52 protein-coding genes, 1 tRNA gene, 2 rRNA genes and 1 other annotated feature (2 of these 56 only partly in view) are annotated in these 57671 nt (G+C 31.9%); of the genes, 13 read left to right on the top strand and 42 right to left on the bottom strand.

Annotated elements, in window-relative coordinates:
* The 3 genes from SYNTR_RS05445 to yunB form a co-directional block, all read right to left on the bottom strand.
* A 23S ribosomal RNA gene (locus tag SYNTR_RS05445) occupies positions 1 to 433 on the bottom strand; it reaches 2551 nt to the left of the window's first position.
* Positions 434 to 761: 328 nt separating this feature from the next.
* Positions 762 to 2339, bottom strand: a 16S ribosomal RNA gene (locus SYNTR_RS05450).
* Together the 16S and 23S rRNA genes form the textbook arrangement of a ribosomal RNA operon.
* 209 nt (positions 2340 to 2548) lie before the next feature.
* Positions 2549 to 3211, bottom strand: coding sequence for a sporulation protein YunB (gene yunB, locus SYNTR_RS05455; protein ID WP_156203578.1), 663 nt, complete (start codon positions 3209 to 3211; stop codon positions 2549 to 2551).
* Between the two features lie 262 nt (positions 3212 to 3473).
* On the opposite strand from yunB, the gene SYNTR_RS05460 reads away from it, so the two are divergent.
* On the top strand, positions 3474 to 3713 hold the full coding sequence (locus SYNTR_RS05460; protein WP_156203579.1) for a hypothetical protein: 240 nt from the start codon (positions 3474 to 3476) through the stop codon (positions 3711 to 3713).
* Positions 3714 to 3819: 106 nt separating this feature from the next.
* Here the strand turns inward: SYNTR_RS05460 and tyrS are convergent, their stop codons facing one another.
* A complete protein-coding gene (gene tyrS / locus SYNTR_RS05465; RefSeq protein WP_156204705.1) occupies positions 3820 to 4998 on the bottom strand; it encodes a tyrosine--tRNA ligase in 1179 nt (392 codons plus the stop codon).
* A 201-nt stretch (positions 4999 to 5199) separates the two neighbouring features.
* Here tyrS and SYNTR_RS05470 point away from each other — a divergent pair, with 201 nt between their 5' ends.
* On the top strand, positions 5200 to 7599 hold the full coding sequence (locus SYNTR_RS05470) for a transglycosylase domain-containing protein (protein ID WP_156203580.1): 2400 nt from the start codon (positions 5200 to 5202) through the stop codon (positions 7597 to 7599).
* Positions 7600 to 7692: 93 nt separating this feature from the next.
* Here SYNTR_RS05470 and SYNTR_RS05475 read toward each other — a convergent pair whose 3' ends face one another.
* From SYNTR_RS05475 to ytxC, 15 genes are all read right to left on the bottom strand, one after another.
* Positions 7693 to 10011: an endonuclease MutS2 gene (locus SYNTR_RS05475; protein ID WP_243140243.1), complete on the bottom strand. Its 2319-nt coding sequence runs from the start codon at positions 10009 to 10011 to the stop codon at positions 7693 to 7695.
* Positions 10012 to 10156: 145 nt separating this feature from the next.
* Entirely contained in the window at positions 10157 to 11125 is a 969-nt protein-coding gene (locus tag SYNTR_RS05480) for a Nif3-like dinuclear metal center hexameric protein (protein ID WP_156204706.1), read from the bottom strand.
* A 186-nt stretch (positions 11126 to 11311) separates the two neighbouring features.
* A complete protein-coding gene (locus SYNTR_RS05485) occupies positions 11312 to 12007 on the bottom strand; it encodes a DUF421 domain-containing protein (RefSeq protein WP_156203582.1) in 696 nt (231 codons plus the stop codon).
* A gap of 57 nt (positions 12008 to 12064) precedes the next feature.
* Positions 12065 to 13735, bottom strand: a complete 1671-nt coding sequence (polX, locus tag SYNTR_RS05490; RefSeq protein WP_156203583.1) for a DNA polymerase/3'-5' exonuclease PolX — start codon at positions 13733 to 13735, stop codon at positions 12065 to 12067.
* Between the two features lie 4 nt (positions 13736 to 13739).
* Entirely contained in the window at positions 13740 to 14018 is a 279-nt protein-coding gene (locus SYNTR_RS05495; RefSeq protein WP_156203584.1) for a cell division protein ZapA, read from the bottom strand.
* Between the two features lie 195 nt (positions 14019 to 14213).
* Positions 14214 to 15884, bottom strand: a complete 1671-nt coding sequence (locus SYNTR_RS05500; RefSeq protein WP_156203585.1) for a nucleoside kinase — start codon at positions 15882 to 15884, stop codon at positions 14214 to 14216.
* 310 nt (positions 15885 to 16194) lie between these two features.
* Complete coding sequence (pheT, locus tag SYNTR_RS05505) at positions 16195 to 18249, bottom strand: phenylalanine--tRNA ligase subunit beta (protein ID WP_156203586.1); 2055 nt, start codon at positions 18247 to 18249, stop codon at positions 16195 to 16197.
* Positions 18250 to 18260: 11 nt separating this feature from the next.
* Positions 18261 to 19283, bottom strand: a complete 1023-nt coding sequence (gene pheS, locus SYNTR_RS05510; RefSeq protein ID WP_156203587.1) for a phenylalanine--tRNA ligase subunit alpha — start codon at positions 19281 to 19283, stop codon at positions 18261 to 18263.
* Positions 19284 to 19325: 42 nt separating this feature from the next.
* Positions 19326 to 19554, bottom strand: a binding site (T-box leader).
* Between the two features lie 175 nt (positions 19555 to 19729).
* Complete coding sequence (locus SYNTR_RS05515; protein WP_156203588.1) at positions 19730 to 20515, bottom strand: TrmH family RNA methyltransferase; 786 nt, start codon at positions 20513 to 20515, stop codon at positions 19730 to 19732.
* Positions 20516 to 20586: 71 nt separating this feature from the next.
* The gene (rplT, locus tag SYNTR_RS05520) at positions 20587 to 20943 is read right to left on the bottom strand and encodes a 50S ribosomal protein L20 (protein ID WP_156203589.1); all 357 of its coding nucleotides are present in this window, start codon (positions 20941 to 20943) and stop codon (positions 20587 to 20589) included.
* An 18-nt stretch (positions 20944 to 20961) separates the two neighbouring features.
* Complete coding sequence (gene rpmI, locus SYNTR_RS05525; RefSeq protein ID WP_156203590.1) at positions 20962 to 21159, bottom strand: 50S ribosomal protein L35; 198 nt, start codon at positions 21157 to 21159, stop codon at positions 20962 to 20964.
* The gene (gene infC, locus SYNTR_RS05530; RefSeq protein WP_243140265.1) at positions 21160 to 21693 is read right to left on the bottom strand and encodes a translation initiation factor IF-3; all 534 of its coding nucleotides are present in this window, start codon (positions 21691 to 21693) and stop codon (positions 21160 to 21162) included.
* A gap of 246 nt (positions 21694 to 21939) precedes the next feature.
* Positions 21940 to 23847 (bottom strand): threonine--tRNA ligase, encoded by a 1908-nt coding sequence (thrS, locus tag SYNTR_RS05535; protein WP_156203592.1) that lies wholly within the window; start codon positions 23845 to 23847, stop codon positions 21940 to 21942.
* A gap of 21 nt (positions 23848 to 23868) precedes the next feature.
* On the bottom strand, positions 23869 to 24471 hold the full coding sequence (locus SYNTR_RS05540; RefSeq protein ID WP_156203593.1) for a DUF445 domain-containing protein: 603 nt from the start codon (positions 24469 to 24471) through the stop codon (positions 23869 to 23871).
* A 164-nt stretch (positions 24472 to 24635) separates the two neighbouring features.
* Complete coding sequence (gene ytxC / locus SYNTR_RS05545) at positions 24636 to 25547, bottom strand: putative sporulation protein YtxC (protein ID WP_156203594.1); 912 nt, start codon at positions 25545 to 25547, stop codon at positions 24636 to 24638.
* Positions 25548 to 25798: 251 nt separating this feature from the next.
* On the opposite strand from ytxC, the gene SYNTR_RS05550 reads away from it, so the two are divergent.
* Entirely contained in the window at positions 25799 to 27019 is a 1221-nt protein-coding gene (locus SYNTR_RS05550; protein WP_156203595.1) for a PAS domain-containing protein, read from the top strand.
* An 85-nt stretch (positions 27020 to 27104) separates the two neighbouring features.
* On the opposite strand, the gene SYNTR_RS05555 is transcribed toward SYNTR_RS05550, so the two are convergent.
* From SYNTR_RS05555 to SYNTR_RS05595, 9 genes are all read right to left on the bottom strand, one after another.
* Positions 27105 to 27857, bottom strand: coding sequence for a DUF6125 family protein (locus tag SYNTR_RS05555; protein WP_156203596.1), 753 nt, complete (start codon positions 27855 to 27857; stop codon positions 27105 to 27107).
* Positions 27858 to 28439: 582 nt separating this feature from the next.
* The gene (locus tag SYNTR_RS05560; protein ID WP_156203597.1) at positions 28440 to 29597 is read right to left on the bottom strand and encodes a glycoside hydrolase family 130 protein; all 1158 of its coding nucleotides are present in this window, start codon (positions 29595 to 29597) and stop codon (positions 28440 to 28442) included.
* A gap of 316 nt (positions 29598 to 29913) precedes the next feature.
* Entirely contained in the window at positions 29914 to 30432 is a 519-nt protein-coding gene (locus tag SYNTR_RS05565; RefSeq protein WP_197079208.1) for a class I SAM-dependent methyltransferase, read from the bottom strand.
* A gap of 483 nt (positions 30433 to 30915) precedes the next feature.
* Complete coding sequence (locus tag SYNTR_RS05570) at positions 30916 to 31722, bottom strand: VanW family protein (RefSeq protein WP_156203599.1); 807 nt, start codon at positions 31720 to 31722, stop codon at positions 30916 to 30918.
* Between the two features lie 411 nt (positions 31723 to 32133).
* Positions 32134 to 32844 carry a TetR/AcrR family transcriptional regulator gene (locus SYNTR_RS05575; RefSeq protein ID WP_156203600.1) on the bottom strand — a complete coding sequence of 237 codons (711 nt, stop codon included), beginning with the start codon at positions 32842 to 32844 and terminating at the stop codon, positions 32134 to 32136.
* 19 nt (positions 32845 to 32863) lie between these two features.
* On the bottom strand, positions 32864 to 34384 hold the full coding sequence (locus tag SYNTR_RS05580) for a BCCT family transporter (RefSeq protein ID WP_197079209.1): 1521 nt from the start codon (positions 34382 to 34384) through the stop codon (positions 32864 to 32866).
* Positions 34385 to 34402: 18 nt separating this feature from the next.
* Positions 34403 to 35560, bottom strand: coding sequence for a M24 family metallopeptidase (locus SYNTR_RS05585; RefSeq protein WP_156203602.1), 1158 nt, complete (start codon positions 35558 to 35560; stop codon positions 34403 to 34405).
* 409 nt (positions 35561 to 35969) lie between these two features.
* Positions 35970 to 36170, bottom strand: coding sequence for a hypothetical protein (locus tag SYNTR_RS05590; protein ID WP_156203603.1), 201 nt, complete (start codon positions 36168 to 36170; stop codon positions 35970 to 35972).
* Positions 36171 to 36339: 169 nt separating this feature from the next.
* Positions 36340 to 37812 (bottom strand): bifunctional diguanylate cyclase/phosphohydrolase, encoded by a 1473-nt coding sequence (locus tag SYNTR_RS05595; protein WP_156203604.1) that lies wholly within the window; start codon positions 37810 to 37812, stop codon positions 36340 to 36342.
* Between the two features lie 662 nt (positions 37813 to 38474).
* On the opposite strand from SYNTR_RS05595, the gene SYNTR_RS05600 reads away from it, so the two are divergent.
* Entirely contained in the window at positions 38475 to 38945 is a 471-nt protein-coding gene (locus SYNTR_RS05600) for a chemotaxis protein CheW (protein WP_156203456.1), read from the top strand.
* A 53-nt stretch (positions 38946 to 38998) separates the two neighbouring features.
* Complete coding sequence (locus SYNTR_RS05605) at positions 38999 to 40990, top strand: methyl-accepting chemotaxis protein (RefSeq protein WP_156203605.1); 1992 nt, start codon at positions 38999 to 39001, stop codon at positions 40988 to 40990.
* Positions 40991 to 41260: 270 nt separating this feature from the next.
* Here the strand turns inward: SYNTR_RS05605 and SYNTR_RS05610 are convergent, their stop codons facing one another.
* A complete protein-coding gene (locus SYNTR_RS05610; protein WP_156203606.1) occupies positions 41261 to 41878 on the bottom strand; it encodes a site-specific integrase in 618 nt (205 codons plus the stop codon).
* Positions 41879 to 41948: 70 nt separating this feature from the next.
* Between SYNTR_RS05610 and SYNTR_RS05615 the strand changes: the two genes are divergently transcribed.
* Together SYNTR_RS05615 and SYNTR_RS05620 are read left to right on the top strand one after the other, a co-directional pair.
* On the top strand, positions 41949 to 42149 hold the full coding sequence (locus SYNTR_RS05615) for a type II toxin-antitoxin system HicA family toxin (RefSeq protein WP_156203607.1): 201 nt from the start codon (positions 41949 to 41951) through the stop codon (positions 42147 to 42149).
* Between the two features lie 15 nt (positions 42150 to 42164).
* Positions 42165 to 42575: a type II toxin-antitoxin system HicB family antitoxin gene (locus SYNTR_RS05620; protein ID WP_156203608.1), complete on the top strand. Its 411-nt coding sequence runs from the start codon at positions 42165 to 42167 to the stop codon at positions 42573 to 42575.
* Positions 42576 to 42589: 14 nt separating this feature from the next.
* On the opposite strand, the gene SYNTR_RS05625 is transcribed toward SYNTR_RS05620, so the two are convergent.
* Both SYNTR_RS05625 and SYNTR_RS05630 read right to left on the bottom strand, forming a co-directional pair.
* On the bottom strand, positions 42590 to 42931 hold the full coding sequence (locus tag SYNTR_RS05625) for a hypothetical protein (protein WP_156203609.1): 342 nt from the start codon (positions 42929 to 42931) through the stop codon (positions 42590 to 42592).
* A 123-nt stretch (positions 42932 to 43054) separates the two neighbouring features.
* A tRNA-Val gene (locus SYNTR_RS05630) sits at positions 43055 to 43129 on the bottom strand.
* 165 nt (positions 43130 to 43294) lie between these two features.
* Here SYNTR_RS05630 and SYNTR_RS05635 point away from each other — a divergent pair.
* Both SYNTR_RS05635 and pdaB read left to right on the top strand, forming a co-directional pair.
* Positions 43295 to 44035, top strand: coding sequence for a polysaccharide deacetylase family protein (locus SYNTR_RS05635; RefSeq protein ID WP_156203610.1), 741 nt, complete (start codon positions 43295 to 43297; stop codon positions 44033 to 44035).
* 52 nt (positions 44036 to 44087) lie between these two features.
* The gene (pdaB, locus tag SYNTR_RS05640; protein WP_243140244.1) at positions 44088 to 44828 is read left to right on the top strand and encodes a polysaccharide deacetylase family sporulation protein PdaB; all 741 of its coding nucleotides are present in this window, start codon (positions 44088 to 44090) and stop codon (positions 44826 to 44828) included.
* A gap of 81 nt (positions 44829 to 44909) precedes the next feature.
* On the opposite strand, the gene SYNTR_RS05645 is transcribed toward pdaB, so the two are convergent.
* The gene (locus SYNTR_RS05645) at positions 44910 to 46442 is read right to left on the bottom strand and encodes a DNA recombination protein RmuC (RefSeq protein ID WP_197079210.1); all 1533 of its coding nucleotides are present in this window, start codon (positions 46440 to 46442) and stop codon (positions 44910 to 44912) included.
* A gap of 469 nt (positions 46443 to 46911) precedes the next feature.
* On the opposite strand from SYNTR_RS05645, the gene SYNTR_RS05650 reads away from it, so the two are divergent.
* Complete coding sequence (locus SYNTR_RS05650; protein WP_156203611.1) at positions 46912 to 47127, top strand: YgaP-like transmembrane domain; 216 nt, start codon at positions 46912 to 46914, stop codon at positions 47125 to 47127.
* Between the two features lie 30 nt (positions 47128 to 47157).
* Here the strand turns inward: SYNTR_RS05650 and SYNTR_RS05655 are convergent, their stop codons facing one another.
* Positions 47158 to 48078, bottom strand: a complete 921-nt coding sequence (locus SYNTR_RS05655; RefSeq protein WP_197079211.1) for an MBL fold metallo-hydrolase — start codon at positions 48076 to 48078, stop codon at positions 47158 to 47160.
* An 89-nt stretch (positions 48079 to 48167) separates the two neighbouring features.
* A complete protein-coding gene (locus SYNTR_RS05660) occupies positions 48168 to 48569 on the bottom strand; it encodes a hypothetical protein (RefSeq protein WP_156203613.1) in 402 nt (133 codons plus the stop codon).
* Positions 48570 to 48877: 308 nt separating this feature from the next.
* Between SYNTR_RS05660 and SYNTR_RS05665 the strand changes: the two genes are divergently transcribed.
* Both SYNTR_RS05665 and SYNTR_RS05670 read left to right on the top strand, forming a co-directional pair.
* Entirely contained in the window at positions 48878 to 49054 is a 177-nt protein-coding gene (locus SYNTR_RS05665) for a hypothetical protein (RefSeq protein WP_156203614.1), read from the top strand.
* A gap of 206 nt (positions 49055 to 49260) precedes the next feature.
* A complete protein-coding gene (locus tag SYNTR_RS05670) occupies positions 49261 to 50178 on the top strand; it encodes an EamA family transporter (RefSeq protein WP_156203615.1) in 918 nt (305 codons plus the stop codon).
* A 48-nt stretch (positions 50179 to 50226) separates the two neighbouring features.
* Here SYNTR_RS05670 and SYNTR_RS05675 read toward each other — a convergent pair whose 3' ends face one another.
* The 3 genes from SYNTR_RS05675 to SYNTR_RS05685 all read right to left on the bottom strand — a co-directional run bounded on the left by SYNTR_RS05675 (position 50227) and on the right by SYNTR_RS05685 (position 50901).
* Complete coding sequence (locus tag SYNTR_RS05675; RefSeq protein ID WP_156203616.1) at positions 50227 to 50439, bottom strand: hypothetical protein; 213 nt, start codon at positions 50437 to 50439, stop codon at positions 50227 to 50229.
* A gap of 18 nt (positions 50440 to 50457) precedes the next feature.
* Positions 50458 to 50730 (bottom strand): hypothetical protein, encoded by a 273-nt coding sequence (locus SYNTR_RS05680; protein WP_156203617.1) that lies wholly within the window; start codon positions 50728 to 50730, stop codon positions 50458 to 50460.
* Between the two features lie 78 nt (positions 50731 to 50808).
* On the bottom strand, positions 50809 to 50901 hold the full coding sequence (locus SYNTR_RS05685; protein ID WP_243140266.1) for a hypothetical protein: 93 nt from the start codon (positions 50899 to 50901) through the stop codon (positions 50809 to 50811).
* A gap of 285 nt (positions 50902 to 51186) precedes the next feature.
* On the opposite strand from SYNTR_RS05685, the gene SYNTR_RS11700 reads away from it, so the two are divergent.
* Positions 51187 to 51321, top strand: a complete 135-nt coding sequence (locus tag SYNTR_RS11700) for a hypothetical protein (protein WP_279285958.1) — start codon at positions 51187 to 51189, stop codon at positions 51319 to 51321.
* Between the two features lie 95 nt (positions 51322 to 51416).
* On the opposite strand, the gene SYNTR_RS05690 is transcribed toward SYNTR_RS11700, so the two are convergent.
* From SYNTR_RS05690 to SYNTR_RS05710, 5 genes are all read right to left on the bottom strand, one after another.
* On the bottom strand, positions 51417 to 52187 hold the full coding sequence (locus SYNTR_RS05690) for an alpha/beta hydrolase (protein WP_156203619.1): 771 nt from the start codon (positions 52185 to 52187) through the stop codon (positions 51417 to 51419).
* A 383-nt stretch (positions 52188 to 52570) separates the two neighbouring features.
* On the bottom strand, positions 52571 to 53143 hold the full coding sequence (locus SYNTR_RS05695) for a hypothetical protein (RefSeq protein WP_156203620.1): 573 nt from the start codon (positions 53141 to 53143) through the stop codon (positions 52571 to 52573).
* A 416-nt stretch (positions 53144 to 53559) separates the two neighbouring features.
* Entirely contained in the window at positions 53560 to 55266 is a 1707-nt protein-coding gene (locus SYNTR_RS05700) for a diguanylate cyclase domain-containing protein (protein WP_156203621.1), read from the bottom strand.
* A gap of 168 nt (positions 55267 to 55434) precedes the next feature.
* Positions 55435 to 56037 (bottom strand): hypothetical protein, encoded by a 603-nt coding sequence (locus SYNTR_RS05705; RefSeq protein WP_156203622.1) that lies wholly within the window; start codon positions 56035 to 56037, stop codon positions 55435 to 55437.
* Between the two features lie 166 nt (positions 56038 to 56203).
* Positions 56204 to 57671, bottom strand: partial view of a UvrD-helicase domain-containing protein gene (locus SYNTR_RS05710; RefSeq protein ID WP_156203623.1) — the final stretch only. Its footprint extends 1838 nt past the window's final position; 1468 of the gene's 3306 nt are visible here — the last part of the coding sequence; its start codon lies beyond the right edge, outside the window — the gene reads right to left on this strand; its stop codon occupies positions 56204 to 56206.

Genomic DNA, 57671 nt, shown 5'->3' on the forward strand with positions numbered 1-57671 from the left:
TAACTTGTTTTTAGCTACGAGACTTTCACTCTCTGTGGTCTATCTTTCCAGATACGTTCGCCTAACTAGTTAGTTTAAGCTTTGAACAACCTGCAAGTTGTTCCTAAATAGCCCCTCAACCCCTATTATGCAACGGTTGCAGCCTTACACATATTAGGTTTGGGCTCTTTCCCTTTCGCTCGCCGCTACTTAGGAAATCTCGTTTTGATTTCTCTTCCTCCGGTTACTTAGATGTTTCAGTTCACCGGGTCTTGCCTCCTTACCCTATGTTTTCAGGTAAGGATGTTAGAGGTTTGCCTCTAACGGGTTTCCCCATTCGGATATCCACGGTTCTACGCTCGCTTGCAGCTCCCCGTGGCGTTTCGCCGCTTGCCACGTCCTTCTTCGCCTCTTAGCGCCTAGGCATCCACCGTACGCCCTTAATATCTTGACCTAATTCACGCTATTAAGAACTTCTCTTCACTCGTTAAGTGAAATTGTTTTTACCTACTCATGTTTGCAGTTTTCAAAGAACTCTACGCACCTAAAGGTGCGAATTTTGAATTTTTAATTCTTAATTTTTAATTGTTATGAAAGCTAAAGCTTTCTTTTCTCAATATATTAGGGAAACTTGTTTCCCTACCTTAATTAAGAATTAAAAATTTAAAATTATTAATTATTTTATTAAAACTTCTAGTTTTAATAAAAGTAAAACGAACAGCTGAAAAGAATTAGCTTCGACCTAGGATATGAAGAACTATTTCATCTTCAGGTCTCCTTAGAAAGGAGGTGATCCATCCGCACCTTCCGGTACGGATACCTTGTTACGACTTCACCCCAATTACTAACCCCACCTTCGACGGTTGCTTCCTCATTTAAGAGGTTGGCTCACCGGCTTCGGGTGTTGCCAGCTTTCGTGGTGTGACGGGCGGTGTGTACAAGGCCCGGGAACGCATTCACCGCGACATGCTGATCCGCGATTACTAGCGATTCCGACTTCATGGAGTCGAGTTGCAGACTCCAATCCGAACTGAGAATGGCTTTTTGAGATTCGCTCCACCTCGCGGCCTCGCTTCTCTCTGTACCATCCATTGTAGCACGTGTGTAGCCCAGATCATAAAGGGCATGATGATTTGACGTCATCCCCACCTTCCTCCTGCTTGTCACAGGCAGTCCCATTAGAGTGCTCATCCGTATTGTTAGCAACTAATAGCAAGGGTTGCGCTCGTTGCGGGACTTAACCCAACATCTCACGACACGAGCTGACGACAACCATGCACCACCTGTCTCAACGCTCCCGTAGGCACTCTCTAGTTTCCTAAAGATTCGTTGGATGTCAAGACCTGGTAAGGTTCTTCGCGTTGCATCGAATTAAACCACATGCTCCACCGCTTGTGCGGGCCCCCGTCAATTCCTTTGAGTTTCAGCCTTGCGACCGTACTCCCCAGGCGGGATACTTATTGCGTTAGCTGCGGCACAGAAGGGGTCGATACCTCCTACACCTAGTATCCAACGTTTACGGCGTGGACTACCAGGGTATCTAATCCTGTTTGCTACCCACGCTTTCGCACCTCAGCGTCAGGGTCAGTCCAGACAGTCGCCTTCGCCACTGGTATTCCTCCTGATTTCTACGCATTTCACCGCTACACCAGGAATTCTACTGCCCTCTCCTGCCCTCAAGAAACCTAGTTTCAGTCGCAACCCCGAGGTTGAGCCCCGGTCTTTCACAACTGACTTAAGTTTCCGCCTACGCGCTCTTTACGCCCAGTAATTCCGGACAACGCTCGCCCCCTACGTCTTACCGCGGCTGCTGGCACGTAGTTAGCCGGGGCTTTCTATTAAGGTACCGTCACTACACCCATATGTTACTCAGGTGTATCTTCGTCCCTTAAAACAGAGCTTTACAACCCGAAGGCCTTCTTCGCTCACGCGGCGTCGCTGCGTCAGGGTTTCCCCCATTGCGCAATATTCCCCACTGCTGCCTCCCGTAGGAGTCTGGGCCGTGTCTCAGTCCCAGTGTGGCCGTCCACCCTCTCAGGCCGGCTACTGATCGTTGCCTTGGTGAGCCTCTACCTCACCAACTAGCTAATCAGACGCGGGTCCCTCCATAAGCGATAGCTTATATCAGAGGCCATCTTTACTATACAAGAGTTTCACTCGTATAGCTTATGCGGTATTAGCACCAGTTTCCCGGTGTTATCCCCCTCTTATGGGCAGGTTACCCACGCGTTACTCACCCGTCCGCCACTAAGTACATTAAACTTCCATCCGAAAATTTCCGTCTAATGACTCCGTTCGACTTGCATGTGTTAGGCACGCCGCCAGCGTTCGTCCTGAGCCAGGATCAAACTCTCCATTAAAATTATCTTTTAACCGTTTGATCGGCTTTAAACTCTTTATTAACTGGCCGGTCTTAATTACCTTAAGACCTTTTCGCACTAATTCTTTCAGCTGTTCAGTTTTATCAAGATCGCTGCCGCCTCTCTCTGGCGCGCAAGAATTATAATATCACCCTGCAGGTTTTATGTCAAGATTTTTTTTATTATTTACTCAATCATTTTTACTATTTTTAATTACCGCCTTTGATCAAGGGTTCTAGCAGGTTTTCTGCACCACTAAAATTAACATAAGTTTTAGGCACATCACCCACTATAATAGTTTCAGCTAAAGGTATGGTAGTAGCTACATCCACTTGCTGATTTAAAAATGGAACAGCAACAGTTATATCACTACGAATATTAAAATATATTAAATGCCGTGTTTGGTTGATACCTGCATGTTCAAATTTATTTAACAATTCAACATAAACTTTACTAGCTGGAATCATTTTAATTTTAACTTTTGGACCATAACCAGCTAAAATTTTTGAGCCAGTAAGCTGACCCATTGGTATTGCAAAAGAATCATCCGTCATTTCTTCCAATGAATGTGTTACTTTTATCATGGTTCTAGCCATAATCTGATTTAACTTTATTGTATTTGGTTGAATCATTGTTATTTTGCCATCATTATCTTTGTGAATATAGACTATATCTTCATATTCTATATTAGAAACTATTTCTTCATTAATAACGTGATTTATTTTTTCCATACCTCTTAATTGCGCTTTAGATTGAGCTATTTCTAAAATACTCGATTTCATTTTTATATCCATAGCAAATATAAACATTATAAACACAATCAAAGATACTAATATAATAGGAAGATAATTTATTCTTCTTCGTCTAAACATCCCTATCCCCCCTACACATTTACTATATGAAAAATGTTGATATTTGGTGTACACTTTTAATAGTTTTTAATAAAAAATTTTTAATGGTTTTTGCAGTCCTTTTGCAACTGAGTCAAAGTCATATAACAAACTCATATTTTTTTGACATTAAATGCCTGCTATATTATAATTTTTTAATATGTCATATGCATTACCAAATAAAATAAAGGTCACTCTTATAAGAGTGACCTTTATTTTATTTGAACAGGAGTGAATAGTATATATGAGAACATTGATAGCTACTGTACTTTACAATTCCAAAGGAAAAGAAGTATATTGTACAGCCAAAAAAGTAAGTGATCAGGATATTAAATATATAAAAAGTAACGATAAGGAAACGTTAGAGGATTTAGGATTTACTTTTATTAACCTCAACTCTCCTGAATTTACTAATGTGAAAGGATATGCAATATTTTTTGAAGGACATGTTGATCAAATGACTAAAATACTCAAATCATTTTAGTTTTAAATTTTGATTTTCACTAACACAACTAAATCTAACTTAACTAGTTAACCATACTATCAAAAAAGTCGGGGTTATATAAAACCACCGACTTTTTGTAAAAAAATTATTGTTTTTTGATTTTAAGAAACTTCCTTTTACCTACTTGAACTATTATTTCACCATCTATTGCTAAGTTTTCATCACTATGCTTTTCACCATTTACTTTGATTGCAGCTTGTTTTATCATTCTTTTCCCTTCACTTGTTGAACTTAATAGCCCTTGCTCAGCTAAGAATTTTGGAAGCCAAACTTCCTTTTCTTTTATTATTACTTCTGGTATATCATCAGGAATATCTCTTTTTGAAAATACTAATTCAAACCTTTCTTGTGCTTTTTGCGCTTCCTCGGAATTATGATAAATTGTGATAATTTCTCTAGCTAAACGCATCTTTGCATTTCTAGGATTGTAGCCTTGTGCCATTTGTTGTTCAATACTTCTTATTTCTTCTATTGGAATTCTAGTAACTAATTCAAAATATCTGCATATCAATTCATCTGAAATTGACATAGTTTTACCAAACATTTCATAAGGTTCTTCATTAACCCCTATATAGTTGCCAAGGCTTTTACTCATTTTTTGCACACCATCTGTTCCTTCAAGAATAGGCATTGTCATAGCTATTTGAGGTTCATAACCGTATTCTCTTTGTAGGCTTCTCCCCACTAAAAGATTAAATTTTTGATCCGTACCACCCAATTCTATATCAGCTTCAAGTACAACAGAATCATATCCTTGCATTAGTGGGTAAATAAATTCGTGTATACTTATTGGCAAACCATCTCTATACCTTTTATGAAAATCATCTCTTTCTAACATGCGAGCAACTGTATATTTGCTTGCTAAATTAAGTGTATCAGCTAAGTTCATTTTCATCAGCCATTCACTATTAAAATATATAATAGTTTTTTCTTTATCTAAAACTTTAAATATTTGTTCTTGATATGTACGAGCATTTGCCATAACTTCTTCTTCAGTAAGCTGTGTTCTTGCTTCTGATTTTCCACTAGGATCACCAATACGACCAGTAAAATCTCCTATTATCAAATGTACTTCGTGACCTAAATCTTGAAACTGCCTTAATTTGTTTAAAACAACTGTGTGCCCTAAGTGTATATCAGGTGCAGTAGGGTCAAGACCTAGTTTAATTCTTAATGGTTTACCTTTTTCAAATGATTTTTGTAATTTATTTTTAAGTTCTTCTTCAGGTACTATTTCTGCTACACCTCTACGCAGTTCCCCCATTTGCTTTTCGACAAATTCATTAATATTTTTTTCCACAAAATAACCTCCTTGCCATAAAAAATAATATCACATTAAAATTAGTATGTGCAATAATTAGACGTATCAAGGCGTAATAGTTTATAGTAGTAATATATACATAGAAGGATTTTGCATTCATCTGTCTAATTTTAATTTAGGATTAATTTAGGAGGCTTTAATTATATGTCTAATAAAAAGACTGAGTCTAAAAAAAAGAACAATTCTAAAGCAAAGCTTTATACATGTTTAAAAGTTATAGGTGTCTTATTGTTAATTGGTATAGGAACTACTATCGGATTGCTAGCCTCTGTATCTAGAGATCTACCAGCTTGGGACGCTCAACAGCTTTCAGGCGCAAAAACTACCTTTATATATGATCAAAATGAACAGCTAATATCCAATCTTCATGCAGAGGAAAATCGAACCGAAGTTTCATTATCAGAAATTCCTGATGATTTAATTAATGCATTTATTGCAACTGAAGATGTGGATTTTTATGATCACCAAGGTATAAATGTAAGGGGTATTATGAGAGCAGTTGTTAGAAACATACAAGACGGTGATTTAACTGGTCAAGGAGCCAGCACAATTACTCAGCAGCTTGCTCGTAATGCATTCTTAACTTTTGATAAAGAGTGGGAAAGAAAACTACAAGAAATAATACTAGCATTTAAACTCGAGTCAGAATATTCAAAAGATGAAATACTTGCAATGTATTTAAATAAGGTTTACTTTGGTGCTGGTGCTTATGGAGTTCAAGCAGCAGCAGATACTTACTTTGCAAAAGATGTGAGTGATTTAACACTAGAAGAAAGTGCGCTAATAGCAGGCTTAGTACAAAGTCCAAGCAGCTACAATCCATTTCAACACTATGATAGAGCAAAAGCAAGACAAGAAATTGTACTAAATAACATGGCAAATGTTGGTTTTATTGATCAAAATACTGCAAACGAGGCTAAAGCAATTGAACTTGAGTTTAAGAAAAAAACAAGCGGTGATAAGGAATACGGTTTTTTTGTTGATGGAGTTATAGATGAAGCTAATCAAATATTGACTGATTTGGGATATGAAGACCCTACTAATATGATTTATCGTTCAGGTTTAAGAATTTATACAACAATGGATTCATCATTACAACGACATGCGGAAGAGATTTTTAGTAACCCTAATAATTTTCCCAATCAAACTGTAGCCGGTGAACTAATACAAACAGGCATGGTTTTACTTGATCATAGTAATGGAGAAATTAAAGCAGTAATGGGTGGTCGCTCTTATGACCAACAAAGGGGTCTTAATCGTGCTATAAATGCACATCGCCAACCAGGATCTGCTTTAAAACCTTTGGCGGCTTATGCTCCAGCTTTAGAAATGAATCACATGCCTTATAATGTAATGGATGATTCTCCTATTTCCATAAAAGTAGGAAATGATATTTTCTCTCCAGAAAATCATGATAAACAATATAGAGGATTAATTACATTACGAACAGCCTTGCAATACTCTGTTAATACTGTTGCTGTACAAATAGTTGATGAAATAGGAATTAGAAATAGTTTTGAATTTTTAAGTTCACTTGGTTTTGAAGGCCTTCTTGATACGCCTGGTCATAATGACCTAGGACTTTCTCCATTAGGGTTAGGAAGTTTAACAAAGGGAGCAACCCCTTTAGAAATGGCAGCAGCATACGGAACTGTTGCTAATAGAGGTGTTTATGCTGAACCTCATTTTATAACTAGAATAATTGATGATAATGGAGTTGAATTATATAATCATAATCCTCAATATAAACAAGTAATGTCTGAAGAATCTGCATGGTTATTGAGAGATATGATGCGAACTGTAGTAACATCAGGTACTGGTACGAATTTCATTATCCCTGATGTTTACACAGCTGGAAAAACCGGTACATCTGATGATACTAGAGATGCTTGGTTCTGTGGGGTTTCATCTAAATACTCAGGTGCAGTTTGGATGGGATATGATAGAGAACATACTATGAATAACGTTTATGGTGGAAGTCATCCCGCCCTTTTATTAAAATCATTGGTTGAAAAAGGACACTCAAATGATAATCCGCCACCATCATCAAAACCAAATAGTATAGTTCATGTTACTGTTTGTTCAAAATCAGGTAATTTGCCTTCAGAATCTTGCCCCGAAGACGAAGTAATAACAGATTACTCTCTTAGGTCAGTTGTGCCAACAGAACAATGTGATTTACATGAGATGACATATGTTTGTCCTGAATCAGGTAAATTAGCTGGTCAATATTGTCCTGACCCTGAACTACAGTCAGTTATAAAAAAAGATGAAGAAGAAATAGAATACTGTGATATTCACACTGAAGCTACTTTACCAGGTATGTTTAGTCGCACAGTATCTGTTTGTCGTGATCCCTCACATGAGGGACAACTATATAGAGCCAATACACCAAACCAAGTTCAACAAGGTGGTTGTCCTGAAGAGTATATAGAAGAAGTTATTATACAACCTGGAGAAAAACTGCCTTATTGCCCACATCCAGAACATGAAGTAGAGAGAAAACAAACAAGAGAAGTAATTGAGGATATTATTAACAATTAACAAAAAAATGAAGAGGGGATAAAATCATAAAATAACCCCTCTTCATAAAACTTGTTACCATTTACACTAAATTATGGATACTCCCATATTCTCCTATTTTAGTTCTACTACAGTCACTCCATGACCACCTTCTTCCCTAAGACCGTCGCGATATTGACTTACATATCTATTTGTTTTTAAGTATTTTTGTACAGCTGTTCTTAATGCACCCGTTCCTTTACCATGAATAATTCTAACATTATCTAATCCAGCTAAATTTGCATCCTCTAAATACTTTTCTAATTCAACTAAAGCATCTTCTGCTTGTTTACCACGTAAATCCAACTCTATTGATATATGCTTAACTTTATCTAAATAAACTTGATTGCGTTGATTTGCCTTTTTTTCCTCAGGTGATTCTATTTTTTTTATTTGTTCTTGCCCTACATTTAATTTAAGTACACCTAACTGGACAACAACTTCTCCTTGACTATTTGGTTCATTTAAAACATAACCTTTTTGATTAATAGTTTTGACTAAAACATAATCTCCCGGAATTATTTTTTGGGGCTTACTATCCTCTATATCATTATTATCATTAACCTTTAAGTTTTTTACTTTTTGTCGTTGTTCTTCAATTTCATGCCATTTTAAATCACTATCCTGTTTACTTTGCTTTAACGTAATCTTTAATTCTTCAACAGCTTCATCAGCTTCTTTTCTTATTTTCCGCAAGTAATTATTTGCTTCATTATAAGTTTTATTTAAAATTTGCTCTTTTTCAGTATTATATCTGTGTTTTTCTTCTTCTAGCTTTTTCTTTTCAATACTTAATTCATTTTCAAGTATCCGTAATTTTTCTTTTTTGCTTTCATAATCGTATCTACTCTTTTTTAATTGTTTAATCATATTACTTACTTCTAACCGCTGTTCAGGTACTAAATTTTTTGACCTTTCAACCATATCTTTTTTTAATCCTAATCTAGCAGCAATTTCAAATGCATTACTTTGTCCTGGTGTCCCGATTGTAAGTTCATATGTAGGTTGTAAACTTATTGGATCAAACTCAACACAGGCATTTTCAACTCTTTCAACCTGATAAGCATAACTTTTCAATTCGCTTTGATGGCTAGTTACTACAACCTTTGACCCAATGTGCTTTAATTCTTCTAGAATTGTTCTGGCTAATGCAGCACCTTCAACAGGGTCAGTACCGGCTCCTAATTCATCAAGTAATACCAAGGATTTTTTATTAGCACTATTTAATATATCAATAATATTGGTTAAATGAGATGAAAAAGTACTTAATGATTGTTCAATACTTTGTTCATCACCAATGTCAACATAAATCGAATCAAATACTGACAATGTACTATCTTCACGAGCAGGTATAAATATTCCGCTCATTGCCATTAAACTTAATAATCCAATAGTTTTTAAAACAACAGTTTTCCCACCGGTATTAGGCCCCGTTATAACTAAAACATCAAATTCTCTTCCTAGCTTAATATTTACTGGAACCGCTTCGTCACCAAGTAATGGATGTCTTGCTTTATTAATTTCCATTATACCTTGGTTATTTATTTCAGGTTTAAATGCTTTCATTTTGTAAGCAAGATTAGCTCGAGCAAAAATCAAGTCTAAATTTGATAATATTTCCGAATTTATTATTAATTCTTCAGCCACAATGGTAATCTTATAACTTAATTCTCTAAGGATTTTTTCAATCTCTCTTTTCTCTTCATTTTCAAGGCTTCTTATTTTATTGTTGAGGTCAACCACAGGCATTGGTTCAATAAAAACAGTTGCTCCACTAGCAGATTCATCGTGAACTATACCTTTAACACTATTTCTATACTCTTGCTTTATAGGAATTACATATCTTCCATCTCTCTCGGTAACAACATTATCTTGAAGTATTTTTGAATTATTACCTGACCTAACAAAGGATTGTAAGTAATCCTTTATACGTATACGCAAAGTATTAACTTGACTGCGAATTTTTTTTAGATCAGAAGAAGCATCGTCTCTTAAAAAACCTTCTTTATCAACTTTTTGTTTAATTAGTGTTTCTAACTCTTTATTATCTGTTAAGTTTACACCTAATTCATTTAGTAGTTTTGACTCACTAACATAATTCTTTGTAAGACGAGAACATCTCAGTAAATTATATATATCATATATCTCTATTGGATTTAAAACACCATGTGCAGATGCTTTTTTTAACTGGACTTCAACATTACTAAGTGAACTTAAAAAATCTGGTTTATTAAATCTTAATAATTCCATAGCTTCACTAGTTTGTTCTAAAAAATAACTAACCTCTTCAATATCTTTAGAAGGCATTACATTTAATGCTTTATATTGCCCACCTTCTGAATAAGCATTATCTGCTAATTGCTTTTGTATCTTATCAAATTCTAATTTATCCATTGTATATTTGTTCATTATTATTCTTACCCCACATAGTTAACAAACTAAAGTTGTTGTAAATATTTTGTTACTAAGGTACAAACTAAAGGACGAGTAAACTCGCCCTTTAACATTAATTATAACTATACTTTATCAAACTAGCTAATTAATGAAAATCCAATTCTCCATTACGTTTTTTTCTAATTAAACCTGAACAAGGTATTATTTTAATCCCCTGTAATTCAAGCTCATCAAGAAATAAGTTCATTCCTAAGGAGTCACTTGCAATATGACCAGCAATAATTACATTAATATTATGCTCTTTGGCTAATTTTCTGTGCTTATCTTGCATGTGCATACTAATAATAGTCCCAATACCAGCAGCAGCCAATTTTTCATAGGATTTTTCTGAACCAGAAGTTCCTCCAGTCATTTTAACAAAAACTTTTCCTGCTCTTCTTTTTTTGTCTCCTACTAATACCTTTGGACCTGCTTTTAATTTTCTAGCTCTATGATATTCTGGTATTTCATATAGTTTTTTAAGTACATCATCTACAGTAACACATTCGGCATCATCAAATAAATCCTGCAGGTATTTATTTACCAAGTTATCTGTTACTGTATGAGTACACATAAACGGAATATCTAGTAAACGCGCAGCATCAACTGATCTTTGGTGGTTTAAGGGCATCAAGCCTCTTTCAACTTCTGCAACTCTAGAAGCCATTATACCTTCAGCAATATTAATAGGTATTCCCATTTGTTCTAACATATCTGCTTGCATGTTCATTACCCCATGTAATTCAGCTCGAGCTAATCCTTCTGGATGATGTGCTAATACAAGGTCTATTTTTTCACCTTTTTCTCTAAGTCGATCAGCTAATAATATTTCTGGAGTTTCTATATCAATTCCACACAATATAGTTTTTATTTCTTCGTCCCCTTTGCCAACTAAAATACGAGTATCATTATAAGGATTATCAAGGTTATCAGTATCAAAAAATTCTTTTTCATCCTCTGATAACTTTTCATATTCTTGAGCTTTCTTTTCTAATAATTCATTAACATAATTTCCTCTAATGTCAGAACGTTTTCCCATACTAATCGCTAATTCATAAATTTCTTTTAACTTCACTTCAACATCACCTTCCATTAACTATTATTAAATGGTTTCACTGCAAAAAAATAAACTCGGCGACGAAACAGGGGACGGTTCTTTGTTCTATTTCTACTGATATCGCTCAGCCTTTAGTTTTTTATAGTTACTTTTTGCAGCAGAACCAGAACCTTAAATATATCTAAAACAAAAAGGGTATTATGTTTACACATCTTCTTGTTTTTCTTTATCATTAGAAACTGCTTTGTTTTCTAACAAATCAATCCTTTCTAATAGTAAGTCAATTTTATTCTCTATATTTTTTACAGAATCCTGTAAACAAGGTTGCTCTTCTTCTTCAACTGGTTCACGCTTCATTCTTTCAAATATATCTTTCCTAGCTAATGGTTCTATGGTTAATAACTCGTTAGGGGACCTTTTTGTAATACCTAAATCAGATTTAGATATTGCTTCCGCCTCATCTTTTAATATAACACTAAACCCCCCACAAGGCTCTAGTATACCTTTATCTACATTATCAAGGTCTCTAACCCCTTGTTTTCGTAACTCCTGTAGTAAATCATCAATATTAAACTTTTCTTTACGTAAATTTTCTTTAATTATTTGCCCATTGCTAATAAGAACTACAGGCTTTCCACTAATAATATGTGAAAGTTTTTGGTTTTTTAATGAAAGAAATCCCATAGTATATTCTAGTACAGCTAAAGTTGCCAGTACAGCAATTCCTTCATAAAAAGGTATACTTCTATCTAATGCTACAGCAATAACTGTATGTCCAACCCCTGTCATAACAACAAAATCAAATGGCCCAAGCTCACCTAGAGCTCTTTTGCCAAGAAGCCTTATCATTAGTAAGGCTAAGAAATACATACCTACTGCTCGTAGTGCAAAATCTATCATGAAAATATCCTCCTTTGTAGAGGTTCCATGTTTTAGTATTTAGCCTTACTAAGATGATTATTCTTTTATATAATTTATCAATTTTTCTATATCCCAAGTGTTAACTACGTCTTGTGGTTCAAGCCAACCCCTTCGGGCATTCATAACACCATATTTAAGAATATAAAATTCATTTTTATGATGAGCATCACTATTTATAGCTATTTTAATCCCTAACTCTTTTGCCTTTCGTGCAGTTATTTCATCTATATCTAATCTATCTGGATGAGCATTTATTTCTAAAATAACTTTATTTCTTTTAACTTCCTGTAAAATTTCATCTATGTCTAACTCGTATGCAGATCTACGACTCAGTAACCTACCAGTTAAATGCCCTAATATTTTCACATGTTTATTATTAATAGCAGTTATGATTCTTTCGGTTTGTTTATTTTTATCAAAATTAAAATTACTGTGTACTGAAGCTACAACAATATCTAAATCCCTTAATATATCATCATCAAAATCAAGACTTCCATCTTTTAATATATCAACCTCAATACCTTTGAGAATCTTAATATCTGAATATTTTTCATTTATACTATCAATTACTTTACCCTGTAATTTAAGCTTATCTTCGTTTAAACCACCACTAATCGGAAGTGATTTTGAATGATCAGTAATAGCAATATACGATAATCCAAAAAGGCGTGCTGATTCTACCATATCTTCAATCTTACTTGCTCCATCACTCCAGTCAGAGTGAAGATGTAAATCCCCTTTAATATCAGATAATGAAACTAGTTTTGGAATTTGATTATTCTTAGCAGCTTCTAGTTCACCTTCATCTTCTCTTAGTTCAGGTGGAATATAAGATAAGCCAATTTGGTTATAGACTTCCTCTTCACTTCTACTATCTTTTAATAATCTTTTATCACAATTAGCAAAAAGTTTATCCCTATGTTTTCTTGATCCAGTTGTATATATCAGTGAGCAATAATAATCTTCCATAGAAACAAATATCAATTCAAATGGTATATTATAATTCAAATAACCAGTAATATTGTTTTGATTTATGGTTTCTATTTCTTGCAAGCTCCTAAAATTTGCAACCTTTTCTTTTACCTTAGTATAATCATCTGCAACAATTAAAATATCAATATCACCTATAAGGGATTTTCTTCTTCTTAAACTTCCAACAATACTTAATTTTTTAACATTTTCAGATTGGGCAATAAAATCAGCAAATTCTTCAGCAATAGGTAAAGCAACCCCTAAAGTAGCCTTACCCCCACTATTTTTTACAGTTTCTATACTCTTGATTATATTATATTCTGTCTTTCCTCCCATTCCATTGAGTTTTCTAATTTGTTTATTCTTAGCTGCTTTTAGTAAATCATCTATATTATCTATACCTAGTTGATTCCAAATAGTTTTAACCGTTTTAAAACCTACCCCAGGTAAAGCTATAATTTCTAGTAAACCCGTAGGTACCTCCTTGGTTAATTCATCATAATAGGATGATCTGCCATTTTGTATTAAGTCTTCTATGGTATTTTTTACAGACTTACCAACTCCAGAAATTTCGTTAAGCCTGTTAGCATCTGATAACAATCTAATATCTGTATCTAAATGATATATAGATTCTGCAGCTTTTTTATAAGCTCTAACTTTATAAATATTTTCTCCTTTCAACTGTAATAGATTAGCAATATTTTCTAATAATATTACTACTTCTCTATTTGTCATTTATCTACCCCATTCTATTTTTTCTTTCTTCTTCTAAAGTTTTTACTAATTCATCATAGTCTTCTTGGAGTTTATTTAGCTCGTCTGCTAAATTTAAAGCTGTTAAAACGGCAACCTTAGTTTTAGATAAATTAGGGTTGCGTTGTTCTACCATCTTCATTCTTCTATCTATATAGGAAGCTAACATAGTAATATAATCAGGGTTTTCATCACCTTTCACTACATAGTCTTCGTTAAATATAGTTACTGTAACCTTATTTAAATTATTTTTATCATAGCTCACCTAAACATACTCCCTTCATAAGCTAAGTTAAATTAACCAATTCTATACTTTATTATTTATTTCCTCCCAAACATAAAAAAACCAAGATATGTTATTATCTTGATTTATAATATATTTCATTAAACCATGTAATGTACTATATATTTTTTTAACAATGTAACAATAAAAACTAGAACCTAAGGGCCTAGGTTTTACCTAATGTTTAAAACAACTTCCTCCAATAAACTCTCTTAATATAGAGTTATTTGGAATATCATCTGTTTCTATAGGTCTAAAGTAGCTTAAAAATTTTAATAATCTTTGAGCTTCAGTATACTCTGGTTTAGAGTTGTCAATATTTTTTAATAAGTTTTCGGCTTGTATTTTCAATGCTGATAACTCATAAACTAATGATGAATTAAAAATTACATCTGCTTGTTCTTGAAAAGGAAAAATATTTTTATCTTCACCTCGTCTTACCGAAGGCCATCTACTAATAGTACCTAAAGCTGAATATCCACGCGTTCTACTATCTCTAACCATTCGTCGAATTAAGCGACAATCGGTTGTAGGAATTCTATTGGTAGTATCAAGATTTAATTGAGTTAGTGCACTAATATATATTTTAAATTTTTTATCTTTAAATATTGATTTTGTTAAACGCTCATTCAAGGCATGAATACCCTCAATTATAATTGGTTCACCTTCTGGTACACTTAAAGGAACACCATAAGGCTCAGCTTTACCAGTTTTAAAATTATATATGGGAATTTCTACTTCTTCTCCTTTAATTAATTTGATTAAATGTTCATTAAATAAATCTAACTTTAAAGCTTCTAATGCTTCAAAATCATAATCCCCATTTTCATCTTTAGGAGTTAACTCACGATCTACAAAATAATTATCTAACGAAATTGATACTGGTCTTCTACCATTAACTCTTAACTGAACAAGTAAGCGCTGTGCTAATGTTGTCTTACCTGATGATGAAGGACCAGAAATCAATACTAATCTTATATTTGAATCATTACAGATCATATCTGCAAAACTAGCGATTTTTTTCTCATGTAATGCTTCATTTACCCTTATAATATCTCCTATATCCGAATTTTCAATAATATCATTTAGTGCTGCAACATGAGGAGTATTTAACATTTTAGCCCATGATTTAGATTCATTAAATATATTAGCTAACTTTGGTTGTTCAATGTAGTCTTTAATTGTAGTAGGATCATCTTTTTCTGGTGTTTGTAGTATAAGCCCTGGCTTATATTGCAAAAGCTTAAACTTATCCACCATTCCGGTAGAAGGTAACATAAACCCATAAGAATATTCATAAAAGCCATCAAGTTCATATACATGAACATTTACTTTATCTCTAAAATTTAATAGTCTAACCTTATCTAATTGTTCCTGTTGCTCAAAAATTTTAATTGCCTCTTTTTTATTTATAAGCTTTCTATTAATTGGTATATCTTTGGCAATTAAATCAGTTATTTTATTTTTTAAATTTTCTATTACATCCTTGGATATTTCTTCATCTTCAAATTCACAGTACAATCCATTAGATAAAGAATGCCTTACAATTAATTTTTTATGAGGATATAAATCATTAGAAGCTTTTAGTAATAAAAAAGCTGCAGTCCATCTATAAACTCTTAACCCCATTTCAGAAGTAATATCTATTAATTCTACAGTGCAAGGCTTTTCGAATCGATAGTTCAAATCTACTAAGCTTTTTTCTATTAATCCAGCTACTGGAGGTAATGCTAACTTACTTTCAATTTGGGAACAAAAATTCCTGAGCGTAATCCCCGATTCTACTTTAATTAATCCATAGTTTTTAATGTTTATTTCTATTTCAATATTATTTTTAGGATTAGTCATGCATATCGCCTCCTCTTCCCCTATGTTTTATATTATACCATTATAAAAATGAACTATATATTCTTATGAGGACTTACTATTTATATACTTGTTTAATTATTAAAAGAATCAAATATGTTATTAGTTATTATAAAGTTCTTATAACAAAAAAGAGTTAGTTAGAATAATTATCCGCACAAAAAAAACACAATAAAAGAGGGCCTCGCGCCCTCTTTTTCACGGCTGGTTAGAACCATTATTAACCGTGCTTTTATGGGTTTACTTTACTATATTCTCCTTTAGCTTGTTTAATTCTAATTTCCAATATTTTTTAACGTAAACTAGCATTAAACTTTTCTTCTAAAGTTTTGATTATTGTCTCTATTATGGGATTAACATCATCATCAGTTAATGTTCTCTCGAAAGATTGATAAGTCATTCTTAACGCTATACTTTTACAGCCTTCTGGAACCTGATCACCAGTATAAATATCAAAAATATGAATATTGGTTAATAGTTCTGAACCATTTGCCTTGACTACATCTAATACGTCAGCTGCTTTAATTTCATCATTTAATACTATTGCCAAATCTCTTTCTATTGTTGGAAACTTAGTTATAGGACTAGACATTCTCTTTTCTGTAGATAATTCGAAAAGCAAATCTAAATCAAGTTCAAAGGCACAAGCCCTTGGTTTAATATTAAAGTTTTCAAGAACTAGAGGGTGTACTTCCCCTATTATACCTAAATCTTGATTATTAACTTTAATTAACGCTGATCTACCTGGGTGATAAGCATTACCTTTAAACTCTTCAAAAGAATAATCTTTAATGCCCAACTGTAAAAATACTTCTTCAACTATTCCTTTTAAGTAGTAAAAATCCATTTCTGTTTTGCGATTAAGCCAGTTGTTATCAAGGCTACCTGCAACTATAGCTGCAACAGTTGGTTTTTCATCGGGTAGTTTATCAGTACTTTTAATAAACACAGATCCTATTTCAAATAATGCAAGATTAGTATTTTTTCTAGCTAAATTCCTACTTACTGTATCTAGTAAACCAGGTAACAAAATAGTTCTCATTACACTTTGTTCTTCAGATAATGGATTAGCTATAGTTACCACTTCTCTTAAAGGACTTTCTTCTGGCTCATTTATCATGTCAAAATATTTAGGGCTAATAAAGCTATAATTAATCACTTCATAAAGATAATGTGATAATAATAATTTAAGATTTTCTGTGAATTTTTGCTTTTTATTAAGCCCACCTTCAGTACCACTAGAAGCAGGTAGAACAGATGGAATATTATCATATCCATACAACCTAGCCACCTCTTCTATTAGATCAACTTCCATCTCTATATCAGGACGATATGATGGTACATCAATAACAAACTTATTACCTTTATCAGTAACATTGAATTTTAGTTTAAGTAAATAATTTTTTATTTCTTCAGCAGTTAACTCAGTTCCCAAAATAAAATTCACTCGTTCTGGTCTTAGCTCAACTTTTTTTAATTCAACAACTTTAGGATAAGCATCACATATACCTTTAACTACTTCTCCATTAGCTATATCTTGTATTAATTGAGTAGCTCTATTTATAGCATAGATTACTCCATTTACATCTGCACCCTTTTCAAAACGAACTGATGAATCACTACGCAATCCAAGTCTTTTAGAGGTTTTCCTAATACTTATACCTTCAAAGTTTGCTGATTCTAATAAAACTGTTACCGTACTATCATTTATTTCAGTGCTCTCTCCACCCATTACACCAGCTAATGCGACTGGAGTGTCACCTTCAGTAATTACTAACATTTGACTATCAAGCTCCCGCTCTACACCATCTAAAGTTGTCAGTTTTTCTTGGTCTTTAGCCCTTCTAACAATAATATGTTTTTTTTCAGACAATAAATCATAGTCAAAACCATGTAGTGGCTGGTTAGTTTCTAACATTACATAGTTTGTTATATCAACTATATTATTTATAGGGCGTATGCCAGAATTAATTAATTTATCCTGTAGCCATTGTGGTGATTCTTCTACCTTAACATTTTTAATTACTCTAGCAGCATATCTTTTGCATAAGTCAACATCATTAATGTCTACCTTTATGTAATCATTAACATCTTCACTGTTTTCTTCTATTTTTATCTCTGGTAGTTTTAATTTTGTTTCATTTAATGCTGCCACTTCACGAGCTAAATTTATTAAACCTAAGCAATCACCTCTATTAGGAGTTAAATCCAGATCTAAAATCTCATCATTGCTAACTTTTTCAACACCCTCTATTGCTATACCTGCCATAGTTAAATTATGTGCAATATCTTCTGATGTCCATTTAGTATCTACATATTCTTTTAACCAATTTAGTGAAACTCCCATTATAACACCTCCTAAAACTGAGTAAGAAAACGTTTATCATTATCATAAAATAGTCTCAAATCATTAATACCATATTTGAGCATAGCTATTCTTTCAATACCAAGTCCAAATGCAAAACCTGTAACCATATCTGGATCATAACCACCATATTTAAGAACTCGTGGATTTACTATGCCAGCCCCTAAAATTTCTAACCATCCAGTTTGAGAACAAACTCTACATCCATCACCTTTACACATAACACATGAAATATCCATTTCTGCACTAGGTTCAGTAAATGGAAAAAAGCTAGGTCTAAAACGCACCCTTACATCGTCACCGAATACCTTTTGTGCAAAAAGCATTAAAGTAGCTTTTAAATTTGCAAATGTAACTCTTTCATCAATTAATAACCCTTCAATTTGATTAAACATAGGTGAGTGTGTAGCATCATCATCTTTTCTATACACTTTTCCCGGCACAATTATCTTTACTGGCACTTCTGGTGCTAATTTTTCCATAGTCCTAACCTGTACCGGTGAAGTGTGAGTACGAAGTAATACATCTTCACTTATGTAAAAGGTATCTTGCATATCCCTAGCTGGATGATCTTTAGGAACATTTAATGCCTCAAAGTTATAGTAATCTAATTCTATTTCTGGTCCTTCTGCTACACTAAATCCCATACTTATAAATATATCTTTAATTTCATTTGTAACTTTAGTAACCGGATGTATTCTACCACTAGCAACGGGTACCCCTGGTAGAGTTACATCAATTTTTTCTTTAAGCAATCTCTCTTCGAGCTGTTTGTTCTCTAACTCCTTAGCTCGTTTATCTAGCAACCCCTCTAATTTAGCCTTAACATCATTTGCAGATTTACCAACCTGAGCTCTTTCTTCAGGGGACAGATCTTTCAAGCCTCTTAAAAGTAAAGTAATTTCCCCTTTTCGACCTAATATTTTAACTTTTATCTCGTTTAATACATCCAGTTTATCTGCTTGTCTTATTCGATTTACCACTGAACTCTCAATTTCTTTTAATTTTTCAAGCATTTTTAAACCTCCTTACCAGAAAATAAAAAAACTTCCATCCTATAAAGGGACGAAAGTATATTCCGCGGTACCACCCAAATTAGCTGGTATAATATACATTACACCAACTCTCTTCATTACCTTAACGGTGGCAACCGGATCGACCTACTATGATTCAATCTACTGCTCCCAGGTGAATTCGCATAACATTCCCATAACTGTACTTACAGTCCATGATACAGTCTCCCTGTATGGTTCACATTATGATACTAATCCTGTTCATTGCATTTGATATTATTGAGTTATAAGCATTTTATATAATAAATAATAAACAATACAACCAGATGATTCAAAAAGGCGCCACAGGTTATTTGCCTGTTCTGACATATTGTGTACCCTCCTAAAGTATAGGAACAACCAAACTTACGTTGATTATATCATACGAAATTTTCTAAAACAAGGAGCGGCTAACTATTCCTGCGCTGTCTGAATGTTTCACTTATTATAATACCACAGGCTATAGCAACATTCAAAGAATCAACTTGTTCATCAATTGGTATTTTAAAATAAAGCTGACATTCATCTTTAACTTCTCTACTTACTCCACTGGCTTCACTGCCCATAACTACAACCATACTTTGGTTAAAATCTACATTATAAAAATCATTTTCAGTTCTAAGATCTGTACAAGCAATAGTATAACCTTTGTCTTTTAGTAATCTTAAGTGTTGAATACCTATATTAGTAAATACTGGTATTTTAAAAATCCCTCCCATAGTTGACCTTACGACTTTAGGACTGAAAGGATCTACATTACCAGGTGTTAACAATACTCCATCAACTTTCATAGCCCAAGCTGTTCTTATTATCGAACCTAAATTACCTGGATCTGCAATTTGATCAAGTAACAAAAAAATATTATTTGCTTCTATTACATCTATTAAAGAGCACTCTGGTTTTTGCACAATAGCAGCAATACCTTGGGGTGTTTCTGTAGTACAAATATGATTTAATAAATTTGTATCAATATTGTACCAATCTATTTGAGGGTTTTCCAAAATATAGTCCCTAAATTCATCAACTAAATCATCCATTAAAAAAACCTTTTTAGTTAATTTAGTTTCTTTAAGTGCTTCTTCAACTATTTTTTTACCTTCAATAAAAAAAGCATTTTCTTGCTGCCTAGTTTTTTTGTTTCGTAATTTATATGCTAGCTTTATCTCTTTGTTGTCTTTTGATGTTATTACTTTCATGTAACCACCTTATTATAGATAAAAGAGTATGACCTAGTCATACTCTTTTTATGAATGATTATTTATTGCTCCTAGTTAGCAGCTTTTTTAGAAGCCTCAGCTAACTCACTAAATGCTTGAGGATCACCAATAGCTAATTCAGATAGCATTTTACGATTTACCTCAATTCCAGCCACTTTAAGACCATGCATCATTTTGCTATAGGTAGTCCCATTTTCACGGGCTGCTGCATTAATACGAGCAATCCATAGTTTTCTAAAATCTCTTTTCTTCAGCTTTCTATGAATATAGGCATATTGTCCAGATTTCATCACCTGTTGATTAGCTACTTTAAAAAGTTTAGACTTACTTCCTCTATAACCTTTGGCTGCTTTTAAAATTTTTTTATGTCTTTTACGAGCACTTACTCCTCGTTTTATTCTTGGCATTATTACTACCTCCTGTCACTATTTATAGGGAATTAATCTATATATTTTTTTCGTTTCTGCCTTACTTACCAAATCTGGTTTACGAATTCTTCTTTTTCTTTTAGGTGGTTTATGTCCTAAAAGATGACTTCCAAAAGCTTTTGATCTTTTAATCTTGCCTTTGGCGGTTTTCTTAAATCTTTTTGCAGCTCCTCTATGACTTTTCATTTTTGACATTTATTCTGCCTCCTTACTGACATTATCCTGTTTTGGAACAAGAATCATTACCATATTTCTTCCCTCAACTTTAGGAGGTTTTTCAACAGATGATATATCAGATAATTGCTCAGCAAACTTTTCTGATATCTGTTTTCCAATTTCTGGATGAGTGATTTGTCTTCCTCTAAACATAATAGTAAATTTTACTTTATCACCAGAATTTAAAAACTTGCGAGCATTTTTTGTTTTTGTTTGAAAATCATGTTCATCAATATTAGGTCTCATTTTTACTTCTTTAATAGATATTACTTTTTGTTTTTTCCTAGCTTCCTTTTCTCTTTTACTTTGTTCAAATTTATGTTTTCCATAATCCATTAAACGACATACTGGTGGGTTAGCTGACGGCGCAATCTCTACTAAGTCAAATCCCCTGTTTTGTGCAGTTTCTTGAGCCTCTCTTACTGGCACAATACCTAATTGCTGGCCTTCTTCATCGACTAGCCTAACCTCTTTAGCCCTAATTTCCTCATTTACTCTCCAATCCTTACTAATAAGAATTTCACCTCCTGAGTTTAATAAATAAAAAAAGCGAGTTTGTAAAAACCCGCTTTTTATTTCAATAATACTACTTTTGCAATCTATTATACATTTAATAATGCAACTGTATATTACTGAAATACCTTACGAACTTTCGTAGTAAGGTGAGAAGCTGGCTTCTACTTAATATTCCAAATCATAGTTTAGCACAAATGGTCCTGCCATGCAATGCTGATTGAATTTTTTCTATAATAGTTAATACTATGATGTTTTATTTGCTATCTCATCTTTAATCCTAGCCTTAAACTCTTTTATGTTAATAGCTCCTAAATCTCCTTCTTTACGCTTTCTTACCGCAACAGCTTCTGATTCTATTTCTTTATCTCCCACAATTAGTAAATAAGGAATTTTCATAAGCTGACCTTCCCTTATTTTATATCCAGTTTTCTCACTTCTGCTATCAACTTCCACCCTAATGCCTTCTGCTTTAAGTTCTTCGTAGACTTTCTGGGCATAATCATGATGTTTATCAGTAATAGGTAAAATTCTAGCTTGTACAGGTGCTAACCATGTAGGAAATGCTCCACCATAATGCTCTGTAAGTATTCCTATAAATCTTTCAATACTACCATATACAACACGGTGAATCATAACTGGTCTGTGTCTTTCTCCATCTTCACCAACATATGTTAAATCAAATTTTTCTGGAAATTGAAAATCTAATTGGATAGTTCCACATTGCCATGTTCTATCGAGAGAATCTTGAAGATGAAAATCTATTTTAGGCCCATAAAAAGCACCATCACCTTCATTTACCTTATAGTCAATACCCTTCTCATCCAATGCTTGTCTTAAAGAACCAATTGCAAAATCCCAAATCTCATCAGAACCCATGGAATCTTCAGGGCGAGTAGATAGTTCTACATGATATGGAAAACCAAACAAACTATAGAAATGATCTATAATATCAATAACAGCTTTGATTTCATCTATAATTTGATTTGGTAGCATAAAAATATGAGCATCATCTTGTGTAAATGCACGTACCCTCATTAACCCATGAAGAACACCTGATTTTTCATGTCTATGAACTAAACCCATTTCACCTGTTCTTAAAGGTAAATCCTTATAGCTATAAAGGTTCTGCTTATATACAAGAATTCCACCTGGACAGTTCATAGGTTTAATGGCAAAATCATTATCATCTATATTGGTGAAGTACATATTTTCTTTATAGTGATCCCAATGTCCAGACTTTTCCCATAATTCACGATTTAATATAATAGGAGTACGTATTTCTTCATATCCTGCTTTTTCGTGTTCATCACGCCAAAATTTTTCTAGCTCATTTCTTAAAATCATACCCTTAGGTAAGAAAAATGGAAAGCCAGGCCCTTCTTCTAATACAACAAATAGTCCTAATTCTTTTCCTAATTTTCTATGATCACGCTTTTTGGCTTCTTCAAGCTTAAATAAATGATCATCTAGCATTTCCTTTTTAGGGAAAGATGTACCATATATTCTTTGCAGCATTTTCCTTTGCTCATCACCACGCCAATAAGCTCCAGCAAGGTTCATAAGCTTTATTGCTTTTAATTTGCCAGTTGTTGGTACATGTGGTCCTGCACATAAATCTACAAACTCACTTTGTTCATATATACTTATTACTTCATCTTCAGGCAATTCTTCTATCAACTCAACCTTATAATCTTCATTGCATTCTTTGAAAAATTTTATAGCTTCTTGTTTAGATAATTCTTTTCTAATAAATGGAATGTTTTCTTTAATTATTTTATTCATTTCTTTTTCTATAATATTTAAATCATCAGGGCTAAATGTATGGTTACTATCAAAATCATAATAATAACCTTTATCAATTGGTGGACCAATAGCAAGTTTACTTTCAGGCCATAATCGTTTAACAGCTTGTGCCATAACATGTGCACTAGAATGTCGATATACTTCTTTAGCCCTATCATCACTAAAATCTAATATCTCAAGCTGACCATCATGAAAAATAGGTGTATTTAGATCAATTAGTTCATCATTGAATACAGCAACCACAGCATTTTTAGCAAGCTTAGAACTAATATCCTTAGCAATTTCCTTCAAAGAGGTGCCTTTAGAATATTCACGTTTACTTCCATCATTTAAGGTTATAGTTATCATATAAATACCTCCTGAGTTATATTAAGTTATAGGAAAAAATACTAATATTAGCACTTGTATTACACCAATAAAAAAACCAAGTATTCCACCTAATAATTCTATAAATCGCAATTCTTTCGAAGTCGTTTCTCTTGTAAGTGTTTCTAAATCATCCAAATCAAGACTATTTATTCGTTCTGTAATTATATAACTTATTTTAACCTGGTTATTTAAATGTTCCTTACCTGAGATAAAAACTTGTCCAATTATATTTGATGCTTCTTGTCGCATTACTTTTTCTAAAAGTTCAAGTATATAGTTATTTATACGTGTTGGTAAAAATTTAGGCAAATTTGCATTTACCCTTAGTTTAATCAAATCTATTATTTTTTCTATTAACTTTTCCTGTAATTCTGGTGTATTTGCTCTATCTATCACATCGTTTAAAGACAAAAGCTCACTTTCAACTAGTTCTCCTATCTTAATTGCAATATCAGCCCTTCTTGTAGGAAGTAAACCTTGTATCTTTAACCCTAAAATATTTATCGGATTTTGAGGCCAAAATAATAGTTTTATAGCAACTACATTAGTTAAATATCCTATAAATGCACTAATCAAAGGAATAGCTAATAATTGATATTGCATTAAAATCACCTATCTATGTTTCCTTAAGAATATACCAGATTTTGTTTTTTACCGCAATAAAGAGAGTCAGGTAAGCAAACCTGACTCTTCTATTATGCTATAATTTTATTAAATCACCAAACTAAATCTTACTTAGTAATCAAAAGAAGTACAATATTTATTAGCTATTGTTCAATCTGTGATTTTAATTTTAAACATCGGTCACAGTTAGAGCAGTTAACTATTTTTTCATTAAAAACTTTTTTTATTATTTCCACTGGTTCACTATAATCTATGGCACTTGTATTATGCAAAACAATCTTTTGTGGAGAAATAGTAATTAAAATACTGATTAAAACATCATCTAAACTAGTATCATTCATAATAATATCATCTAAATAATAATCAATATATTTTTCTTCAATTTTCACTCCATTACCATCCCACAAATAAAACAGACCATCTTCTTTCATAAATAAATTAACTTCAAATACTCTAGGAGGCTGAGTTTCAACAAAATATCTTAAAAGCTTAATAAACTCATTGTATTCTTTTTCATTTCTTAACTCTTCATAAGCTAATTCAATTGCAAACTTTATTTCTGTTAAATAATCCTGCATGCAAAAATTTATAAAGCCTTCTATAACTAAGAAATCATTATCTTCTATATACTTAAGAATTTTATTTGCAATCTTATTTTTGCGACTAAAGTTAAGCAATAAGTTTATACTATCGTTATTATTATATAATCGTAAAAATTCCAGTGATTTATAATAAACAATCTGCTTATCTTGATCTGAAATAACTTTATAATTTTTTATTATTTCCTTCCATAATAATTTCTTTTCCCAAGTTTCCGCGATATATTCAGCTAAAAGTTCTGACATTTGATGTTTAAATATATAAATAATATCATCTTGATTAAAATAACGATCTAATGTATAACCTTGTAATTCTAAATTTATTATGCTTGCATTTTCTTCTCTGTCCACCTTTATACCTAAATTATAGCCACGCTCCTGTAACCAAGAAAAATTGTCTTGTAAAAGGTCTAATAACCTATCACCATCAGTTATAATTTTTAATTTATAAGTCATAAAATTGACCTCCTAATGAAAGGTTAGTTTATTATATGTTTAGCATTTTTTCATTATTCAGCTTTAAAACCATTAAAATATGGAATAGGTTTTAAAAATAAATGAATTTTTTTGATTTAATACCAAATTAACCTTTAATCTATAACTTAATAATTAATTATTTTTTTCACAAAAATACATAAAAACCATTAACTAATATGTCATATTTTGTTACAATAGGGCATGGTAAATTTTTATTGGGGGTATAAGGATTGGTTAACACACAAGAAATTAAAAATTTATTTAGCGAAATAATTTTTCAACTAAACCTTCCTGTTGCTATTTATACTATAAAAGGTGATTTTTTAACATGTAACAACTCTTTTACAAATAGATCAGGCTATACTTATAAAGAATTACTAAACTTTAAATTATCTGATATTTCTAGTTTTACTAACACTAGTTTAACTACCTATTTTGATAATTTCTATGATTACAGAGATTTTTTAACCAATAAATACTATAAGGAAGAGACATTAAAAACAAAAGACGATACAGAATTTTTAATTTCTATTGAAAGATACTCAGTTAATTGGCCTGAAGAACAAAGCACAATTTTACTTATTACAGATATATCACTTTCCAAAAAAGCAGAATTAATTACATTAAATGAATACGAAGAATTAAAAGCTTCCTACCAACAAATAGAAGCAATGAACCAAGAATTAGAATTTTATCAAATTAAACTCAAAGAAAAAACCATAGCTAGTGAAAGAGAACTAAAATATTTAGAAACAGCACTTTGGGGAGCAAATATTGGACTATGGGAATATGATATAAAATCACATAGCTTTTTTATTAATGAAAAAGCTTCACAAATACTAGGATATAGCCACTTATGGGAAAAAGGTTATATAACCTATGACGAATGGGCTTTTAATTTACATGATGAGGATAAAGATTATGTTTTAAAAGCATTTAATGAGCATGTTAATGATGATTCAAAATATTACGAGACACGATATCGTGTTAATATATCACCGGATCAATGGAAATGGATTTTAGCTAGAGGAAAAGCAACTCAAAGAGTTAGTAATGGTAGAGCTACTAAAATTGTTGGCACCATACAAGACATAACTAACTTTAGAAAAGATGAAATCATAAAATCAATAATTTTAAGTGCTATATCAGATCATGTTCTTTTACAAAATACTGATCACACTATTATATGGGCTAATGAAGCTGCAGCAGCCTCTGTTAAACTAAAACCAGAAGATCTTATTAATAAAAAATGTTATGAAATTTGGCATCAGCGTAAAACCCCTTGTGAAAACTGTCCAGTTGAATATGCTATTAAAAATGGTAAAACAAATTCAACTGAAATTTATACACCTGATAATAGAAGTTTTTTTATAAAAGCTTACCCTATTTTTGATGAAATGAAAAATATTACTAGTATTGTTGAAGTAACTACAGAAACCACTCATTTATAATGAATTCCTTATAATTTTAAAAACAAAAATACACAAAAGTTAATCTATAACTTTTGTGTATTTAAATAACCTTTTAAGAAAAAATTTATTTTTCTTCCTCTAAAGTAAAACGCCAAGCACAGAACCATTCATCTGGATGTTCATCAGGAGGACATCCTATACATTCAGTTTTTATTCGTGAATCAACTTGCTTCGCAAAATTAGTGTATTCTACTACTCCAGCAGATTTGCAAGGATAATCATCTAATCCCTGTCTTTTACGGGCTGATTGAACTCTACAGTCATTCATTTGAAATACAATAGCATTTTCAGATTCATCAATTATAGATTGAACATTTACCCGAGAGTAAAGTCTAAATTGTAATGCTTGTTTTAACCCCTCTATACCTGCTTTCTCTGGTAAGTTTAAAAACCTTTTAATACTCCAGGCTTCAAAAGGAGAAAAACGTGTCCAACATGTATCATTACAACGCTTTGCATCATACATATCAGTTGAAAACTCAACAGATTGGAACCATACCCCATCATTAGCTAACCAATTAACACCAAGAGCATCAATTAATTCAATAAGTTTTTCCCGTGGCATCTCTAGTAATGGTTTTGGTATACCCTCCTCAACTTCAAAATTTAAAACCTTTGATAGTCGCTTCAACTGAATACTATAACTTTTACTATAAGCTACATCTAAAATTTCTAAAGCCTTATCAAATCCTTTTTGATGCTCAACCTCTTTAAACCAAAGAACATGATGTGTAGTTATCCGATGAAACATATCGATTACAAGCCTAGCTAAATCCTTCTGTTCTAACTCCTCAGGTCTCATTACCTTATTATCCATCTAAACCCCTCCCCCAATAATTTACATTTTAATAATACCTATTACATTGTATTTCCAAATATTACTTCAAATGCTTATTTATAGTATAATACATCTTGTAAAAAACGTAAATTATGGCAATATATTTTTATATTCTTATTTTAGGCTAAAAATTAATGGTATGAAATTCTTAGGTAAAAAATGGAGTTAACTTCATGGATTTTATTTGCAAAAAAAAAGGCCGGTTTTTACCAGCCAAGTATAATTTGAGAATCTTAAAAGAAGCTTGAAAAACAACAAATGTTATGTGTTAAATATTACCATCATTGTTATTTGTTGTCAAGGGGTGGATTTAATTATTTTCTATATTTATATTTAAATTTTTTTTGTTAATACTTATTTTTTAAAAAAGAAAAATCGGAATTAAAAAATCCCGATTTATAAGCTCAATTTTAATGAATATCCTGCAATGTTTGCTATATCAAGTGCAAAAAACAGGGGTTATTGTAGATGGTAATATGTTAATAAAAAAAATACCCTCACAAAATTGGAGAGGGTCTCCTTATTGATTTAAAATTTGAACAGGTTATGATTACAGTATGCTCATAGAGAATATAAATGTTCCCCTGTTAATGGGTTCAGGCGGAAGATATTACACATCTCATTTAAAATTTGTATATTTGTCAGCCCGACATTCATGACTGTATCATTGCCACCATAATATATAGCTACTGTACCGTCCTTGCCAGTTAATGCACCACAACTGAATACTACATTAGGAACATGGACATAATCAGTCTCTCTTACTAAACAATCACTTACACTAGGCATTAATAACGGTTTGGCACTAACTCGAAGTTTACTTGGATTTGTTGGTTCTTCAAGATCATGGAATGCCACGCCTAAGGTATATGGGTTGCCAGCCATGGTTGAACGCACACCATGAAATATATTCAACCACCCATATGGAGTCTTTATAGGTGGACTACCTGGTCCGATTTTTGCTTGGTATGCACTTGGTCCGTGACCACTTCTCATGATTACACTACCGATTTCCCATGGTCCGGTAGGACTTGGCGCAAAACCTACGCATATTTCCCCAAATGAGCCACCTATGTGACCGGAGCCTTTAACCTCCCTGTCTTTGTCATTTGGACGAAGCAAGGCTCTCCATGTTTCATTTTTATCAGGTTCAGGAAATATAACAACATTACGCATATCCTGCTCGGATATTGGGCCATAGCGAATAACAGTCTTAAAGTCTTTGGTTATGGCCATCATAACCTTGACTCTATCAGGAATTTTTTCGTGGTATGCACTATAAGTCAATACATATAATTCGCTCCCAATAGGGTTAACCCTAATATCTTCCACACCACCAGCCTCGGATTCAATAACTGATTTTATATTAACACCTTCAGCATATATATCATTTTCTATCGCAGGTAATAAAAATGGTTTGGGGTCAACTATCCAACCATTTACACCATTATCGCTTAAAGCTTTTCCTATTACACTACGACCATCAGCAATGTGGGAACGAAAAAGCATTATTGTTTGATTATTACCATTCGCACCTGTTACTTTTGCCACTCCTGCATTGTGTACTGTGTATGTATATAAACGACAATCATTACCCCAGACTTTATTGACATCATGGCATGTTAATATTGGGTTACCAGAGTAACGTAAAACTGGTTCATTAATTGTTACTGTTCCCTCAAATCCATTTAACTCAACATGTGCTCCCACGCAGCCCATTTCACTTCTCCTTTACATTTACAGAATAATTACTACAATAGTATATTGTGCAAATTGGCAAATTGAAATTCACCACCAATATCAACTAGGTACTCTTATCTAATTTTTTGAGATACATTATTATTGACTACCTGTTTCATCTATTTCGTAAATATTTAATTACCTCACACTCTTATTTTTTTAACCATCTAAAGCACCTAACCTGCAGCTATCATATAATTACAAATCATTCCAGTTATCTAATATACACAAAAATAGAGGATATATGATCATAATATCCTCTTATTAGTCTATTTAATTACCATAACCCGTTTCGTTATTTAACTGCTTCGTATATTCTCATTGGCGGTATGTTAAGCGGTTCATATGCATGAGTAACATTTTCAAAATATTTATCTAAATAGTCTTTTAGATGAGCATTTTTTTGAAAAAAGGTTTGATAGGCTAAGAATTTGCCCTCAGGTAACAATGCTTCATACGATTTAGCAATAATTTCATCTGTTAGTGACGATGGAAAAAATGAAAAAGGAATACCTGAAATTATATAATTTGCAGACTTATCTGTATATTTATGCATAATATCAGATATATTTTCTGCACTATCATTAAATACCATAACTCTTTTATCATCAAATGATTCTTGTAGTGTTTTTGCAAAATCAGGATTTCTTTCTATTAATATAAGATTAGCGTCATCAGGCATATGCTTTAATAAAAAATCTGAAAATACCCCTGTAGCAGGTCCATATTCAACTATTAACTTACAATTTGAAAAATCGATTTTTTCACAAACGTGTTTAATACCAAATTTAGATGTTGGTATTATTGATGCCACATACTTATCCTTTATTATCGCTTCGAAATAATTTAATCTACGTTTCTTGATAAGTTTACCCCCTAACTAATTATTTATTAATAAAAAAATATTGAGTGATTAATTTTTCATTAAAAATATTAAATACTCTACTATAAAATATCATTAATTTTGATATGCGTGTCAAGCAGTAAAAACATATAAAAAACTAGTAAATTAAAGATTAAAATTATATAACTATAATTATTAACCATTATTTGTTTTTTCATTATTTTTTCTGTACTGTTTATTGTTAATAAAACACATTTAAGAAAGTTTTAGTAAAGCACTGTTAAGCTATAATCTTTGACACCAAAACTGGCACCATCAGAAAGCCATTTCAGAAAAAGACAAATTGGAATTTAAAACCCCGATTGATAGGCTTTAAAATGGTGGGCCGTATAAAGAAACTAAATATTGAGTACTTCCCTGTTTATCACTTCATTAAAGTTGCAATATTATAATTTAATCTGTCAACATAGGATCATACATCATTATAGCGCAGTTTTCAGTAATAAACTCATCAGTTATAAGTTCATTTTCAATATTAAAAACTTTCCTATGGATTGTGTTATGCCTAATATAACCACCCCAAAATTCTTGTGTTATCCAATGATCTTTTTCATAAACCTGATAAATTCTTGTTGCAGGCATGTCTGATCTCCATTCTCCAACTAAATCGGTATCTGTTAAATAAATAATAAGCTGATAATTTTTATCTGTTTCATTTTTAATTTGTAAGTCTAAATAGTTATATGCACATGTAGCACCACTTCCGAATGGTTGACTTCTGTTAGAGTCAGGGAAAACATCATAGCTATGGCGATATCTTTCTGAAACAGTTAAAGGTGAATGTAGAGTAATCCAATATATTAAATTAGATAATTGACATAATCCGCCTCCTACAGCAACTGTAACTGTTCCAAAAAATAATTCCATCCCTTCTACATATCCTTTTCTTTTTGTAGGATTACCAATTAAACGCCAATAAGAAAAAGTTTCTCCTGGTTTTATAATTACTTTATTCAATTTATTTGACGCTATTTTGAGATTAATAATTTTATTGTGCTGTAACCACATATCAACACCTTTGAGTTCTCTAAGTAAAGGGGTTTTGTGAGAAGAGATTATATAAGGTAAAGGCATACTTTCTTTTTTGTTAGCATATTTTTTTCTATTTGTATACCATTTTATATAACGCTTCAATCTATAATATTTTTTACCTAAATATATTCTTAAAGCACTTCGTTTTATGGGTTTTAATGATTTCATTTTACTCCCCCACCCTTCTGTAAAAACCTTATAGAATACCATAGATACCCCTACTATATATAGGCTATCTCTAGCTACAATTACTAATTTATCTCTAAATTCTATTATTTTATTACCATATAAATCTATATTTTTTTCCTTGTCAAACTTACTTTTTACATTTTGATTATATTCTTTTTAGTTTTGCAATAATTTTCACTTGTATTTCTACAAAGAATACTTATTCTTTATAGTTTTTTTGAATAAAAAACAAGTAATAGTCATTTAACATTAAGACTATTACTTGTTTCATTAATCTTTTGTAGAGTGTCCTTAAACAGTCCTTAAAGTTTCTCCTGGAGATCCCCTAACCGTACGACAAAATGACCAACTTTTTTTTAAGTGTCGCCATTACACGGAACCTAAGACATCTCAATTAGTCTTGCTATTATTTAGTTGCATGTTAATATCCTTTTTCTTTTCAGGAGTAATTACCTTCATTAAACTTTCACGTACATAGTAAAGTGTTTGCTCAGTGGCTTTTTCTGGTGAAATTTTTCTCCTATTGTTCATAAATGTTGTCATCATTCCTGTCCAAATCAGTAATGTGATTTCTGAAATAAAATCAACATCTTCTGATGTAATAAAACCCTCTTCTATTGCTTGTTGAAGATAAAGCGCACTTCTTTTAGAAAAAGTATGTTGTAACACTATATCTTGTAAATTTTTAGACAATCTCGTTAAATCTTTTTCATATATTTTATAGTAATCTTTTAACAGGTCCTCTGGCACTGTTCCTAAATTATCAATAAAAATAATAGAATATATTTGAGGTTTTTCAAAAGAATGTTTACAAAAACATTCCCAACTGTAGAGCCATTTTTCAACAGTATTTGAACCTCGGTTCATATAATCAGGCAATTCATCTATATAATCTTTCATAAATCTCATCGCAGCAAAATATATCAAATGTGAAAACTCTTGAAAATAATTATAGACAGTGGAACTAGTATACCCTGCTTTATCTGCAATTTTTCTAATGCTCACTTTTTCTATACCTTCATTTTCAATTACTTCTGCTGTTGCATCGATAAAATACCTATACATTCGTTCCCTTTGCAATTCTTTCCGATTGTCTTTCACTCTTTTAAACACACCTTCACTATTTACTTATATATACATGTTTATCATCACTTTGCTTAAGCCATTTTATTAAGGATAGAGCTAGTAAAATATACATTATCAGCACAGGTACTGATACTAATACAGAAGATGTTTGTACGACTGTAAGCCCACCTACAACAGTTAATCCAATTGACATGATTGCAAGCATTAGACCCCACAATAGACGGTGCCATCTTGCAGGTTCCTCGTCTACTTTGAGGTCAGATGTAGCTATACTGGCAATAACATAACTAGCAGAGTCTAACGAAGTTGCTAAGAAAATAAAGCCTAGTACTAAAAAAAATGTTAGAACTAACGGTGCCAATGGCAACGAATTGAGAACTGCTACAATTACCGCTTGTCCTCCCTGATCATATAAGATTTCAGTCAAAGGTACTTGTCCTGTTAATTCTAAGTTCATAGCATAACCACCAAATACGGCAAAATACAACCAACTGCCAAGAGATCCCCATAATAGCACATTTGAAACAAGCTCTCTTATGGATCTTCCTTTGGAAATACGAGCAACAAAGATCCCTATAAATGGAGCTGTTGCGGCAAACCACGCCCAATAAAAGACTGTCCAATCTTGGGGAAAACCACTCATAAAAATGGGATCTGTATACAAACTCATTCTTAAGAAATTATCCAACATAATACCCATACTATTTGTAAAGTACGAAAGTATAAATAGTGTTGGACCCATTATAATTACAAACACTGCCAAGCCTAACGCTAGATAAATATTCAAATCGCTGAGTTTTTTAATTCCTTTATACAATCCTAGGTAGGCACTAGATGTAAATATAACTGTCCAAAGAAGAATAATAAATATATTTAGACCCAAATTAGGTTCCAATCCAAAAACTTCTCCCATGACTGCAGCTACCATGGGAACACCCAAACCCAACGATGTTCCCAAACCTCCAATCATGCTACAAATAACTAAAATATCTATAGTTTTTCCCAATAATCCGTTAGTATGTTTTCCTAACACCCCGCTACAGGAAGTACTGATTCTAAGGGAAGTATTTCTTCTCACAAAAAAGTTATATGCGATTACAACAGCAGGAAGGGCATATAAAGCCCATGCTGAAATTCCCCAGTGAAATAGGCCATAACTTAATGCGTAATCGGCAGCACCTAGAGAGCTTGCTTCAATACCAAACGGGGGTCCAGTATAATAGTACAGGGGTTCAACAATTGACCAAAACATAATACTTGTTCCCATACTAGCACAAAATAGCATTCCACCCCAACTAAATCGCGAGAATTCGGGGTGCTCATTTTCCTTGCCCAGTTTTACTTTTCCATAAGGTCCAAAAATTAACCAAAGCAAAATAATAAATAAACCAATAGTTAAAAATTCAAAGGCCCAATCCAAATTAGTATTAATCCCAGTCATTAAGCCTTCAATAACTGGTCCAGCTGTATCTCTAAAAACCACCAAGGCCAAAGTTGATAAAATCACAATTATTAATGATGGCCAAAAAATTGTCTTATCAATTTTATTATACATTATTATTAAAACCTCCTACTAGATATCAAACAATAAATCTATTAATTCCCGAGGGTATTTTGTGATGCTTCTGCACCCGTCTTTAGTAACTATTACCGTATCTGAGTGGCGAAAACCACCAACACTTGGAATATAAATTCCAGGCTCAATAGTATAAACCATCCCCTCTTTAAGAACTATCTCATTATCAAAGCGAAGATAAGGCTCTTCGTGTTCGGTCAATCCCAAACCATGGCCAATTCTATGCTGTACAAAATCAGCATAACCTGCATTTTTTATAGCATTAAATGATGCAATGTCCACATCTTTTGCTTTTACCCCTGGTTTAACTGCTTCCATACCTATTCTTTGGGCTTCAATTGCTAACTGTAAACATTTCTTTTGTTCCTCATGAGGTTTACCTATTAAAAAAGTACGCTCATTTTCTGCACGATAACCGTTAATCCAAACCTGACGACTGTGTATCACAACATCATTTTTCTCAAACTTCCTTGTACTAGAATACAAATGAGGCATAGTACTTCGCTTTATTCCAGAACATGTCCAATTTTCATAACCAACTATGTTATCTGGGTATTTTTTAGAGGCAATTTCTAATAATTTGCGATCACCATTTGAGTCAAATTCCAATTCACTCATACCTACTTTTAAATTTGCAAAAGACGCATCTAATGCAATATCTGATAAAAATCCAGCTTGATCTAACCAGTATATTTCCTCTTCATCTTTAATAGCACGCATTTCAATAAGCTCATGACTAATATCTTTAATATTAAATCCGTTAATTTGCAACTCCTTATATAACGATGCAGGCACTGTATTTAGTTCAAGTCCTAGTACTTTGTCTTTAGCTAATTTATCAATAATTCGCTCTAGCGGTTGATGGAACGTTGTATCTAGGTAGCTATTTGAATATTTCTCATGATATACAAAAAAATCATCAACTTTAGCATTCTCACGGGCATGGTCCTCTTCTAGCGCAGGAATAATATACTGAGTTTTATCTGGATACACAAGTAATATTATAGGTCGAGAATAAGAAATTGCTCGAAAACCACTAAGGTAGTACTGATTATCAGGGTCCCAAATAATTAAAAAATCAATGCCATTCTCACTCATCCGTTTCCTTAGATCATTTAATCGTTTTTCAACATACTCTTTTTTAACTGTTTGCATATTCATCTCCCTCACTTTTTGTGAACGCGTTCATATAATGAACACGTTATCATGATTTGGAGGATATATCCACTCCATAATAAGCAAGCTCCTTGTGGAATATTGTTATATATTAAAGAATTTTTAAGATATATATGGCACTTTCTATAATATGACTCTATATAATGCCTCATAACTTTTTACACGATAATTAAAATCTCTTTTTTTAAAAAACTAGGTAGTTTAATACTTCAATTTTCCCAGAGATAAAAAAATAGAGGGGTTAAATTTCCCCTCTATCCTTGATAAAACCTCATTAGGCACTCAGATTACTACTCTAATAGTGCCCCATCTTCTTAATTAGGTAAGAGTTATGTATGTATTCTTCTTGTGTTTAACGGAAAATATGAACGCATTAGTAATTAGGGTCTTAAATCAAAATAGTTATAGCTAATATAATTGAAAAAATTCCAATTACCCAACATGCATATGCCATATTTCGATAAAAAATACTTTTACTGCTTAAAGAAGATATTTTATTGAATTCTTTTTGGATTTCTCTGTATTCTTCATTAGTTATTAAGTTATTTTCGTTTTCCATGTTAGTATGTCTATCACATTTTTTGTTCATTTGGTAATTACTCCCTATGCATTAATACTTTTTTGTTTATTTTATTTTCTATTTAAAATATACGGAAGGGTTAAGGTTACCATAATTTGTCTCAGGTTTATAGTAAGTTTTTTAGCGTTAGCCATATTAATACTCCATTATAAGTTTTTACTACAATTTTTACCCCAGATTAAATCAATAAATATTTGTCAAAAAACACTTTTAATAATTCGGGATCAAATTGCTTGCCACTGCAGTTTTTAAATTCCTCAATTATTTCTTCTTGCGTCATAGCCTTTCGATAAGGTCTATCATTACTCATAGCATCGTAAGCATCGGCAATTGTAAGTATCCTACACTCTATTGGTATTTCTTCTCCTTTAAGTCCTAAGGGATAACCACTACCATCCCATTTTTCATGATGTTTTAATATCCAGTCAGCTATATGAGCTAACTCACTCGTGGACTTAGCAATGTGATAACCTATATTACTATGTTTCTTCATCTCTTCCATTTCTGCATCGCTTAATTTGTCAGGCTTAAATAGAATAGAATCAGCTATTCCCACTTTACCAATATCATGAAAAAGAGCCAAAAGACTTAAGTCATTCATCCTGTTTTCCGGCATATTTATAGCTTTAGCTATTTTTTCTACTATCTCTTGCAAACGATCTGTATGCCCTTCAGTTATATAATCACGAACTTCCAAGGCTTTCATCATTATATCAACTAAGCCACTTCTAGAACTTTGTTTGTGTAATAGTTTTTCTCTATACATAAGCTGATTTGCTTCCTGCATTACTTCTGTCAAGCTTTGGTTAGGGTTTTGTTTATAAGCAAAGCCAATAGATAAGCTAAGAGATAATGTATTATTTTTTTTATTATAAAAACTCACCTGTTTATATATGTTTTCAATAATAGTTCTTAATTTTTCCTGTCTTATATCTCTTATTAGTGTTGCAAATTCGCTACCATTAGTTCTAGCAATTATAGCTCGAGGTGGACAGCTAGACCTTAATATTTTAGCTACATCTCTTAATAATGTATCACCCGCGCTATATCCTAGGGTATCATTTGCTAGTTTTAAACCATCTAAATCACAAACTATTATAGCTGAATTGTTTTCATTAATCTTATCCGTATTTTCTAATTGCTTTCTAAAATAATTCCAATTGTATAGATGTGTTAGAGTATCGTGTATTTCTAGATAGGCTAATTTCTCTTGCTCTAGGTGCAACATTTCCTCCATATTCTTGCTTGTGGTTATATCTATACCCGAACCCAATATAGCAGGTTTACCAATATAAGTAATGACCGTACTACTATAATCAATCCATCTAACTTCCCCTTTTTTATTTAAGAGTTTAAATTCATAATTAACTGGTACATTTTCACCTTTTTCTCTACTAATTACCCTTTGCTTTACAAGTTCTCTGTTGTCCTCCTCGATAATTTCCCAAAGATGTTTTTGGTAGAGTTCTTGTGCACTATAACCTGTAATCACTTCAAAGGCTGGATTAACATAGACAAATTTTCCTTCTTGAACTATAAAAATAAATGCCCCAACATTTTTAGTTAATATACTAAACTTATTTGCTAGTAAATGTGGGTGGTTAGCAGTTTTTTTTACTCTACATTTTTTAAAGTTATATCTGTTTTCCATACTTAGGCCTCACTTACAAATTTCTAAGTATTATACCTCTTTAATCATTTCAGCAAACTATTGTTTGCTTTTTTACTAAATAATGAACCTTAAATACATTTAATAGACCTAAACATCCTAAATTGATATTCAATTCATGTAATTATTACAAACAGAATCAGCAGCATTATCAGCCTTATTAATAGGACATATAATCTTAAAATTCTTAAATTAGTATTTAAATATATCCTTTTAAGCATAAATACCTACATTTTCCACATGTCTTAATGTTTTTCTACACTTAACCAATAGTCCCTCCTTTTATGAAAAATTAATTTTCTACATTTTGCGATTAAATTTTTAAATTGTATTTTTTTGTAGTAGTCATGGCATTGCCTATAAAACAACGCATTTCCCAATAATAAACAGAATTTAGTTTCAAAAAACAATTCCTAAATGTCGGAATTTCAGGCATTTTACATAGAGGATTTTAGCTAAAAATGTTGAAAATAAATTTTTAACATGGGAATAAATACCTAGTTAAATATAGTAATTAATTAATGTTTTTAATATAGGAACTAATTGGTTTTTATTAAACCTTATTTCTAGTGCTTAATTATAAATCCAAAAAATGAAATGTTTCATAAGGAATTTAAAAACAACTTAGAAAGGAGGGTTAATAAATGAGTCAGCAAGAATTACAAGTAGTAGTTTTTACTCTATTTATAGAGGAAGACCAAATTGAGTTCGGTGTGCCAATTGAGTCAGTACAAGAAATTAACCGGTTATTAGCAATAACAAAAATCCCCGAAGCCCCCGAATTTGTTGAAGGAATAGTTAACTTAAGAGGAAATATTATACCAATAATTGACCTAAAGAAGCGTTTCTTTATTACAGAGAGTGCACAAACTGAACAATCAAGAATCATTGTTTGTGATTTAGAAGGTACTTACATAGGAATAATAGTTGATGCGGTTTCCGAGGTTTTGAAATTGCCTGCTGATAGTATTGAAAACACTAATGATGTAATAAGTAGTATTAGCAGTGATTACATAGCTGGCATATCAAAAATTGGGGATAGGTTAATTGTTCTTTTAGAATTAGAAAACGTATTTTCTAAACTAGAAAAAAGCGAATTAATTGAAGTTAGTTAGAATTTAAAATATTTTTAAACTTATTTTAGAACAATTTTGGAGGTAAATGGACAATGAAAAGTATCGGAAAAAAAATTATGGTCTATATCACAGCAACTCTTTTAGTTGTTGCAGGTGGTTTAGGCTTAATTGCTTATAATAGTGCATCTAATGCCTTAGAAGATAACCAAAGGCAAAATTTGCCCGAGTTGGCTGACCAAGTAGCAGCAGTAGTAGCAAGAGCACATGAAGCTCAAACTAATATTGTAGAGGGGGTAGCAAATCGTAATGCTGTTAGAAGTATGGACTGGGAAGAACAATATCCAGCACTTAACGAGGAAGCAGAGCGAAATGATTATGATTTTATGGGTGTAGCTACTACTGATGGTCATATAAGAATGACTAATGGGCAGGTAGATCAAATAGAAGACCGTAGCTATTTCCAAGAAGCTATGCAGGGTAATTCAGTTCTAGAACCTGTAGTAAGTAGAGTAGATAATACGATAGTATTAGTTATTGCCGCCCCTATTTATGATGAAAATGAAAGTATTGCTGGAGTATTAATGGCAGCAATGGATGGAATGGCTTTAAGTGCAATAACTAATGAAGTTGATTTTGGTGAAGGTGGATATGCTTACGTAATTGATGAAAATGGTACTATTATTGCTCATCCAGATGAAGAATTTATATTTGACCAAAGAAACTTTATAGAAGAAGCAAGACAGGATAGTGCATTAGCACCAATAGCTGAAGTACAGAATAGAATGATACAAGGTGAAAGAGATTTTGGTAGTTATGTTAACTTAGATGATAGAGAAGTTTACATGGGCTTTTCACCAGTTGAAGGTACTGAATGGAGTGTTGGTGTAGCTGCTCTACGCAGTGATGTAATGTCAGGCTTAGGTGCTTTACAAACCGGTATAGGATTAGCAGCCTTGGTTTTCGTAGCTTTAGGCTTAGCAGTTGCGTATTTTATAGGTCGTCAGATAACAGTTCCAATTAGTGCAACTGTAGAACGAGCAAAAGCAATGGCTAACTTAGATTTAAGTATAGATGTACCTGAGCAAGACCTAAACAGAAAAGATGAAATAGGTGAATTAGCTCAAGCATTCCAAACTTTGATTGAAGCATTACGAGATACAATTAATAGTATTTCACAAGCTTCTGATCAAGTAGCAGCAAGCTCAGAGGAGATGACTGCAACTAGTGACCAAACATCTACTACAGCAGATGAAGTAGCTAGAAGTATAGAAGAAATGGCCAAAGGTGCTGGTGATCAAGCTAGAGGAACCGAGCAAGGAGCGGCTAAGATTGATGAACTAGGTAATATAATTAACGAAGAACAAGAATATGTTCAAGTAGTAAATCAAACAGTTGATGAAGTAAACAAACTAAAGGACGAAGGGTTTGAAACCCTAGAAACTCTAGTAACTAAAGCAAACCAAAATAATGAAGCAGCAGATGAAATATATGGTGTAATACAAGAAACTAATACTAGTGCAGAAGGAATTAAAACAGCTAGTGAAGTTATAAAGAGTATTGCCGAACAGACAAACCTACTTGCACTTAATGCAGCTATTGAGGCAGCACGAGCAGGTGAACATGGTAAAGGCTTTGCTGTAGTTGCTGAGGAAGTAAGAAAACTAGCTGAACAATCAAATAATTCAATACAAGAAATAGAAACAATAATAAATGATCTTTCAACTAAAACTAACCAAGCAGTAAAAACAGTAGAAGGAGTTAAGACCATAGTTGATGAACAAACTGCTAGTGTAACCGATACCAAAGGCAAATTTGAAGGTATTGCTGGGGCTATAGAAAACACTCAAGAAGCTATAGAAAGACTAAATGCATCAGGTGTAGAAATGGAGAACAAGAAAAACGAGATAATCGAAGTAGTCCAAAGTCTATCAGCTATAGCAGAAGAAAATGCAGCAGGTACAGAAGAATCGGCTGCATCCATAGAAGAGCAAACAGCCTCAATTCAAGAGATTGCAGGTGCCGCCCAAGGACTTGCTAAATTAGCAGAAGAGATGCAAGAACAAATTAAACAGTTTAAGTATTAAAAATAAAGCTATTATATAATTACTCCCCCACACCCCCTATTTAATTTTTAATAAATAGGGGGTGGTTGTATTTAGCGGGATGAGAAGACGTCAGATTCTTAAATTTAAAGCCTGCCCAAATAAATTTTTATAAAAAAATAAAACCCCGATATAATCGGAGTTTAAAGACTGTATTATGGTTGGCCGTACAAGATTTGAACTTAATAACCACCATAGCAAACTCCCAATATACCTGTATCTATAAAATTTTGTTAGCCTTTCTGTTAGCCTTTAATATCTAACAGCATTACCTTTTCTAACAAGGTGCGCATATTTAGACGTAGTTGTATTTACATCTTGTCCAACTAAACTAGCAACTTCTATAACTGAATTTCCTCTTGTAAGCAGGAGCGTAATAACTGAATGACGAATATCATGAATACGAATAAAATCTAGTTTTGATTTTTTCAAAACACTTTTCCAAGTCTTTTGTATAGTGCTATAACGTACTGGATTACCCTTTTGAGTCAAAAATATTAAACTCTTTTCTTTTTGCAACTGGCTTACTTTACGCTCTTTCTTACGATTTTCAATAAAAAATCTTAACTGTTCCATTGTTTCATCATCCAGTGTTATAGTACGATATGAATTAGATGTTTTAGGCTCTTCTTTAAGTCTGCCTGTTTGCAGGTTCATTGTTCGTCTAATGGTTATGCTGTTATTTTGAAAATTAACAGCATCCTCACATAAGCCTAATATTTCCCCTGCTCTTGCTCCGGTTATTGCTAAAAGCCTTATTACTAAACCATAACGATACTTTTGCAAATTCTTAAGCAAAACTCTAATCTGTTCTTCACTGTAAGGGTTCCTATCCTTCTTCCCTGCCTTTGGTATCCTAAAACCTAACAAGGAGTCCTGTGGAGCTCTTGCACGTGTTAATTGTACGTGTTATAATAAAATTGCCGGGAGGAGTTTTTTAATGAAAAGTTTTTCATCACGTGAAATTTTAGCTATATTACAAGCAAATGACTGGTATATAGATTCACAAAAAGGATCTCATATACATTTAAAACATAAAGATAAAAAAGAAAAAGTAACTGTTCCTCACCCTAAAAAAGACCTGCCGCACAGGACAATTAAGAGTATATTTAAACAAGCAGGTATTAATTTATCTGAATAAAGGAGGGCTTGTTTTATGAAAAACCATTATATATTTCCAGCAATTTTTAGTTTTGATACTGATGGAATAGCGATTGAATTTCCAGATTTACCTGGTTGTTTTACAAGTGCTAACTCAATAGAAGAAGCTAACTATATGGCTAAAGATGCTTTGGAATTACATTTATACAGCATGGAAGAAGATGGAGACGTAATTCCTTCACCATCACATTTAACAGATTTATCACTAGAAAAAAAACAACGCATTGTACTTGTTGAGGTTTGGATGCAACCAGTACGAGATGAAATGCAAAATAAATCTGTTAAAAAAACATTAACTGTCCCTAAGTGGTTAAATGATATAGCAGAAGAAAATCAAGTGAATTTTTCACACATACTTCAATCTGCTTTAAAACAATACTTGGGCATTACAGAAAAAAGAGGTTAATTATGATATAATGGTTATGCAAGCGAAATTGGAGGAACATATATATCATATTCACTTTCTTTTAATGCTGTATGGGCTACATTGGCTCTTATAGCATTATTTTTTTGATTGCGAGAGTTAATGTTATACTTAAGCAACTCCTGGACTTTTTCTAAAACAGTTTTAGTATTATTATTCTTTAAAAAACCAATGGGATTAGTTAAATTTTCATGATCTTGTTTGTATTTTAATACTTTTGCAATTTTAACTAATTCATCTTCAATAAAATTTTCTTCAGAAAATAAAAAAAGCCGGCTTAGTGTTCTTAGCCGGTCAGAAATAGGAGTTTTAATTTTGTTAGCCTTTCTGTTAGCCACCTTGTTGGCTACACATATATACACCTCAATATAAAGGGATTCATTTTTTAAAGTTATTCGTTCTTCCTTTGAATATATAAATAAATAAACCTCCGATATATCGGAGGTTTTAAGACTTTTTTATGGTGGGCCGTACAAGATTTGAACTTGTGACTTCTTCCGCGTCAAGGAAGCACTCTCCCACTGAGTTAACGGCCCAAATGGGTATTATTGATTATATAATGATACGAAAATAAAATCAACAATAAAATCAATAGCACTAATAGATTCCTCCAATCATCAAATTTCATTTTACCTCGTCATAGTTTTTGATTTTTTGAAATATATTTTTATAAAGCTTTATTAATTTACGGGGGAATTAAAATGTTATTTATTAAATCAAAGGCTATAACATTCTTTATAAGTGGAATTTTGTTTATAAGCTTATGCTTAGCTGTTTTTAATTTTGGTGCTCATCCATATTTTCAAAATTGGAAAAAAGAAAAGGTGTTAATAACAGAGGTAAAAACCGAAAAAAAAGCTGTCAGCCTTACATTTGATGATGGGCCCGATCCTATAAATACCCCTGTAGTGTTAGATAATCTTAAAAAACATAATGCTAAAGCAACATTTTTTGTTATGGGTAGTAGAGCTGAAAAGTATCCAGACATATTAAAAAGAATTGCAAGTGAAGGACATGAAATTGGTAACCACAGCTATAGTCATGTTGATTTTAATCACAAAGATAATAAATTTTTACTTAATGAAATCGAAAGAACAAATGCTATTATATATCAAATAACAAGGCAAAAACCTTCCTTATTTAGACCCCCTGGTGGCTATTTATCTTATGCATTAGTAGAGCTTACTAAAGATAAAGATATCACAATTGCTTATTGGACCTATAAACAAGATTCTAAAGACTGGCGAGGAGTTAGAGCTAACCAAATTGCCAACCACATTATAAAAAATATAGAACCTGGTCAGATAATTATTCTTCATGACGGAACACCAAATGGATTAGAAACAGCTAAGGCTGTTGATATATTAGTAGAGAAATTATCTAATGATGGATATGAATTTGTTACTATGAGTGAATTAATTAGAATTGGAAATGAGGAATAAAGGTGTAGTGACAAAAATAGAATGGTATAAACAAAAAACGGGAGGGATATAAGTGTTTCCTAAAATTTTTGGGTTTTATGAAATAACTTCTAAAGCTAAAATGGCAATAGCTGCTATAGTAGCATCTGTTTTGTTGGCAAGTAGTGTAGTTTATGTACAAGCATATCACAAACTTAAACCTGTATATCAAATTGAAACAGATGAAAAAGTAATAGCTTTAACATTTGATATTAGCTGGGGCAACCAGACTCCCAATCCAGTAATTGATATACTAAAAGAGCATGAAGTAAAATGTACATTCTTTTTATCAGGACCGTGGGTTAAACAATATCCGGAAGTTGTACAAACGATAAAAGAGGATGGACACGAGATTGGAAGTCATGGTTACCGTCATGTAAATCTTAGTAGTTTAGGTAAAAAAGATATACAAGAGGAATTAATGAAAGCACATAATAACATTAAGGAAGTAAGTGGTGTAGAAGCTAATCTTATCCGAACTCCAAATGGAGATTATAATGATAGTGTAATAGAAGCTATAAGAGAAAAAAATTATGAGGTAATACAATGGAGTGTAGATTCTCTCGATTGGATGAATCCAGGTGTAAACACAATAATAGAACGAGTTACTAAAAAAATACACCCTGGAGCAATTATATTAATGCATGCCAGTGACACCTGCAAACAAACCACAGATGCATTACCAGCAATACTTAAAAATTTAAAAGAGCAAGGATACAAATTCGTTACTGTAAGCGAGCTCCTTAAAATGGATAAAGAAAAAGTTGAGGAATAGGGAGTATCCATAATTCCGTGTAAATGGCAACAATTAACAAAAAGAGTTGGCATTTTAAAACATTCTCCGGTATAGTGCTAGTTATTCCTCAGCTATATGAAATTCGTCAACTTGAATTGTTCGAGTTGTTCTGTTAATAACCTCTAATTCATTTATATCTTTTCCAGTTGCCGCCCCAAGTTCTTTGAACCTACGGGCTGCAACTAAAACCCTATTTTCAAATGAACCTACTGTTTTATTATACGAATCTACTGCTCGGTCAAGCCCTTTAGCAACATCAACAAAATGATTCCCCATTGTTCGTATTCTGTCATACAAATTTTTTCCTAACTCACTAATGGCTTGAGCATTTTGAGCAATATGTTCCTGCCTCCAACCATAAGCTACTGCTTTAAGTAGTGCTATAAGGGTAGTAGGAGTAGCTATAATAACCCCTTTTTCTGCCCCATATTCAATTAAGCTTGGATCTTGTTCTAATGCCGCACTAAAAAACGTTTCACCCGGTAAAAATAATACTGCAAACTCTGGAGTATGCTCAAACTGATCCCAATAAGATTTGTTAGCTAATTGTGTAAGGTGATTACGTACATGACGAGCATGGTTTTTTAAATTATTGAGTTTATTAGTTTCATCCGAGGACTCTAAAGCCTCTAAGTAAGCTTGTAGTGGCACTTTAGAGTCTACTATAACATTTTTATTATTAGGAAGTTTTACAACCATATCTGGGCGTAAGCGCCCATCCTCTGAATAACTTGATTGCTGTTGTAAAAAATCACAGTACTCAACCATACCTGCAATTTCTACTACTCTTTTTAGTTGAATTTCTCCCCATCTGCCTCTTACATTAGGTGTACGCAAGGCTTTAACTAAGTTAGATGTTTCATTTTGTAATCTAATTTGGGTTGTAGCTAACTGTTTCACCTGCTCACTTAAGCTATTATAAGCAGTGCTCCGTTGTTTTTCCATTTCCTTTATATGATTTTCAACCTTCTCTAATGAACTCTTAATTGGGTCAACTAGTTGATTAACAGCAAATTGCTTTTTATCCATATCCGCCTTAGCATTTTCTTGAAATTTTTCAAAGGTAATTTTTGCCAAGTTCATAAAGGATTCATTATTATTTTTTAATGCTTCTGAAGAAAGAGCTTTAAAAGTATCTACCAAATTTGTTTCCGCTTCCTGCAACAAACTCATTTTATCTTCTAATCCTTTATTTAGTTCATCTATTTTTGTTAGTAAGTTTGAAACCCTTTCTCTAAGGTTTATGTTTTCATTATTAAGTTCAGCTATTCTTTTATCTTTTTCTTTAATTACTAACTCTAACTCTGGTATTCTTAAGTTTTTTTCATCTGCTACTGCTCTCTTTGAGGTTTCAATTTTTATTTCCTCCTGCAAAGCAATAATTTGTTCTCTAGCTTTATCTAAATTATTAATTAATTCCTCGACCTTTTGCTCATTATTATTCAGTTTTTCATTTAATTGAATTATTTCAAAGTCTCCTGTTCTCTTGCCTTCCAAATATGAATACTTAAATTTAGATGATAATAGCAAAAAAGTTATAATACTACCTATTGCAATACCTGTTATAAAAGCAACTAATGTGATTACCTCCACTATACTCTTTCCCCTTTATACAGCATAACCCCCCATTACCCATAAACTAAATAAAATTAAAAATTGATTTTAATAGGGTTAAGCTTTTAATTTTCTATAGATATAATACCGCAAATTATTATATTAATAAAAAAAGAAGCCATTTAAGTCCCCTCTTAAATGGCCCCTCTTTATTCTTCTTGTTTTGATTTTTTAAGATCTTCTTCGATGGATTCTAGACCAATACTTCGCAAAATCTCATCAATTAAATGTTTGTCTAAATATTTTTCCATTTGCAACCCTCCTTATTATTTTATATTTATAATTATAACGCGAATTAGCCATTTATGTAAGGTTATCAGCATAAATTCTTTTAAATATTCTGTATACCTTTCATTTTTGTTTTACAATACTTAACATAAAACTAACACATATTATAACTTGCAACTTTAGATAATAAAAATAACTTTAATAGAAAGAAGGTTATAATATGTTAACAAGAGATGGAGTTATAGCTCGTTATATTTTGGCGTTTTGTTTTTTCTTTGCATCTGGTACAGAAATGGTCACAGGTTTTTATGGTATGATCTGTGGGATTCTAGGTACCATTGAGTTAGCTACGGCTTTACTCAGATATTCCCCACTTTATGAAATATATGATTTAATTAAAGAAAAAGAAGGTATTTTTTCATTAAAACAACACTAAAAAATAAAAGCCTGCATCAAGTATGCAGGTTTATTTTCTTATATATTTTCCATCTTCGTTTTTGCCAATAATCCCCAACAGTTCCATTCTTTCTAAATGTCTTAAAATCATCATTCGATTCCAAAACACAACATATTGTGTTTTTGGATTTAGGGTAAATAAAGATCTTTGTGAGGTTATTTCATCAAATGTACGTGGAACAGATAAGAAATCATAAATAAGGTCCTCTTTTTTTAAAGCTACATTAATATAATCTTTTAAGTGTTGTTCGACATTATCATAAAAAACCTTACGGTGAGATGTTGCAATAACATGAGGCTTAATATCTATTAACTTTTGAACTGATTTAACTAGATCATCGAAATTAGAATAGCCCCCTCCATACCAAGGACCCCATGGAGCTAAATCTAAGTCCCCAGAAAAAAGTATCCCATCCTTTTCTATATAAAATGCATAATGACCATACGAATGACCTGGTGTATGTATAGCAGTTACTTTTGATTTACCTAAATCAAAAACATCACCATCTTTAAAAATATAATCTAGTTCAATATGTTGAAAGCCTGGGTTAGAAGGAACATCCTCAGGCATTATAGAATCACTTCCAAATTCCTCTGTTTTATCTTCTACCATTATCTTCTTCCACCAACGATGATATCCAGTATGTTCTAGGTATACATCATAATCACTATAAACCTCAGCCTCTTCTTCACCAGCCATTACTTCAGCATTTTCAAAAAAACTAATTCCATTTATATGATCAAAGTGGAAGTGAGTAATTAATAAAATGTCAACTTTATTTATAGGGATATCTTTATATGATCTGCCACCAGAACCAGCGTCTATAATAAGAGATACATCATCATCAATAAAAAGTGAATTACTATAAGGAAATACTGTTTTTCCCTTGGGTCTAATAACCTTAACCTTATTATTTACCTCGATTAGCAACCTCTCCAACTCCCCATAGAAAGATATACATACAAACATAGAAAGCCCGAGAATTAACCCGGGCTTTGATGTTTAGCGGTATATTTAAATTATTCTAATTTATCTAACATATCCATAACCATATCGAAAAAATAATTCATATCGTCTTTATCATTGATACCTGCTTTGAAACCAATTTCGGGAAATCTTCCATCACTACTAATTTTAACATTTACCAAGTATACAGCCTGTTCCATTTCATCTTCTAAGTGTTCAATGTCTATTTCTTCCCAATCCTCTTCTTGATTAATGCTTTCTTCCTCTAGTAGATGAGATAAATCTGTTTCTTGAACTTCTTCTGTGTTATCAATTATCTGTGATACAATCCACATAACATCGGCTGTACTCATATTTAATTCTTCACTTAATTGAAGAATCTCGTTTGCAACTGGTGTAATTCTTAGTAAATCGGATAAATTAACTGGTTCTCCTTTTCCCCATCTGTTATTCATAACATCACCTCCGCGTTATTAGCAACCAACTGTATAACAGGTGATTGTCGATATATAGACCCAACCACTATTTAATCGTTACATTAAATTTTACTCACTATACTCTGATTATATGTGAAAGGGTTGATAAAAAACAATGATAATTATACTGAGAAATAATACCTCTTAAACATTCCTAATTATACCCTCTTTAGCTACAACAATATATCACGAATATAAAACCAATGCAACCATTGGGCAAATACCCTTTACAATGTTAAAATAAAGAGAAATTGTTTAAGTTTATTCCTTTTAATGGAGGTAATGTTTTGCAATTATTGTTAAAGATAACAGCTATTTTTTTAACTATATTATTACTTATACTTGTTTTTTGGGGTATTGCATCCGGGTATTTTATAAGTGTAGATTTTTGGATTCTATATGGCATTATAGTTTTACTTGATTTCCTCTGTATAAATAAGTTAAAAAATCTTCAAAAAGAATAATCTTGGCCATATCCTACTACTTTAATATAAAATCTTCCTAAGTCTAACAAAATTCTATAATCCTTCTTTCATATTTTATTCAACACATATTCTTTATGTCCTTGTTTAATTCTTTAACAAAATTAGGTTGATTCATTCCTAAAAATGAATTATAAAAAGAATAGCATTAATATAATAATTAATTTAAGAAGAATAGAGGTTATTTAGTGGGTAATAGATTATCAATATATGTTACAGGAATAATATGTGTATTTATATCAGCTTTAATGTATGCTTTTCTCCCAGTATTAGGTAAATTCGCTTATGAATCTGGCTTAACTCCTGCTAGTACATTGCTTTTGCGTTATGCTTTTGCTTTCATTATACTAAGTATTTATATATTAATAATGACTAAAGATACTGTAATAAATAAATCACCTTTAGTGTTAATACAAGGATTCATATTAACACTTGGAGGTCTATCATTTTTTCATGCCTTAGAGTATCTTCCAGCTGGACTTGCTACTGTATTATTATTTACTTATCCAGTAATAGTTGCTCTATTAGCTACAGTATTTTATAAAGAAAAATTAACTCTTAACCTAATAATAGGATTATTACTGGCATTATCTGGTATTGCTTTAATATCGGGAATAGGTACTATAGAAACAATTTCACCAATGGGTTTCTTTTATGCCTTATTAGCAGGTATTTTTATTGCAATTTATAGCTTTTTAGGGCAACAAACACTTGTAAATGCGTCCCCCATAAGCTTAACAGCCACTTTTTCATTAATTGCTACATTAGTTATTTCAATAACAAATCCTAGTGAACTAGTATATCTAACTCAACTCACTTATTATCAAATTGCAATAGGACTAGCTTTAGCAGTTATCAGCACTATTTTAGCTATTGTTTTCTTCCTCCTAGGGGTTAAAAAAATTGGTGCTTCTAAGGCATCCTTAGTTAGTACACTTGAACCATGTTTAGCTGTTTTAGTGGCATTTTTACTGCTTGGAGAAGTATTAACTACTTACGAATTAATTGGAGCAGCACTAATATTATCTAGTATGTTTTCAACTATTTTGGGAGCACGAAAAGAAGCTATCCATAATTCGAATATAAGTAAAAAATTAGCATCATAAATAACCAAAAAAGACTTGTGTTTTTCATAAAACACAAGTCTTTTTTGGTTAATCTAAATTGTTCATATCTGCTTCTGGACTTGAGCTAGGAATAACCCCACCATTTTTCGATATGATATAGTATTCAGGATATTCACCATTTTCTATTTTTTTTAAAAATTCCTCTCTGCTCATTTCTACTCCAGTTTCAGTATCTAAAAACTTATTATGACCATATTCTTTAGAAACATTAATAACTCTAGCAGGCTTATTTTGCGACATTTTTTAAACCCCCTTCGATTAATTCATATGAAAGGTTTTATTCTTTAAATCACCCACATATTGTTGAACATTTTCAGGCAGAGAGTCAAAGGCAACCTGTTCTCCTAACTGGTCTTCATCATATTCATCTACGATTATCCAACGCGAGAAGCCATCCATGCTTTCAGGGATCTCAGAAAGCGCCAAAGCATCGCCGCTTTCAAAAATAACCGTATACCTGTCACAAAGGTTTTCATTGTCGTAAACATACGCAATTTCCAGATAAATTCCTCCTCCTAAATTAATTTTCACTTCCTTAGTATATGCACTTAGTATTTTTATATTGATAAATTAAAACTACACCAATTATATACGGTGTAGTTTTTTGATTTATTTTAGAAATACAACATTAACAGCTTTTACTAAGGCTGTAACTGTATCTCCTTCTTTAAATCCAGCTTCTTCTAATGATTCGCGCGTCATCACGGACGTCACTTCGGTGTCACCCATTCACATACTTACTTGAGCCATTACACCATCAGCTTTTATGCGTCAAATTTTTCCACGCAAAGAGTTGCGAACACCAATTTCCATATTCTTACCTCCATTTTTTTTATTAGTATTAACTGTTATAAAATCCATTATTCTATGTTTTAAAAATAAAATTAATGGTAACAATATACATACAAAATACTAATAGAACTGTGCAATTTACATGGATGGAAAATTCTATGTTAGTAAATAACATTTTTGAAAGGAGGGTTAATAATGAGTGAGGAAAAAAAACAAGGATTTTTGGATAAAATCGGTCTAGCAGGACTACTAAATCTAGAACAATTGAAGCGCTCTGATAAAAACAAAGAAAATAATAACAAAGATGAACAAAATCAACAAGAGCAGTAATTCAAATCATTTAAACAAATCGTATTAATTAAACTACACCACATAAATAGATAGACTACATAGTTTTAATTGTAGTCTATCTATTTTTTTACTAATTATTTATTAGTAAATTCTTTTATTGCATTAAAATACTCTTTCAATCCCACGTAAAGAATATCATTATGATTAGCTCTAGGAATTACAAGTATTTTTTTCTCTTTTGAACCCAAGTTATCATATAGATATTGTCCTTGACTTAAAGGAACTAGTTCATCTATTTCTCCGTGAATTATTAGTGATGGTAGTTTAATTTTATTAACCATCTTTCTGCAGTTTTCTTCAATAATATTAAGATTAATTCCTGAACTTGGTAAACCAAGATGTTGAATTAATTCACTAATACTATGAAAACCACTTTCTATTATCATTCCTCTTAACTCTTCTTCATATTTATAAGCAATTTCTAAGGCTGAAATACTTCCAAGTGATCTGCCCATTATCCATAATACACTATCGTACTCTTTTTCATTTAAAATTTCCTTTACTTTTTTATATATAGTATGTGCATCTTCAACCTTAGACGAAAATGAAGGGTTGCCAGTACTAGCTCCATATCCCCTGTAATCAGCTACCACAATATTTAATCCAATTTGATTATATAATATAGCTATTTGATCATAATCACTTACTACTTCTCCATTACCATGAAAATAAAGAACCCAAGGGTATTTTTTATCATTTTCATAAAAACGGCAATGAATTGAAGCATCTTCCGAAACTTTTATGATATTATCAAATGCATCTTCAGGGCATACTGAATAATCTTTTCGAGGATAGAAAAGGTAGTCTAAAAGTATAGAATTATCAATAGGGCTATAATCAATCATACGTTAGCCTCCTAACCTTATATTTTTTTTATTCTACCATAAAAAGGAACGAAATGTTATTTATCTAGGTTTATATAAATAAACCTTAAATATAATTAAGTAATGATGATTCCAGTGCAAAAAGCTAAACTTAGAGTATGGAATCGGCTGAACAAACATGTTTATCACGCCACTCATCGGTCTTTACCTTCATTTTAGCTTAGCACTTATTATCTAAAATGATTTTTTATTTATACTTAGCCGTGATCTATGCACCACGCCTTGCTATTCGGGACTTAGATAAACATGTTTGCTCAGCCTTAAGTTTGTTGTAGTTACTTTTTGCAGCAGAATCAATGATTTACAATAAAAAAACCGAGCTACAGAGCTCGGTTCTATAAATATTAATCCCATTTCATCTTAATACATGCTTTTAAATCATTCCTATAATTATCAGGATCTTCAAAATGAATTACTTTATTGGGCTTTAACAGTGTTCCTGTTATTGGATTATTATCAGCAACTAATCCTTCTTTTTCAAAACAACTAACTACTTCATTAATATCCCAATTACTAACATAGGGATCATCATCAAAAAACAACGCATAAGGATTAATATCTTTTGTAGGAAAATCACTAATAAATCTTGTATATGCTTCATTATCGCCATTTTTTAAAGCTACTTTAAAACTTTCATCAAAACATTCAAATAATGTTGCTACACCTCTTTTTGAGCTTCTTAAAAAAATTAAGGTATTTAACTTACTATCAATAAAAATATCTCCTTGTGGAAAATATTTTAAAACATATGATAATAAATCCTCAATTTTGGTAAAAGGAACATTATCATGTGCAAAACCAACTCCAACAGCATTAATAAATTGGCATTTTTCTTTTAAAGACTCCAAATAATCCTCAAATATAGCTATTGGATCATCATAACCTTCTTCCCTTAAATGTTTAAAAAACCCCATCATCCGCCCCCCTAATGTCTTGTTAATAATTTTGTTTATAGAAAAATTGCCTCCTTCCAAGGCTTTAATTAATTGTTATTCTTTTGCTTATAACTTTATTTTAATTAAATAAAATTGTTAGCTGAGAGTAAGGTGTGGTTAGAATAGAAATTTATAATAAGCCGAGTTTGGGCTCGGCTTATTTAATTTATTTAATTTTTATGCTTTAATATATATTATAATGCCCTTTTAAATTTAGTGTCAAGAAAACGGAAGTATGTTTAGAGTAAGCAGAATTAAGTATAGCCTCTTTTTTCTCACAATTAATTCAGATTATCCTTAAGTAAATAATAGACAGCTAATAAAGCAAATTATGTATACTAATTATATTATTTCCAATAACTCTTTATTATTATGTATTAATTGGATAAAAACTCATGTTAGCTACACTTTATCTGTTCTTGATTTTTAATTATAGAAATAAAAATCTTTACAAGCTTTGGATCAAATTGAGTGCCTGAACACCTTATTAGTTCCTCAACTGCTTCTTCCTTACTTAATGCTTTTCGATATGGTCTATCACTCGTCATAGCATCATATGCATCAACTATTAATAATATACGACATTCAATAGGTATTTCTTCTCCTTTAATACCTAGTGGATAGCCTGTTCCATCCCAGTTTTCATGATGTTTGAGAATTAAATCAGCTATTCCTGATAAGTCAGGAGATGCAGAAGCAATTTGATAGCCTTTCTCTGAATGTTGACGCATAATTACCCACTCTTCATCTGTTAAAGCATCTTCTTTAAATAATATGCTATCTGGTATACCTACTTTTCCTAAATCATGTACTTGAGCTAATAATGCTAAATTATTCAATTGATTAGCAGATAGGTCTAGGCTTTCACCTACTTCTCTGCATAGTACACTCAATCGTTTAGCATGCCCTTGAGCAACAAAATCTCGCTCACCTAATGTAGTCATTAGTGCTTCTATAACTTGTGACTTAGCACTAGTACTTTTATGCAACTTATTTTGATACATAGCATCATCAGCTTTTTTAAAAGTTTCTTCTAAAGAATCTTTACTACTCTTAGCTGTAGCTAAACCAAATGAAATACTTAGTGGCACCTCTGAACTTTTTCTATTATATCTTGAAGTATAATAATTAATCCATCTAGCAATCGCTTCCCCAGTCTTTTCATCTGTTTCAGGCAATATTATGGTGAACTCATCTCCCCCTACCCTAGCCACAATATCACTACTTCGCACTGAATTTTTTAATACTTCTGCACATGCCTTTAATAAATTATCACCTGTGGCATGACCCATAGCATCATTTACAACCTTTAACCCATCTACATCAGCTGTTATTATAGTTACGGGATATTGGTTGCTATTGAGTAGTCTTTGAAATTCTTCTTCAAAATAAGCACGATTATATAAACCAGTTAATTGATCATATAAACTAATGTTTTTTAGTTGCTCTGCATAATTATTAATATTCTTTAGAGTAATGAAAAAAATCGCAATAGAAACTGCTATAGCCATTAATAATGTGAAAAGCATTTGCATTATCGTAGCTTTATAAGCTTCATTACTACTTTGAACTAATTCTGTTGCTATATTTTCATTATGTATTAATAGTTTCTCAACTTTTTCTTGTACCAGAATTGTTTGATCAGCTATTAAACTAGCATATGATTGAGCAGTAGCAAGTCTATCTGTTTCTATTAAACGATGATAAGTATTAACCATTGAATAATATGCTTGTAGTGCTGATTTAGCCTCTAAAATTTCTGTTCGTCTTGTCCCATCATTAATAATAAATTGTTCATAAAGAGCTAGATTTTCATCAATAATTTGTATGCTTTCTTCTACTGATTGAATAGCTTCTTTTCTTTCTTTATCAGTATCTACTATTAACATATAATAATGGTCTCTATTTATAGCTGTAAGCTCAGTATTAATTTCTTGTATATAACCAACTGGTATTAGCGCATAATCTTGAACTTTATTTAGATTTTGATTCATGAAATTAACATTTAAAATTCCATGAATCCCTACACCTATAATGAAAAAAATAAGTGCTAAAAAAAGAAAAGTTGCCCTAGTACCAATATTTAAATTTTTATACCATTGCAAAATTTTAATTCCTCCCTATGTACTAGGATTTAATAACAAATGAAATTTATCTTCTCCTACAAAGTAAATCCTTCTACATTTTTCTAAACTATCCTTTAAAATCTAGCAAAAAAATAAAACCGAGCATTACTCGGTTTAGTTATCTATAGCTTTTTTAAGATAAAGATATTAATTAAAATTTATTTTAACTCGCTCCTTTATTTGAGTTCGACACTCCTCATAAGTTTTTGAAAAAAAACCTTTTTCAAGTATATCAGCAATAGCATTTCCATTAGGATTTATGTTTAAAATAGCTCGTATTTTTTCAGCCATAGTAAATTGTTTAAAACCTAAAGCCCCAAATTTAAATGCAAGCGAACTTTCCTTAAAACTTATTTCTTGCATTAATTGAGTAGATTCATTTTGTGCTGCTCTTAAGAAAAGATTAAATAGGTTTTGTTCCTCTGCTGCAATATCTTGAAGAATTTCAATTATCTCTTTTAATTCTTCAATAACTAGTTCAAGAAGACGTGTTTGCACTTTATTTGAAAACTTAGTTCTTTCCTGAAGTGCTCGTATCATTTCAGCTATACTAAATTCCTTTTGGCCAAGGTTAAATATCTTGTCTGTTAATGCAAACTGCTTTATTCTCACTATATCTAACAGCGGAAATAAATTAGGATTAGCTTCTGCCCTTTCTGCAAGGTCCAAATATAAATTAGCTAGTTGCCTCTGCTCTAACTTTAACTCCCTAATTATACGAACAATAACCTCTTGCTCTTTTGTAATCAACTTCAGCATCTCCGATATTAAGGACTTCACATACATGTTTTTGCCCATATTCTCTTCACCCATTTCTTAATATTAGATTTTGTCATTATTGTATTATTATCAATCCTAATTGGTGACAAAACCTGTTGTTTTTATTAGGTGAAAAGAGATATGTAATTTATTGTTTTTAACTAGCACAAAAACTACTATACTCACAAAACTTGCAAAGATTTGTTGTTTGGCAAGGATAATCTTCTAAAACTTTATTACCTAATAACCATGATGAAACAGTTATCAATTCATTTTTAATGTGCTCTAAATTCTCCATATCAACTTTTATTGTTATTTCCTTACCTAAGCTTAGAAAATACAAACTCACTTCATCTATTGGTATAATATTACCTTTATAAAACGGTATTTGGGATAAACTCCAAGCATATGCTAAAAGCTGTTGTTCATAAAACTTAGCTTTTTCCCTTAACTCATTTTCATCATTTATTTTATTGGTTTTGTAATCAATAATAGTAGCAGTTAGTTTATCATCTTTTTTATAAACATCTACTCTATCAATAACTCCACCAAGGTATAGGTTTTTTTTAATAGGTACTCTAAAAGTAAACTCTTGATACGTCTCTATCCTATGGTTATTTTCTTTATCTTTTTCAATTTGTATAAATCCATCTATTAATTTATCAAATAATATTTTATCTTCAGGTATATTAATTTCGTCTTTGTATTTAGTTGCAACTTTATTTATAGCAGTATCAACAGTAAAATCTTTTGAATCTAATTCCTCTAATAGTTGATGTACTAATAAGCCCATATCTGCGCCACTAATACCTACATCGTCATAACCTCTATAGATTTCTACTTGTTCTGATACTATAATATTATTTGAAATACCGGCAATATAAGTATAGTAATACTTGCGTGGACAATTACGATAATTCAACCACATTGAAGCATTCAAAATGCCTTCAGCTTCCTTAGAGTATGGTTTTATTAAAGGTGGTAATAGTTTAGGATTTTTGTGCAATTGGTTTTTAATTAAATCTTGATTTTGCCTTATAAGTTCTTCTGGATAGTTAACAACTTTTTTATCAGCAAGAATAAGCTCCTCACCATTCACCCGTAATATTTCAGGTATTTCTCCCTTAGTGGCTAAAACCCACAATAGTTGTTTCATAAAACTATTTTGGTCTTTTAACTCTTCATCTTTTAATTCTAGGTTTTGACCTATAAAAGCCAAAAACTTTTCCGATCTAGTAGCAGCAACATAAAAGACTCTTCTACTCTCCTCTATTTCTTGTTCTAATTTAGTTTGATAAATCTCTTTATAGTATTCATTTACATCTCTATCAGTTTCCATCTTATCATTTAAACCAATAGCAGTTACTAAACCATCATTATTAACCCGTAGAATTTGTTTATTTCTCTTAGAAATGCTGTCAATATTAGAATCCATATCTGGGATTAAAACTGCTGGAAATTGCAATCCTTTAGAAGCATGAATCGTTAAAATCTTTACTGCATTACTATCTTCATTATCTATAAAAGCCTCTGAATCCATACCGGATGATTCTTGCAGCATTTTAATATAATCTGGAAACTCACTAGCAGAATAAACTCCTTTTTGTTCATATTCATCTATTATG

Source organism: Candidatus Syntrophocurvum alkaliphilum (assembly GCF_009734445.1).
Taxonomy (GTDB): Bacteria; Bacillota; Syntrophomonadia; order Syntrophomonadales; family Syntrophomonadaceae; genus Syntrophocurvum; species Syntrophocurvum alkaliphilum.

Excerpts from the sequence above, each read along its gene's own strand:
- yunB (WP_156203578.1), bottom strand. The coding sequence starts at position 3,211 with ATGTTTAGACGAAGAAGAATAAATTATCTTCCTATTATATTAGTATCT.
- SYNTR_RS05460 (WP_156203579.1), top strand. The coding sequence starts at position 3,474 with ATGAGAACATTGATAGCTACTGTACTTTACAATTCCAAAGGAAAAGAA.
- tyrS (WP_156204705.1), bottom strand. The coding sequence starts at position 4,998 with ATGGGGGAACTGCGTAGAGGTGTAGCAGAAATAGTACCTGAAGAAGAA.
- SYNTR_RS05470 (WP_156203580.1), top strand. The coding sequence starts at position 5,200 with ATGTCTAATAAAAAGACTGAGTCTAAAAAAAAGAACAATTCTAAAGCA.
- SYNTR_RS05475 (WP_243140243.1), bottom strand. The coding sequence starts at position 10,011 with ATGGATAAATTAGAATTTGATAAGATACAAAAGCAATTAGCAGATAAT.
- SYNTR_RS05485 (WP_156203582.1), bottom strand. The coding sequence starts at position 12,007 with ATGATAGATTTTGCACTACGAGCAGTAGGTATGTATTTCTTAGCCTTA.
- polX (WP_156203583.1), bottom strand. The coding sequence starts at position 13,735 with ATGACAAATAGAGAAGTAGTAATATTATTAGAAAATATTGCTAATCTA.
- SYNTR_RS05500 (WP_156203585.1), bottom strand. The coding sequence starts at position 15,884 with ATGACTAATCCTAAAAATAATATTGAAATAGAAATAAACATTAAAAAC.
- pheT (WP_156203586.1), bottom strand. The coding sequence starts at position 18,249 with ATGGGAGTTTCACTAAATTGGTTAAAAGAATATGTAGATACTAAATGG.
- pheS (WP_156203587.1), bottom strand. The coding sequence starts at position 19,283 with ATGCTTGAAAAATTAAAAGAAATTGAGAGTTCAGTGGTAAATCGAATA.
- SYNTR_RS05515 (WP_156203588.1), bottom strand. The coding sequence starts at position 20,515 with ATGAAAGTAATAACATCAAAAGACAACAAAGAGATAAAGCTAGCATAT.
- rplT (WP_156203589.1), bottom strand. The coding sequence starts at position 20,943 with ATGCCAAGAATAAAACGAGGAGTAAGTGCTCGTAAAAGACATAAAAAA.
- rpmI (WP_156203590.1), bottom strand. The coding sequence starts at position 21,159 with ATGTCAAAAATGAAAAGTCATAGAGGAGCTGCAAAAAGATTTAAGAAA.
- thrS (WP_156203592.1), bottom strand. The coding sequence starts at position 23,847 with ATGATAACTATAACCTTAAATGATGGAAGTAAACGTGAATATTCTAAA.
- SYNTR_RS05540 (WP_156203593.1), bottom strand. The coding sequence starts at position 24,471 with ATGCAATATCAATTATTAGCTATTCCTTTGATTAGTGCATTTATAGGA.
- ytxC (WP_156203594.1), bottom strand. The coding sequence starts at position 25,547 with ATGACTTATAAATTAAAAATTATAACTGATGGTGATAGGTTATTAGAC.
- SYNTR_RS05555 (WP_156203596.1), bottom strand. The coding sequence starts at position 27,857 with ATGGATAATAAGGTAATGAGACCTGAGGAGTTAGAACAGAAGGATTTA.
- SYNTR_RS05560 (WP_156203597.1), bottom strand. The coding sequence starts at position 29,597 with ATGGGCTGCGTGGGAGCACATGTTGAGTTAAATGGATTTGAGGGAACA.
- SYNTR_RS05570 (WP_156203599.1), bottom strand. The coding sequence starts at position 31,722 with ATGAAATCATTAAAACCCATAAAACGAAGTGCTTTAAGAATATATTTA.
- SYNTR_RS05580 (WP_197079209.1), bottom strand. The coding sequence starts at position 34,384 with ATGTATAATAAAATTGATAAGACAATTTTTTGGCCATCATTAATAATT.
- SYNTR_RS05585 (WP_156203602.1), bottom strand. The coding sequence starts at position 35,560 with ATGCAAACAGTTAAAAAAGAGTATGTTGAAAAACGATTAAATGATCTA.
- SYNTR_RS05590 (WP_156203603.1), bottom strand. The coding sequence starts at position 36,170 with ATGAACAAAAAATGTGATAGACATACTAACATGGAAAACGAAAATAAC.
- SYNTR_RS05595 (WP_156203604.1), bottom strand. The coding sequence starts at position 37,812 with ATGGAAAACAGATATAACTTTAAAAAATGTAGAGTAAAAAAAACTGCT.
- SYNTR_RS05600 (WP_156203456.1), top strand. The coding sequence starts at position 38,475 with ATGAGTCAGCAAGAATTACAAGTAGTAGTTTTTACTCTATTTATAGAG.
- SYNTR_RS05605 (WP_156203605.1), top strand. The coding sequence starts at position 38,999 with ATGAAAAGTATCGGAAAAAAAATTATGGTCTATATCACAGCAACTCTT.
- SYNTR_RS05615 (WP_156203607.1), top strand. The coding sequence starts at position 41,949 with ATGAAAAGTTTTTCATCACGTGAAATTTTAGCTATATTACAAGCAAAT.
- SYNTR_RS05620 (WP_156203608.1), top strand. The coding sequence starts at position 42,165 with ATGAAAAACCATTATATATTTCCAGCAATTTTTAGTTTTGATACTGAT.
- SYNTR_RS05635 (WP_156203610.1), top strand. The coding sequence starts at position 43,295 with ATGTTATTTATTAAATCAAAGGCTATAACATTCTTTATAAGTGGAATT.
- SYNTR_RS05650 (WP_156203611.1), top strand. The coding sequence starts at position 46,912 with ATGTTAACAAGAGATGGAGTTATAGCTCGTTATATTTTGGCGTTTTGT.
- SYNTR_RS05660 (WP_156203613.1), bottom strand. The coding sequence starts at position 48,569 with ATGAATAACAGATGGGGAAAAGGAGAACCAGTTAATTTATCCGATTTA.
- SYNTR_RS05675 (WP_156203616.1), bottom strand. The coding sequence starts at position 50,439 with ATGTCGCAAAATAAGCCTGCTAGAGTTATTAATGTTTCTAAAGAATAT.
- SYNTR_RS05685 (WP_243140266.1), bottom strand. The coding sequence starts at position 50,901 with ATGACGCGCGAATCATTAGAAGAAGCTGGATTTAAAGAAGGAGATACA.
- SYNTR_RS11700 (WP_279285958.1), top strand. The coding sequence starts at position 51,187 with ATGAGTGAGGAAAAAAAACAAGGATTTTTGGATAAAATCGGTCTAGCA.
- SYNTR_RS05690 (WP_156203619.1), bottom strand. The coding sequence starts at position 52,187 with ATGATTGATTATAGCCCTATTGATAATTCTATACTTTTAGACTACCTT.
- SYNTR_RS05695 (WP_156203620.1), bottom strand. The coding sequence starts at position 53,143 with ATGATGGGGTTTTTTAAACATTTAAGGGAAGAAGGTTATGATGATCCA.